54 protein-coding genes and 1 pseudogene (1 of these 55 running past the window's edge) are annotated in these 56120 nt (G+C 72.3%); 31 read left to right on the top strand and 24 right to left on the bottom strand.

The window, feature by feature from the left end:
• Positions 1-105 precede the first annotated feature (105 nt).
• The 4 genes from ABZ937_RS37975 to ABZ937_RS37990 form a co-directional block, all read right to left on the bottom strand.
• The gene (locus ABZ937_RS37975; RefSeq protein ID WP_361699083.1) at positions 106-2052 is read right to left on the bottom strand and encodes a collagenase; all 1947 of its coding nucleotides are present in this window, start codon (positions 2050-2052) and stop codon (positions 106-108) included.
• Between the two features lie 195 nt (positions 2053-2247).
• Positions 2248-3615, bottom strand: a complete 1368-nt coding sequence (locus tag ABZ937_RS37980; protein WP_361699085.1) for an alkaline phosphatase PhoX — start codon at positions 3613-3615, stop codon at positions 2248-2250.
• 125 nt (positions 3616-3740) lie between these two features.
• Entirely contained in the window at positions 3741-4694 is a 954-nt protein-coding gene (locus ABZ937_RS37985) for a LysR family transcriptional regulator (protein WP_361699087.1), read from the bottom strand.
• Between the two features lie 183 nt (positions 4695-4877).
• Positions 4878-6065 (bottom strand): hypothetical protein, encoded by a 1188-nt coding sequence (locus tag ABZ937_RS37990; RefSeq protein WP_361699089.1) that lies wholly within the window; start codon positions 6063-6065, stop codon positions 4878-4880.
• A gap of 142 nt (positions 6066-6207) precedes the next feature.
• On the opposite strand from ABZ937_RS37990, the gene ABZ937_RS37995 reads away from it, so the two are divergent.
• Positions 6208-6456, top strand: a complete 249-nt coding sequence (locus ABZ937_RS37995; RefSeq protein ID WP_361699091.1) for a hypothetical protein — start codon at positions 6208-6210, stop codon at positions 6454-6456.
• A gap of 539 nt (positions 6457-6995) precedes the next feature.
• Here ABZ937_RS37995 and ABZ937_RS38000 read toward each other — a convergent pair.
• From ABZ937_RS38000 to ABZ937_RS38010, 3 genes and pseudogenes are all read right to left on the bottom strand, one after another.
• Positions 6996-7223, bottom strand: a pseudogene (locus tag ABZ937_RS38000) (hypothetical protein); the annotation flags it as partial.
• Between the two features lie 35 nt (positions 7224-7258).
• On the bottom strand, positions 7259-7576 hold the full coding sequence (locus ABZ937_RS38005) for a PadR family transcriptional regulator (RefSeq protein ID WP_361699093.1): 318 nt from the start codon (positions 7574-7576) through the stop codon (positions 7259-7261).
• A gap of 108 nt (positions 7577-7684) precedes the next feature.
• Positions 7685-8572 (bottom strand): NAD(P)-binding domain-containing protein, encoded by an 888-nt coding sequence (locus ABZ937_RS38010; RefSeq protein WP_361699095.1) that lies wholly within the window; start codon positions 8570-8572, stop codon positions 7685-7687.
• Between the two features lie 80 nt (positions 8573-8652).
• Here ABZ937_RS38010 and ABZ937_RS38015 point away from each other — a divergent pair, with 80 nt between their 5' ends.
• From ABZ937_RS38015 to ABZ937_RS38035, 5 genes are all read left to right on the top strand, one after another.
• Complete coding sequence (locus tag ABZ937_RS38015; RefSeq protein ID WP_361699097.1) at positions 8653-9009, top strand: helix-turn-helix domain-containing protein; 357 nt, start codon at positions 8653-8655, stop codon at positions 9007-9009.
• Between the two features lie 249 nt (positions 9010-9258).
• On the top strand, positions 9259-10785 hold the full coding sequence (locus ABZ937_RS38020) for an alpha-L-arabinofuranosidase C-terminal domain-containing protein (RefSeq protein WP_361699099.1): 1527 nt from the start codon (positions 9259-9261) through the stop codon (positions 10783-10785).
• Positions 10786-10797: 12 nt separating this feature from the next.
• Positions 10798-12090, top strand: a complete 1293-nt coding sequence (locus ABZ937_RS38025; RefSeq protein ID WP_361699101.1) for a glycoside hydrolase family 27 protein — start codon at positions 10798-10800, stop codon at positions 12088-12090.
• Positions 12091-12092: 2 nt separating this feature from the next.
• On the top strand, positions 12093-13100 hold the full coding sequence (locus ABZ937_RS38030) for a LacI family DNA-binding transcriptional regulator (protein ID WP_361699103.1): 1008 nt from the start codon (positions 12093-12095) through the stop codon (positions 13098-13100).
• A gap of 80 nt (positions 13101-13180) precedes the next feature.
• Entirely contained in the window at positions 13181-13753 is a 573-nt protein-coding gene (locus ABZ937_RS38035; protein WP_361699105.1) for a WHG domain-containing protein, read from the top strand.
• Between the two features lie 54 nt (positions 13754-13807).
• Here the strand turns inward: ABZ937_RS38035 and ABZ937_RS38040 are convergent, their stop codons facing one another.
• Both ABZ937_RS38040 and ABZ937_RS38045 read right to left on the bottom strand, forming a co-directional pair.
• The gene (locus tag ABZ937_RS38040) at positions 13808-14476 is read right to left on the bottom strand and encodes a class F sortase (protein WP_361699107.1); all 669 of its coding nucleotides are present in this window, start codon (positions 14474-14476) and stop codon (positions 13808-13810) included.
• 163 nt (positions 14477-14639) lie between these two features.
• Entirely contained in the window at positions 14640-15227 is a 588-nt protein-coding gene (locus ABZ937_RS38045) for a hypothetical protein (RefSeq protein WP_361699109.1), read from the bottom strand.
• 303 nt (positions 15228-15530) lie between these two features.
• Between ABZ937_RS38045 and ABZ937_RS38050 the strand changes: the two genes are divergently transcribed.
• The gene (locus tag ABZ937_RS38050; RefSeq protein WP_361699111.1) at positions 15531-16523 is read left to right on the top strand and encodes a hypothetical protein; all 993 of its coding nucleotides are present in this window, start codon (positions 15531-15533) and stop codon (positions 16521-16523) included.
• A 102-nt stretch (positions 16524-16625) separates the two neighbouring features.
• Positions 16626-17504, top strand: coding sequence for a hypothetical protein (locus tag ABZ937_RS38055; RefSeq protein WP_361699113.1), 879 nt, complete (start codon positions 16626-16628; stop codon positions 17502-17504).
• 76 nt (positions 17505-17580) lie between these two features.
• On the opposite strand, the gene ABZ937_RS38060 is transcribed toward ABZ937_RS38055, so the two are convergent.
• Positions 17581-18792: a cytochrome P450 gene (locus ABZ937_RS38060; RefSeq protein ID WP_361699115.1), complete on the bottom strand. Its 1212-nt coding sequence runs from the start codon at positions 18790-18792 to the stop codon at positions 17581-17583.
• On the bottom strand, positions 18789-19499 hold the full coding sequence (locus ABZ937_RS38065) for a tRNA-dependent cyclodipeptide synthase (protein WP_361699117.1): 711 nt from the start codon (positions 19497-19499) through the stop codon (positions 18789-18791). The genes ABZ937_RS38060 and ABZ937_RS38065 overlap by 4 nt, the downstream gene beginning before the upstream one ends.
• Positions 19500-19717: 218 nt before the next feature.
• Here ABZ937_RS38065 and ABZ937_RS38070 point away from each other — a divergent pair, with 218 nt between their 5' ends.
• The 5 genes from ABZ937_RS38070 (at position 19718) to ABZ937_RS38090 (ending at position 24013) form a co-directional block, all read left to right on the top strand.
• A complete protein-coding gene (locus tag ABZ937_RS38070; RefSeq protein WP_361699211.1) occupies positions 19718-20554 on the top strand; it encodes a fructosamine kinase family protein in 837 nt (278 codons plus the stop codon).
• 100 nt (positions 20555-20654) lie between these two features.
• Positions 20655-20846: a putative ATP-grasp-modified RiPP gene (tgmA, locus tag ABZ937_RS38075; RefSeq protein ID WP_020938095.1), complete on the top strand. Its 192-nt coding sequence runs from the start codon at positions 20655-20657 to the stop codon at positions 20844-20846.
• Between the two features lie 17 nt (positions 20847-20863).
• The gene (gene tgmB / locus ABZ937_RS38080) at positions 20864-21847 is read left to right on the top strand and encodes an ATP-grasp ribosomal peptide maturase (RefSeq protein WP_361699119.1); all 984 of its coding nucleotides are present in this window, start codon (positions 20864-20866) and stop codon (positions 21845-21847) included.
• 35 nt (positions 21848-21882) lie between these two features.
• Complete coding sequence (locus ABZ937_RS38085; protein ID WP_361699121.1) at positions 21883-22770, top strand: Gfo/Idh/MocA family oxidoreductase; 888 nt, start codon at positions 21883-21885, stop codon at positions 22768-22770.
• A 130-nt stretch (positions 22771-22900) separates the two neighbouring features.
• Positions 22901-24013 carry a PP2C family protein-serine/threonine phosphatase gene (locus ABZ937_RS38090; RefSeq protein WP_361699123.1) on the top strand — a complete coding sequence of 371 codons (1113 nt, stop codon included), beginning with the start codon at positions 22901-22903 and terminating at the stop codon, positions 24011-24013.
• 56 nt (positions 24014-24069) lie between these two features.
• Here ABZ937_RS38090 and ABZ937_RS38095 read toward each other — a convergent pair whose 3' ends face one another.
• Together ABZ937_RS38095 and ABZ937_RS38100 are read right to left on the bottom strand one after the other, a co-directional pair.
• On the bottom strand, positions 24070-24510 hold the full coding sequence (locus tag ABZ937_RS38095) for an Lrp/AsnC family transcriptional regulator (protein ID WP_361699213.1): 441 nt from the start codon (positions 24508-24510) through the stop codon (positions 24070-24072).
• A gap of 23 nt (positions 24511-24533) precedes the next feature.
• Positions 24534-25883, bottom strand: coding sequence for a transaminase (locus ABZ937_RS38100; protein WP_361699125.1), 1350 nt, complete (start codon positions 25881-25883; stop codon positions 24534-24536).
• Positions 25884-26221: 338 nt separating this feature from the next.
• Here ABZ937_RS38100 and ABZ937_RS38105 point away from each other — a divergent pair, with 338 nt between their 5' ends.
• Positions 26222-26689 (top strand): hypothetical protein, encoded by a 468-nt coding sequence (locus ABZ937_RS38105; protein WP_361699127.1) that lies wholly within the window; start codon positions 26222-26224, stop codon positions 26687-26689.
• 758 nt (positions 26690-27447) lie between these two features.
• Here the strand turns inward: ABZ937_RS38105 and ABZ937_RS38110 are convergent.
• A complete protein-coding gene (locus tag ABZ937_RS38110; RefSeq protein WP_361699129.1) occupies positions 27448-27669 on the bottom strand; it encodes a hypothetical protein in 222 nt (73 codons plus the stop codon).
• 315 nt (positions 27670-27984) lie between these two features.
• Here ABZ937_RS38110 and ABZ937_RS38115 point away from each other — a divergent pair, with 315 nt between their 5' ends.
• The 5 genes from ABZ937_RS38115 to ABZ937_RS38135 all read left to right on the top strand — a co-directional run bounded on the left by ABZ937_RS38115 (position 27985) and on the right by ABZ937_RS38135 (position 33716).
• Positions 27985-29226, top strand: coding sequence for a serine hydrolase domain-containing protein (locus ABZ937_RS38115; protein ID WP_361699131.1), 1242 nt, complete (start codon positions 27985-27987; stop codon positions 29224-29226).
• Positions 29227-29346: 120 nt separating this feature from the next.
• Entirely contained in the window at positions 29347-30576 is a 1230-nt protein-coding gene (locus tag ABZ937_RS38120) for a cytochrome P450 (protein WP_361699133.1), read from the top strand.
• A gap of 298 nt (positions 30577-30874) precedes the next feature.
• On the top strand, positions 30875-31495 hold the full coding sequence (locus ABZ937_RS38125; protein WP_361699135.1) for an L-threonylcarbamoyladenylate synthase: 621 nt from the start codon (positions 30875-30877) through the stop codon (positions 31493-31495).
• Between the two features lie 116 nt (positions 31496-31611).
• Complete coding sequence (locus tag ABZ937_RS38130) at positions 31612-32367, top strand: dienelactone hydrolase family protein (protein WP_361699137.1); 756 nt, start codon at positions 31612-31614, stop codon at positions 32365-32367.
• Positions 32368-32543: 176 nt separating this feature from the next.
• Complete coding sequence (locus ABZ937_RS38135) at positions 32544-33716, top strand: glycoside hydrolase family 64 protein (RefSeq protein ID WP_361699215.1); 1173 nt, start codon at positions 32544-32546, stop codon at positions 33714-33716.
• A 58-nt stretch (positions 33717-33774) separates the two neighbouring features.
• Here ABZ937_RS38135 and ABZ937_RS38140 read toward each other — a convergent pair whose 3' ends face one another.
• Positions 33775-36177, bottom strand: a complete 2403-nt coding sequence (locus ABZ937_RS38140; RefSeq protein WP_361699139.1) for a M4 family metallopeptidase — start codon at positions 36175-36177, stop codon at positions 33775-33777.
• A 289-nt stretch (positions 36178-36466) separates the two neighbouring features.
• Here ABZ937_RS38140 and ABZ937_RS38145 point away from each other — a divergent pair, with 289 nt between their 5' ends.
• Positions 36467-37282 (top strand): SAM-dependent methyltransferase, encoded by an 816-nt coding sequence (locus ABZ937_RS38145; protein ID WP_361699141.1) that lies wholly within the window; start codon positions 36467-36469, stop codon positions 37280-37282.
• A 53-nt stretch (positions 37283-37335) separates the two neighbouring features.
• Here the strand turns inward: ABZ937_RS38145 and ABZ937_RS38150 are convergent, their stop codons facing one another.
• Complete coding sequence (locus ABZ937_RS38150) at positions 37336-37806, bottom strand: MarR family transcriptional regulator (RefSeq protein ID WP_361699143.1); 471 nt, start codon at positions 37804-37806, stop codon at positions 37336-37338.
• Between the two features lie 86 nt (positions 37807-37892).
• Positions 37893-38180 carry a DUF1905 domain-containing protein gene (locus ABZ937_RS38155; RefSeq protein WP_361699145.1) on the bottom strand — a complete coding sequence of 96 codons (288 nt, stop codon included), beginning with the start codon at positions 38178-38180 and terminating at the stop codon, positions 37893-37895.
• A 139-nt stretch (positions 38181-38319) separates the two neighbouring features.
• Here ABZ937_RS38155 and ABZ937_RS38160 point away from each other — a divergent pair, with 139 nt between their 5' ends.
• Positions 38320-39837 (top strand): metallophosphoesterase, encoded by a 1518-nt coding sequence (locus ABZ937_RS38160; protein WP_361699147.1) that lies wholly within the window; start codon positions 38320-38322, stop codon positions 39835-39837.
• A gap of 67 nt (positions 39838-39904) precedes the next feature.
• On the top strand, positions 39905-40942 hold the full coding sequence (locus tag ABZ937_RS38165; protein ID WP_361699149.1) for an LLM class flavin-dependent oxidoreductase: 1038 nt from the start codon (positions 39905-39907) through the stop codon (positions 40940-40942).
• A gap of 1 nt (position 40943) precedes the next feature.
• On the opposite strand, the gene ABZ937_RS38170 is transcribed toward ABZ937_RS38165, so the two are convergent.
• Positions 40944-41939, bottom strand: a complete 996-nt coding sequence (locus ABZ937_RS38170) for a TauD/TfdA family dioxygenase (protein ID WP_361699151.1) — start codon at positions 41937-41939, stop codon at positions 40944-40946.
• A 57-nt stretch (positions 41940-41996) separates the two neighbouring features.
• Positions 41997-43553, bottom strand: coding sequence for a GH32 C-terminal domain-containing protein (locus ABZ937_RS38175; protein ID WP_361699217.1), 1557 nt, complete (start codon positions 43551-43553; stop codon positions 41997-41999).
• A 153-nt stretch (positions 43554-43706) separates the two neighbouring features.
• Between ABZ937_RS38175 and ABZ937_RS38180 the strand changes: the two genes are divergently transcribed.
• From ABZ937_RS38180 to ABZ937_RS38195, 4 genes are read left to right on the top strand one after another with little or no spacing between them, the layout of a single operon-like run.
• Complete coding sequence (locus ABZ937_RS38180) at positions 43707-45116, top strand: extracellular solute-binding protein (RefSeq protein WP_361699153.1); 1410 nt, start codon at positions 43707-43709, stop codon at positions 45114-45116.
• Positions 45113-46069, top strand: coding sequence for a sugar ABC transporter permease (locus ABZ937_RS38185; protein ID WP_361699155.1), 957 nt, complete (start codon positions 45113-45115; stop codon positions 46067-46069). Before ABZ937_RS38180 ends, ABZ937_RS38185 begins: the two co-directional genes overlap by 4 nt.
• 14 nt (positions 46070-46083) lie before the next feature.
• Entirely contained in the window at positions 46084-46938 is an 855-nt protein-coding gene (locus ABZ937_RS38190) for a carbohydrate ABC transporter permease (RefSeq protein WP_361699157.1), read from the top strand.
• Positions 46935-48338 (top strand): glycoside hydrolase family 32 protein, encoded by a 1404-nt coding sequence (locus ABZ937_RS38195; RefSeq protein ID WP_361699159.1) that lies wholly within the window; start codon positions 46935-46937, stop codon positions 48336-48338. The genes ABZ937_RS38190 and ABZ937_RS38195 overlap by 4 nt, the downstream gene beginning before the upstream one ends.
• Here the strand turns inward: ABZ937_RS38195 and ABZ937_RS38200 are convergent.
• On the bottom strand, positions 48301-49365 hold the full coding sequence (locus tag ABZ937_RS38200) for a LacI family DNA-binding transcriptional regulator (RefSeq protein ID WP_361699161.1): 1065 nt from the start codon (positions 49363-49365) through the stop codon (positions 48301-48303). The two genes, ABZ937_RS38195 and ABZ937_RS38200, sit on opposite strands and share 38 nt — an antisense overlap.
• A 176-nt stretch (positions 49366-49541) precedes the next feature.
• Between ABZ937_RS38200 and ABZ937_RS38205 the strand changes: the two genes are divergently transcribed.
• Complete coding sequence (locus ABZ937_RS38205; RefSeq protein WP_361699163.1) at positions 49542-50153, top strand: DNA polymerase ligase N-terminal domain-containing protein; 612 nt, start codon at positions 49542-49544, stop codon at positions 50151-50153.
• Positions 50154-50209: 56 nt separating this feature from the next.
• Here ABZ937_RS38205 and ABZ937_RS38210 read toward each other — a convergent pair whose 3' ends face one another.
• From ABZ937_RS38210 to ABZ937_RS38220, 3 genes are all read right to left on the bottom strand, one after another.
• Positions 50210-50677, bottom strand: a complete 468-nt coding sequence (locus tag ABZ937_RS38210) for a peroxiredoxin (protein WP_361699165.1) — start codon at positions 50675-50677, stop codon at positions 50210-50212.
• Positions 50674-51054, bottom strand: a complete 381-nt coding sequence (locus tag ABZ937_RS38215) for a DoxX family protein (protein WP_361699167.1) — start codon at positions 51052-51054, stop codon at positions 50674-50676. The genes ABZ937_RS38210 and ABZ937_RS38215 overlap by 4 nt, the downstream gene beginning before the upstream one ends.
• A gap of 164 nt (positions 51055-51218) precedes the next feature.
• Positions 51219-52076: a LysR family transcriptional regulator gene (locus ABZ937_RS38220; RefSeq protein WP_361699169.1), complete on the bottom strand. Its 858-nt coding sequence runs from the start codon at positions 52074-52076 to the stop codon at positions 51219-51221.
• Positions 52077-52145: 69 nt separating this feature from the next.
• On the opposite strand from ABZ937_RS38220, the gene ABZ937_RS38225 reads away from it, so the two are divergent.
• The 3 genes from ABZ937_RS38225 to ABZ937_RS38235 all read left to right on the top strand — a co-directional run bounded on the left by ABZ937_RS38225 (position 52146) and on the right by ABZ937_RS38235 (position 55201).
• Positions 52146-53060 (top strand): EamA family transporter, encoded by a 915-nt coding sequence (locus ABZ937_RS38225; protein WP_361699171.1) that lies wholly within the window; start codon positions 52146-52148, stop codon positions 53058-53060.
• 102 nt (positions 53061-53162) lie between these two features.
• The gene (locus tag ABZ937_RS38230) at positions 53163-53921 is read left to right on the top strand and encodes an IclR family transcriptional regulator C-terminal domain-containing protein (RefSeq protein WP_361699173.1); all 759 of its coding nucleotides are present in this window, start codon (positions 53163-53165) and stop codon (positions 53919-53921) included.
• A 98-nt stretch (positions 53922-54019) separates the two neighbouring features.
• Positions 54020-55201: a PP2C family protein-serine/threonine phosphatase gene (locus tag ABZ937_RS38235; RefSeq protein WP_361699175.1), complete on the top strand. Its 1182-nt coding sequence runs from the start codon at positions 54020-54022 to the stop codon at positions 55199-55201.
• On the opposite strand, the gene ABZ937_RS38240 is transcribed toward ABZ937_RS38235, so the two are convergent.
• The gene (locus tag ABZ937_RS38240; protein WP_361699177.1) at positions 55198-55620 is read right to left on the bottom strand and encodes an ATP-binding protein; all 423 of its coding nucleotides are present in this window, start codon (positions 55618-55620) and stop codon (positions 55198-55200) included. The genes ABZ937_RS38235 and ABZ937_RS38240 overlap by 4 nt on opposite strands.
• A gap of 187 nt (positions 55621-55807) precedes the next feature.
• Between ABZ937_RS38240 and ABZ937_RS38245 the strand changes: the two genes are divergently transcribed.
• Positions 55808-56120, top strand: the beginning of a protein-coding gene (locus ABZ937_RS38245; RefSeq protein ID WP_361699179.1) for an IclR family transcriptional regulator. It continues 452 nt past the right edge of the window; 313 of the gene's 765 nt are visible here — the first part of the coding sequence; the start codon lies at positions 55808-55810; its stop codon lies off the right edge, out of view.

Below are 56120 nucleotides of genomic sequence, written 5' to 3' on the forward strand. Positions count from 1 at the left end.
GCGGTGGTGGGTGACGGCTGTGACCTGGTGGTCGACGTGGTCGCCTACGACGCCGGGCACGCACGGCAGTTGACGGGTCTCGCCGCCCTGCTGGGGCGCGTGCGGTCAGGCCTTGGCGGGCCTGGCGCAGGCGCCCGCGGCACACGCGGTGAGCCACTGGTCGAAGTCGGCGTCGTAGCGGGTGCCGATGCCGTCGTGGTAGACGGCGTATCCGCCGGCGTAGTCACCGACGCGGAAGCGGGCGAGCATGCCCTGGACGTCGTCGGGGTGCCGCTCGATCATGTAGCGCGCGGCGAGGTATCCCCACGGGTAGGTGCGGGTCACGTCGCTGTTGTCGTAGGTGTTCTCGAACAGGGTGCTCAGCCGGTACGTGTGCTTGCCGGCCTCCTGGACGGCCTGGTCGTCGGTGAGGCCCCGGTAGCTGTAGGAGACGTACTCGGCGATGCCCTCGATCCACCACACGTCCGGCACGGAGATCTGGTGGGCGAAGTCGCCCCTCATGTCGTCGCGGGCGTCCAGGAAGTGCGTGTACTCGTGGTTGAGGTTCCAGATCCGGGCCGGGAAGCCGTTGTCGTAGTTCTTCTGGTACATGATCGACATCGGCTGGTTGGCCGGGTCCGACGGGTCGCCGCCCAGGGTCATGCCGCCGTTGTCGGTGCTGATGCCGTACATCGCGCCGGCGTACATCTGGTAGTCGGCGCGGCTGGTGAAGACCACGAGCCGGAGGGTCGAGGCGTACTGGCCGGGTATCGGGCCGCCGGCCCGCACGACCGAGCGGAAGTAGGCGTCCTGGCCGAGCACGCTGGTGCAGGCGGCGCCGAGGTCGGCGGCGGACAGGGCCTGGGCGCGGACGGTGACGTTCGCGTCGCAGCGGTGAGTGACGGGCAGGACGGCCCTGTCGAGCTTCTCCGGCAGGTTGCAGACGTCGTAGTACGCGCAGTCGGCGCTGTCGTAGGAGTTGGCCTGGGTGGCCACCGCCACCCACAGCCCGGCCGTCGGGCCCGTGATCCCGGTCCGGTCCAGCAGGTCCTTGGCCAACGGCCGTGCGGTGTCCCGCAGTTCGGGGTGCTCGACGTAACGGGCCACGTTCATCCCGGCGTTGGAGTCCAGGAAGGCCAGGTCGGTGCCGAGCTGGTCGGTGTTGGCCAGCGCGAAGTCGTACAGGGTGTCGATGATGCGCGGGTCGGCCTCGACCGCCCGCACGTACTGCGGGTTCCAGTTGCCGCGCCACAGCGGGGTGTAGACGTCGTTGACGGCCCTGATCATGCTGGCTATGGAGTCGTACGAGCTGTCGTAGTCGTTCAGCAGCCGCCGGTAGACGTACAGGTAGCGGCCCTGCTGGTCGGCGCTGTCGGTGAGGATCACGGTCTCGCCGAGGATGTCGCCGTTGGCCGCCGTGACGTCCCCGGAGTGGGAGCGGGCGAAGAAGGTGTCCAGGCCGCCGGTGACGGCGGTGGTGAGCCGGGAGGTGTACGGGCCCACGTCACCGGGGTGGTTGAACTGGACGTAGTAGCCGGCGCGCAGGAAGAGGACCAGCTGCAGCAGGCTGCCGGAGTTGTCGCCCTGGTACCGTCCCGCGGTGCGCGTGAACGCGTTCGCCACGGTCAGCATCTGGGCCTGGCGGAAGATGTCCCGGGCGTCCGTTCCGGTCACCGAGAAGAGCGTGTTGACGCAGTCCGGGGTCGCGGCCTTGACGTAGGAGACGAGCGCGGTGCCGGTACGGCTGCCGAAGTCGCCCGGGGTGCAGGAGGCCGCCTTCGCCGCGTGCGCGGTCGGCCGGGTGAACGTCGGCTGCAGCGGCGGGAGTTGGGCCGGGTCGAGCCGTTCGGCCTGGGTCGCGGGGCGCTCGGTGGCGGCGGTGGGCGCGGCTGCGGGCGACGGCACGGGGAGGTGCGCGCGGGGTGCGGCGGCCGTGCCGGTGTGCGGCTGGGGTGCGGCCAGGGCCGGGGTGGACAGCAGGCCGGCCAGGGTGACGCAGACGGCGGCGGCGCCGGCGATGCGGCCGATCGTGCCTCTCGGCACGCGTCCGGGCAGCGCGAAGCGATAGCGCATCTGGATTCCTCCACGAAGAAATGCGCCTCTGTGGGGTGTTGAGGCGTGTGAGGCACTGTCTCAGCGCACCACCCGGCGCAACAATGGCGTGTGACATAGCACATGGCACTGGCCGCTCATAACATCGCCGACCCGTCACTCCGCCGTCATGCCGGGGCGCCCACGCGCCCCGGCATGGTCACGGCCGCCCGCCGCCTACCCGCGCCACGGCCCGGTCACCGCGAACGTGGTGCCGGGCGTGTAGCAGTTGACGTACATCGTCTCCCCGTCGGGCGAGAAGGTGACCCCGGCGAACTCTCCCCACTCGGGCTCCGTCTCCGTCCCGATGTTCTGCCGGCCCCGGGCCATCGCGTACACCTCGCCCTGGCGGGTCAGGCCGAAGACGTGCTGCGCACCGTTGCCGTCCTCGCAGACCATCAGGCCGCCGCTGGGCGTGAGGCAGATGTTGTCCGGGGACTCGCCGGGCAGCTGCACGTCGGTGTCCGGGCCGAACACGACGACCAGACTCAGCCGGCGGCGCGCGGGGTCGTAGCGCCAGACCTGGCCGTAGTGGTCGGCCGCGGAACCGTCCGCGCTACGGGCGAAGGACGACACGAAGTACACACAGCCGCCGCCCCAGTAGCAGCCCTCCAGCTTCTGCGCGTGCGTGATGCCCCCGCGCCCGTAGTCCTGGAACCGGGTCGGCGTGGACGCGGCCGACGGATCGGGGACGTCCACCCACTCGATGCCGTCGAAGTGCGCGCCGGGCTGCCGGATCGTCGACAGGTCCGGTACGCCGGGCACCCGCATCGCCTGGAGCCGGCCGCCCGCGCGCAGCGAGCCGACGCCGCCCAGTGGCTTGGCCGGCAGGAAGCGGTAGAAGAGGCCGAACGGCTTCTCGAAGGCGTCCTCCGTCTCGTAGACGACGCCGTCGCGCGGGTCGATCGCGACCGCCTCGTGCTGGAAGCGGCCCATCGCGGTCAGCGGGACCGCGCCGGTGAGGTGCGGTTCGGTGGGGTGGACCTCGAAGACGAAGCCGTGGTCCTTGGTGTAGCCGTTGGTTCCTGCCCGGTCCTCGGTCTCCTCGCAGGTCAGCCAGGTGCCCCAGGGGGTGCGGCCGCCGGCGCAGTTGACGGCCGTGCCGGCGATGGCGACCCGCTCCGAGAGCACGCGTTGACGGCTGTCGAGCGTCAGGGCCGTACAGCCGCCCTTGCCCGCCGGGTCGTAGGTGAGACCGCTGACGGCCGGGACCGGGATCTCGGCGGTGACACGGTTCTCGTGGTTGCGCACGAGGTGCGTCCGGCCCCTTCGGCCGGCGAACGCGGCCATGCCGTCATGGTGGGAGGGCACACGGCCCTCACCCGAACGGAGCTGGTCGCCCTCACGGGAGAGCACGGTGTAGCGGAAACCTTTCGGCAGGTCGAGCAGGCCGTTCGGATCGGGAACGAGCGGACCATGACCGGCGTGGCCGAGGCTCTGGGCGGCGGCGGTGCCCGCGAAGACCTCGGACAGGGCCCCGGTGAAGGCGATGCCCACTCCCAGGGCGCTGGCGCGGGACAGGACCTGACGGCGCGTTGCGGACATACGGCAGCAACCTTCCTGCTGGCGGACAGGAACTGTGACCCCGCCGTGTCTATCACCTGGTGCGGGCCGCGGGAACCACGCGCGGAGCACATGTCACTCCGCCACGGAGTGGTCTCCCGCGTCTCCTAGGCCCCGGCGACGCTCCAGGTGCGCGAGGCCCAGGTGCGCAGGTGCGGGGCCTGGGCGACGAGGTCCCGGTACGCGTCCGTGGCGGACTGGAACACCGTCTCCACGACGTCGTCGGTGACGGTGTCCGGCCGCCAGGCCAGCACGTACCGGCACCACAGCGGGGAACCCACGAGCGGTTTGACGACGACGTGCGGGATCGGCCGCAGCGTCGGCTGCACCAGGGACACCCCGAGACCGTCGGCGATCATGCTCTGCAGCTGGGTCTGGTCGCCGAGCCACTCGTGCACGGTGACCGGTGTGAACCCGGCCGCCGCGCAGGCGTCGTAGAACACCCCCGGCCAGCCGGCGCCGTCGTCCGGGGTCACGAACCACGCGTCCTCGGCGAGGTCGGCGAGCTGCACCTGAGCGCTCTGCCGCAGCCGGTGCCGGGAGGGCAGGGCGACGAACGTGGGCTCGGTGACGATCCCGCGGTGCCGTACGGCGGTCGAGTGCCGCAGTTCCATGCCCGGGTAGTCGGCGGCGATGGCGGCGTCCACCGCGCCGTCCTCCAGCAGCTCCACGATCCGCGAGGACGCGTAGACGCTGGTGACCGAGAGGGTCAGCTCGGGGAGCCGAGCGCGGACGCGGGAGACCGTGCCGGACAGCATGGGTGAGTTGGTCGCGGCCACGCGCAGGGTCCGGCGGGGGCGGTCGGCGGCCGTGCGGTGCCCGATCGCGGCGGCCCGCGCGAGGACATCCCGGGACTGTTCGACGACCTCGGCGCCGTACCGCGTCGGCCGGACCCCGCTCGGCCCGCGTTCGAAGAGCGGCTCGCCCAGGTGGCGTTCGATGCGCCGGAGCTGGGTGCTCACGGCCGGCTGCGAGTAGCCCAGCTGTGCGGCGGCGCGGCCCACACTGCCCGCGTCGGCGATCGCGCACAGCACCCGCAGATGCCGCAGCTCCAACTCCATCGGTTCACTCCCCGTTCCGTCCCACAGCCGGTTCCCGAGCGCACCTCACCCGGGAAACCAGAGCTCACAGCCCCTGCCGGCCGAGGTCGCGGCCGGCGGACCGAAGCGTTCCATGGCGTCCTCCGCGGCACAAGGCGCAGGTCCGCCAGGGTGCCGGAGGGTGCCGGCCGTACGCTGCGGGCCTCAGCCGGTCCCTGCCGAGGCGTGGTGTTCGACGTACGACGTCACGAAGGGGTGATCCTCGTCGACCTCCAGGGAGAGGGCGCGGGTGACGGGCAGTTCCTCGACCTCGCTGACGCGTTCCCACCGGTAGCCGGCCGGAGCGTTGCGTCGTGGCCAGGAACGGGTTCGGGCGGTCGAGCGGGATCCGACAGCGGCGACGAGGTGCCGCATCGCCTCGTTCTTGCCGGGCATGTCGATGAGGCCGGCGAGCCGGACCAGAGCTTCGCGGTCACGGCACGACCATTCCCACGCGTCGTTGAAGCCGCCGTTGTACCGGATGCGGCGGTGCCGCACATAGCCCCAGACGGCGAGGCGCAGCATGGCCGCTTCCACGTCGCGAATCATGCGCTCGCTGGCGAGGGTGATGGCGACACGGGCCATGAGCCGGTTACCGGCCTGCTCCTTGCAGTAGACGTTGCCGTCGCAGGCCATGAGACGGCCCAGGAGGATGGCGAGCTGGTCGTTGGGCAGCGTCCATGCCCAGTCGGGGAACGCCTTCTCGCGGGCGCCCTTCCCCTCGAGGCCCCAGGCGCGCACACGGTCGACCACGGGGTTCCACCGGCCGGAGCCGATCGCGCGCGGCCGGTGCGAGGTGTCCAGGTTCCGCACGACGTAGTGGTACGGGCGGCTGCGCATCACGTACAGGTCGCATCCCAGCCGGTCGACCATGCCGCGGAACTCGTCGAGCGCGGCACCGTCCTGCTGGGTGAAGCTGACCTGGCCGGGCTTGGTCGTACCACCGTCACCGAGCAGGTAACCGAGGAGTGCCACGTCGTCCGGGTCAGCCGGGAGCGCGCCCCGGGCGGTGTGCTGTTCCGGGACCAGCACCAGGTCATCCGGCTGGAGCTTCGCCACCGCGGTCCAGCCGCGGACGCACGGGGTGAGGGTGACGGTGCCCTTGGCCCTGCCACCCTTGATGCTGCTCTCCGCCAGGGCGGACCACAGGGGGTGCTCGGCGGCGCGGATGATCTCGCGTCCGGAGTGCGTCCGGACGCGATAGGCGGCCTCGTGCCGGTTCCAGTCGGCGCGGGCCCGGCGCGGCACCTGCGCGCCGTCCGTCTCGCGCCAGGCGATGACGTCGAACTCGGTACCGACCAGCGCATCGGCGGTGACCATCCGGCCGTCGGCCAGGGGTATGCGTTCCTCCATGAGGACGCATTTTCCTCCACCGAACCCGAACCCGAACCCCATGTCGTGCCCGGTCGCTTCACTCGGCGTGCGCCCTGCGGATCCCCGGTCGACGATGTGCCAGAAGGGCCGCACCCGGCGGCTCGCCGCTCAAGGAGGCCCTGTGCGCATCCGCATCGCTGTCGCCACCCTCATGCTCGCCGCGGCCGCCGTCGCCGGCACCGCCACTACCGCCACCGCACAGGACGAAGACGAACCCAACGCCGCCGACGAGTCCGGCCTGACCAGCTTCGGTAACGAATCGGACCTGCTCTCGAACGTCAACGTGTGCCAGCTTGAAACGTACGCCGTCGCCGTCCCCGTCATTTCCACGGACGAGAGCGAAGGCTCGTGCCTGGCGTCTGCGGACTGACAGGCGAGTGCCGCGGCCCGGTGTGACGTCGTCGCGGGTCGTCAGCGCTCTCCGGAGTCGCCGTGCCGCGCGGCGAGTTCGATGCCGCGGACCCTGCGGAGCCAGCCGGCGAGCAGCCGGAGTGCGACTCCGCACCCGGCGCACCAGCCCCAGCCCTCGGTGACCAGGGCGTGGAAGCCGTCCTGGTACTGGATGTACACGACCTGCGCACCCACGCCCAGCGCGATGCACCCGTGCGTGCGCGACTCGTCCGCCAGCAGCCAGTCCACCGGCATCCACACAGGAGTTGCGAGATCACTCAGCCGCATGCGGAGCGCGGCCCGGAGGAAGCCGAGGGCGTAGCTCATCCTGCGGGACGCGGAGAGGACGACGCCGTGGTCGGGGTCGCCCGCGAGGACGGCGGTCCACTCCTCCCGGAGGTGTGCCCTGCGGCTTCCGGCGATGAAGGAGGCGAAGTCGAGCGTCCGCAGCGCGGCCCTGCCCCGCGGCTGAGCGGTTCCCGCGGCGCCGACGGACTCGCCCTCGGCCGACTGCGGGCGACTATTGCGCAGGGCGACGAACACCAGCCCTGCCATGCCTACCAGGATTGAGACCGCCGTCGCCGCGCCGAACAGCCAGCCCGCGGTGAGCAGCGTCCGCGCGAAGCCGGGCTCGGGATCAAGCATCTTCAGTCCGTAGCCGACGAGCAGGAAGATCGCCGCCGCCGTGCCGAAGAGCACCGGCGCCAGTACCGCGACCACGGCCATCACCCCGGAGCCGGCGGGCTCGGGGCCAGAGATCTCGGAGCGCTCCTCCTCCGTGCTCACGCCATGCCCCCGTCGATCGCCGTGCGCCGCCCGAAGAACCGGGGCTTGCGCTCGCGGGCCCGGTGGGCCGCCTGCTCGCCGACAGCGGTGAGTTCGTAGTAGTACCGCTTCGGCCGCCCCGGGTGCTCGCCCGTCTCCTCGTACCGGGTGACCCACCCGGCGGCGACCAGGCGCTCCAGGATCGGGTACACCGTCCCGGAGCCGAGGCCGGTCTCCTCGCAGATCTTCAGTCCCCACGCGGGATCGTCGGCGGTGGACGACAACAGCACTCCGATGACCCCAAGTGTGGGCGTGGTCAGCCGAATTGACGTCATGTCACCAGTGAAGCACCGCGCCGACCGTATGTCGAGAACGACAATCCCCGGACACCGGCCGGCCGCGCGCTCGGGCGGCCGGCCGGCGACGGCGTGCCGAGCCGGGACTCAGTGGCGGCCCAGCACCTCCGCCACCCGGATGAACCCGTCCGTGCCGTGGCCGAGGCCGATGACGCGGCGGGCCTGCCCCTCCACGGACCGCATCACGCCCGCGTCGATGCCGTGGGACTCGGAGACGGCGACGACATGGGCCATGGTGGAGACGGCCGAGGTGATGGGGTTGATCTCGCCGGAGTAGGTGCCGCTGTCCGCGTCCTCGGCGAACGTCTCGAACAGCGGCGGCAGGATCGCACCGATGCCCTGGGCGAACGGGGCCAGTTCCCGGGCGGTGACGCCCTCCGCCCGGGCGATCGCCACGGCGTGCGCGTAACCGGCCATCGCGGTCCAGAAGATGTCGAGGAGCGCGATGTCGAAGGCGGCGGCGCGTCCGATCTCCTCGCCCAGGTGGGTGTGCGTCCCGCCGAGCACGTCCAGCGCCGTCCGGTGCCTGTCGTAGAGGTCGCGGGGACCGCTGTGCAGGAAGACGGCCTCCGGGGTGCCGATGCTGGGGGCGGGGGTCATGATCGCGCCGTCCAGGTAGTCGATGCCCTGGGCCGCCGCCCACTGAGCGGTGTCCCGGGCGCGGTCCGGGGTGTCGGCGGTCAGGTTCACGACGGTACGGCCCTTCAGCGCGCGGGCGACCTCGTCACGGCGCAGGATCGCGTCGGCGGCGTCGTAGTTCACCACGCAGACGACGATCAGCTCCCCCGCCGCCACGGCCTCTTCGGCCGACGCGGCACCGGCCGCGCCCTGCTCGGTCAGCTCGCCGTCCTTCCCCGGCGTGCGGTTCCAGACCGTGGTCCGAAGGCCGGCCTTGAGGAACGCGCCCGCCAGCGACCGGCCCATGGGGCCGAGGCCGAGCACGGTGACGGCAGGAAGATTCAGAGCTGTGGACATGTTGCAACTCCCGTATGTGGTGACCGTAAGTGATGAGGAAGAGCGGCCGAAGCGGCCGTGAGGAACCGAAGAGGACGACGATGACGCGCAGCCGTGCTCAGGACCCGAACGTCTGCGGAGTGACCGCCGCGATCGCAGTGATCGACGGCAAGTGGAAGACGTCGCTGCTGTGGCTGCTGGAGTCCGGCCCGCACCGGCCCGGCGAACTGCGCCGCCTACTGCCCGGGTTGAGCGAGAAGGTGCTGACCCAGGCGCTGCGCGAGATGGCGGAGGACGGGCTCGTGCACCGGGAGGTGCACGACGTGCTGCCGCCGAAGACCGTGTACTCGCTGACCGCGTTCGGCCGTGACCTGGCCGAGGCACTGGACCCCCTGGCCGAGTGGGGCCACCGCCGGCTGGGCCGGCTCCGCGAGCGCGCACACGGAGCGGCGTCCTGAGGCGGTGCGGCTGTCACCTCCTTCTCTGCTCTCCGGCAGCCCCTGACCTCGGGAAACAGCCTCTCCCGGGCTGGCGGGGGCTGCCAAGTACCCACAAAAAAGTGGGTGGTCCGGCGCCTGCGGACCCAGAGTCGGCACGGGTGCGGAGCCCCTGCGGCCGGGCCCTGCCCCCTTGACGCCCCGGCCCCCCGGTGCGAGCTTGTGTCGGCGGGTTTTATCGATACAAGGGATCTCGGACGGGAGGACCCCGTGCCCGTCGCGACCGCGATCGTCAACCTCGACATCGAGGGCCCGAGGATCAGCCGCCATCTGTACGGGCACTTCGCCGAGCATCTCGGGCGGTGTGTCTACGGCGGGTTCTGGGTCGGCGAGGACTCCCCGATCCCGAACGAGGGCGGCATCCGGCTGGACGTCGTCGCGGCCCTGCGCGCCCTGGACATCCCCAATCTCCGCTGGCCGGGCGGCTGTTTCGCCGACGAGTACCACTGGCGGGACGGCATAGGACCGCGCGAGCAGCGGCCCCGGACGGTCAACACCCACTGGGGGAACGTCGAGGAGAACAACCACTTCGGCACCCACGAGTTCATGGCCCTGTGCGAACTGCTCGGCGCCGAGCCGTACATCAGCGGCAACGTCGGCAGCGGCACGGTCCGGGAGATGAGCGAGTGGGTGGAGTACCTCACCCGGGACGGCGACAGCCCCATGGTGCGGCTGCGCCGGGCCAACGGCCGCGAGGAGCCGTGGCGGGTGCGGTTCTGGGGCCTCGGCAACGAGACCTGGGGCTGCGGAGGCAACATGCGTGCCGAGTACTTCGCCGATCTGGCCCGCCAGTACGGCACGTACTGCCGCGACCACGGTGACAACAAGCTGTACCGGATCGCCTCGGGCGCCTCCGACGACGACTACGCGTGGACCGAGACGCTGATGCGGCAGATCAACTGCTTCGGCTGCGAGGCCACCCCGCGCACCTACTACCAGGCGCTCTCGGTGCACTACTACACGCTGGCCGGCCCCTGGGAGGCGAAGGGCAGCGCCACCGTCTTCGACACCGACGACCACTACCGCACGATGCTCTCCGCACGGCGCGTGGACCGCGTCCTGACCGGTCACTCCACCGTCATGGACTGCTACGACCCCGGGCGCACCGTGGGTCTCGTGCTGGACGAGTGGGGCACCTGGTGGGACGTCGAGCCGGGCACGAACCCCGGTTTCCTGTTCCAGCAGAACACGCTGCGCGACGCGCTCGTGGCGAGCGTCCACCTCGACGTCTTCCACCGGCACGCGGCACGCCTGGTCATGGCGAACATCGCGCAGACCGTCAACGTCCTGCAGGCGATGGTCCTCACGGACGGGGACGCGCTGGTGCTCACGCCGACGTACCACGTCTTCGAGATGAACAAGGGCCACCAGGACGCCGCCTCACTGCCCGTGCACCTGCGCGCGGAGCGGGCGCGGCGCCAGGTCGGGGACGCGGTGCTGGACACGCTGTCCGTGTCCGCGAGCGTCAAGGACGGCAGGCTGCTCGTCTCGCTCAGCAATCTGGACGCGGAGGAACCGGCCGAGGTGAGCCTGGACCTGCGCGGCGGCCGGATCGGCGAACCTCTCGCCCGCGTCCTCACCGCCGACCGGCTCCAGGCGCACAACACCCCCCAGGCGCCCACGGCCGTGGCACCGCGCCCGTTCGACGGCGTGACCGTGACCGGCGCGGGGCTGGCGCTCGCCCTCCCGCCGCACTCCTTCGTCACCGTCCAGGCCCCCATGTCCCTGCCGGACTGAGAGGACACGACCGTGAACCGACCCCTCCCCGACCGCCGGCTGCGTCCACCGATGGGCTGGAACAGCTGGGACTGCTACGGCACGACCGTCACCGAGCAGGAGGTGCTCGCCAACGCCGAGTTCATGCGGGACCACCTGCTCGCGCACGGCTGGGACACCGTGGTGGTGGACATCCAGTGGTACGAGCCGACGGCCCGCGCCCACGGGTACAACGCGGACGCCCCGCTGGTCCTGGACGCGTACGGCCGTCAGCTCCCGGCACCGAACCGGTTCCCCTCCGCCGCCGGCGGGGCGGGTTTCGCACCGCTCGCCGCGCGCGTCCACGCTCTCGGGCTGCGGTTCGGCCTGCACATCATGCGGGGTGTCCCGCGCCGGGCCGTCGCCGCCCGACTGCCCGTAGCCGGAACGGAGTTCACCGCCGACGAGATCGCCGACACGGGCTCCGTCTGCCCCTGGAACCCCGACAACTACGGCCTGGACCACGACCATCCGGGCGCCCAGGCCTACTACGACTCCCAGGTCGCCCAGTTCGCCGCGTGGGGCGTGGACTTCGTGAAGGCCGACGACATGCTGGTCCCGTACCACGAGCGGGAGATCGCGGCCTACGCGCGGGCCGTCGAGCGCAGCGGCCGGCCGATCGAGCTGAGCCTGTCCCCCGGCACCGACGTCTCCCTGGCCCGTCTGGACCATCTGCGCGAACACGCCACCATGTGGCGTGTCTGCGACGATCTGTGGGACCGGTGGGAGGACGTCGAGGCGCAGTTCGCCCGGATGGCCCGGTGGGCGCCCTGGCAGGGCGCGGGCGGCTGGGCGGACGCCGACATGCTGCCGCTCGGCCGCATCGGCATCCGCGCCGAACGCGGCGACGACCGGCTGTGCTCCCTCACCCGGCCCGAGCAGACCAGCCTGCTCACCCTGTGGCTGATCTCCCGGTCACCGCTGATGATGGGCGGCGACCTGCCCACCAGCCCGCCCGAGACCCTCGAACTCCTGACCAACGACGAGGCGCTCGCCGTACTGTGGCACAGCACCGGCAACCGCGAGGTGCTCCGCGAGGACGGTCTCGTCCTGTGGACCGCCCGCGACACCGACGGCCGTACCCGGTACGCCGCCGTGTTCTCCCTCGCCGGCGAGCCGCGCCGGTACGAGGTGCCGCTCGGCTCGATCGGCGCCCGCCCCGCCGACCGGATCCGCGAGCTGTGGACCCACGCCGACACCCCGCACGACGGCAGGCACCTCACCGTCCGCCTGCCCGCCCACGGCGCCGCCCTCTATCGTCTGGCCGAGGACAGCGGGCGGGACTGAGCGTGGCGACGATCCAGGACGTGGCGAAGGCGGCCGGCGTGTCGGCGATGACGGTCTCCAACGTCATCAACGACCGCCCCCATGTGCGCCCCGCCACCCGCGCCCGCGTCCTGGAGGCGATGGCCCGGCTCGACTACCGGGTCAACGTGGCGGCCCGCAACCTCCGCAAGGGCCGCACGGGAACCATCGGCCTCGCGGTCCCGGAGGTGAACCGCCCGTACTACGGCCGGCTGGCCGCCGCCCTCATCACGGCGGCCGGCAGGCACGGCCTCCGGGTGAGCATCGAGCAGACCGGCGCCCGCCGGGAGGACGAGCTGGCGGCGCTGTCCCAGTCCCGCAACCGGCTCTACGACGGGCTGATCCTCAGCGCCGTCGGCATGGGCCGGGCCGATGTCGAGGCGATCGAGGTGGACCACCCGGTGGTGATCCTCGGCGAGCGGATCTTCGGCGGCCCGGTGGACCATGTCGCGATGCCCAATGTGGCGGCGTCCGCCGCCGCGACCCGGCATCTGATCGAGCGGGGCTGCCGGCGCGTGGCCCTGGTCTGCGGCGAACTGCGCGACGAGGCCGATGTGTCGAGCCTCAGGCACGCCGGCTACCGGCAGGCGCTGGCCGCGGCCGGCCTGCCCGCGGACCCCGCGCTGGTGCAGAGCCTTCCGGCACTCACCATGGAAGCGGCGGCCCGGCGGGCCCGGGCGATGGTGGCGGACGGCCCGGCCTTCGACGGCGTGTTCTGTGTGACGGACACCGTGGCGATGGGCGTGCTGCGCGGCCTCGCGGACGCGGGAGTGCGGGTGCCGGAGCAAGTCAGGGTGATCGGGTTCGACAACGTCGACGAGAGCGCGTTTCTCGTCCCCTCGCTGTCCACGGTGGATCCGGACCACGACCTCATGGCCGAGCGGGCCGTGGCTCTGCTGGTCGCCCGGATGGGCCGGGAGGGGCCCCCGGCGGTCCAGGAGGAGTTCGTCGGCCCGTTCTCCCTGGTGATCCGCGAGTCCACGGGCGGCTGAGCCGACCTGCGCAGTGATCCCGTTTTGCCTACACCTTTTAGGGAGTTCCATAATCGCTTCGGACAGACGGGAGAAGAGCCATGGCGCGTGCGGGTCTGACCGCCGAACGACTGGTCCGTGCCGGTGCGGAGCTGGCCGACGAGGTCGGCTTCGACCAGGTGACGGCGTCCGCGCTGGCCCGGCGCTTCGACGTCAAGGTCGCGAGCCTGTACTCGCACCTGAAGAACTCCCAGGACCTGAAGACGCGGATCGCGCTGCTCGCCCTGGAGGAGCTGGCCGACCGCGCCGCCGAAGCACTGGCCGGCCGGTCCGGCAAGGACGCCCTCGGCGCCTTCGCGAACGTCTACCGGGACTACGCCCGCACCCACCCCGGCCGCTACACGGCGGCCCGGTACCCGCTGGACTCCGCGACTGCGGCCGGCAGCGCGGGCGTCAGGATCGCCCAGCTGACCCGGGCGATCCTGCGCGGCTACGACCTGACCGAGCCGGACCAGACCCACGCGGTCCGCCTGCTGGGCAGCGTCTTCCACGGCTACGTCAGCCTGGAGGCGACCGGCGGCTTCAGCCACAGCGCGCCCGACTCGCAGGAATCCTGGACCCGCATCCTGGACGCCCTCGACTCCCTGCTGCGCAACTGGCCGGCCCGCGCCTGAGACGCGCCGGGCTCGCAGCACGCGGAGCCGCCGCGCATCGCCCGACCGGGCGGCTCACTCCAGGTGGGCGAAGACGACCAGGTTGTCGGTGTAGTCCCGGACCTCGTGGTCGTAGTCCCCGGCGCAGGTGATGAGCCGGACCTCGGGGCGCGCGGCGTCCGCGTACACGCGCTCGCTGGGGAAGTCGTCCTTGGCGAAGGTCTCGGTGTCGTCCACGACGAAGTCCGCCGTGCGCCCGTCGGACCGCTCCACGGAGAACCGGTCGCCGGGCGCCAGCTCGTCGAGATCGGCGAAGACGGCCGCGGAGGTCACCGTGTCGACGTGCCCCGCGATGATCGCGGTGCCCTGCTCGCCGGGCGAGACCCCCGCGGCGTACCAGCCGACGAGATTGGTGTCGGCGGCGGGCGGGGGCTGCAGCTGGCCCGAGGCGCCGATGGCCAGGGTGGTGAAGGGGGCGTCCACGGAGATCTTCGGGATGCGCAGGCGGGTCGGTGTGGAGCGGGGCAGTGCCTCGCCCGGCTGCCGCGGGCCGGTCGGCGAAGCCGCGCCGACGCCCGATGCCTGGTGCGCCTCCGGCTTGTCGTCCGCGCCGTGATGGCCGCCGAACATGCCGACGGCGAGGAACACGGCCGCCACACCCCACAGCGTCAGCCGCCCGCCGCGGCCGGAGGGCTGCTCGTCCGGTGCCGGTGCTGAGGGGGTCGAGGAGGGATCTGCTGCCATCGGACACCACCTCACTCGGGCACGGCAGCACGGGGATCAGGGCAGGGGTGGGACGGCGCCGGAACCGGCGTCCGGGCGGGGTGCGGGGGCGCGGGCCGCCGACACGGCCGGCGTATCGGCGGCGTCCGCAGTCCCTGGACACGGCGGCCCGTCAGGTTGCCGGCTACGCGGTCTTCTTGCGGCGCAGCGCGTACGCGCCGGTGGCGGCTACGCCGAGCACGGCGAGGCCGCCCGCGGTGACACCGGGCGTGGCGAGCGCGCCGCCGCCGGTGTGCATGCCGCCGCGCGGCTTGCCGTGCTCGTCGTCGTCACCCCAGTCGCCCTTGCCACCTTTGCCTCCTTTGTCTCCCTTGTCTCCCTTCTCTTCCTTGCCGCCACCGTCGTCGTCACTGTCCTTGTCCCGGTAGCTCTCGGGGTCGAACCGGCTGTCGCCGCCGGAACCCCAGTCGTCGCTGCGCACCGCGGCGAGCGCTCCGCCACCCGTGTGCATTCCGCCGCGCGGTCCGTCGTGTTCCCCTCCGTCGTCCCGCTTGCTGCCGTAGTCATTGTCCTGCTCCCTGTCGGAGCCCTTGTCACGGTCACTGTCTGAGCCCTTGTCACGGTCGGAGTCGCTGTCCTGCTCCCTGCTGTACGAGGAGTCGTCACGGCCGCCGTCGTGCTCGGCCGGTACGGCGGACGCGGCGCCGGGCGTGGCGAAGGCGAGGGCGGCCGTGGCTGCCGCCGTCGCCAGGAGCGTGCGGGCAGAGCGCATAGTGATGTCCTTCCGCCGTGACCGGGCAGCGGATACCTCATCAGCTGGATGGACCCGGTCCCGACATGAACCACCGTCAGTGAGGCCCCTGGCTCCCACCATCCGGGCCGCCCAGCCGGGTCAACACGCCACCCGTCTGCCCCAGCGCGCCTCCTCCGCGTCCCCTCGTCCGGGCCAGTCGCCGAGGCGGTCGTACGCCTGCACGAGTGATCGACTCGTACGCCGGCGGGGGCGCGGCCGGCGGCCGTCCGATGTCCAGCACGCGGTCCGGCGGTGTGGCCGTACCGGGAAGGAGGCGCTCCCATGCCCGTGAACACCCTCTTCGGTCCGGGGGTCCGTCGGCCGGCCGCCGCGTGGGCCGGTGCCCTGGTCGCCGTCGCCGCCGTCACCGTCCCGGCCCGTGCCGGGGCGGAGACGGTGGCGGAGTATCCGGTCACCACGACGGCCGGCGCCGCTCCCGCCGGCATCACCGGCGGCCCGGACGGCGCCCTGTGGTTCGCGGAGCACGGCGCGGGACGGATCGGGCGGATGGCGGCGGACGGGACGGTCACCGACTTCCCGACCTCCGGCCCGGACACCGGTCCGACCGAGATCGCGCAGGGGCCGGACCGGGCCCTGTGGTTCACCGAGGCCGCCGCGGGCCGGATCGGCCGTGTCACCACCTCCGGCCGGCTCACCGAGTTCCGGCTGCCGAGGGCCGACAGCGGCCCGGCCGGGATCGCGCTCGGACCGGACCGGGCCCTGTGGTTCACCGAGGCGACCGGGAACCGGATCGGCCGCATCACGACCGCGGGCCGGATCACCGAGTATCCGGTGCCCACCCCGGACGCCTCTCCCCACTCCATCGCGGCGGGCCGGGACGGCGCCCTGTGGTTCACGGAGCTGAGCGGCGGCAAGGTCGGGCGGATCACCGTCTCCGGGCGGATCACCGAGTTCCCGCTGCCCGGCGGGGCCGGCTTCCCGGGCGGCATCGTCGCCGGGCCGGGCGGCATGTGGCTCACCGCGTCCGGCGTGCGGGCGGCCGTCCGGATCGACTACGAGGGGCGCGTCACCCGGTTCCCGCTCCCGGGGCCGGACACCCTGCCGGGCGGCATCACCCGCGGGCCCGACGGTCACATCTGGTACGCCGACCAGTCCGGCCGCATCGGCCGGATCACCGCGACCGGCAGGATCAAGACGTTCCCGGTACCGGACGGCGCCGACAAGGTGCCCCTGCGCCTGACGGCCGGGCCGGGGCGGGCCGTGTGGTTCACGGAACTGCTGGGCAACGCCCTCGGCCGTGTCCGCGTCGGGTGACGCCGGGCACACCTGTCCCGGCCACGGCCGTCTTGTTGTGACGGCTGTCAGGAAGCAGGCTGGTGCCGACAGCACGGCAGGCCGACGCGGTGGGAGGAAGCAGTGGCGGACGGAATGGCCCGGGTCCTGTGGGAGCGGTACGAGCCGGTGCACGATCTCGTGTACTTCGCGCCGGAGGCACCGCGGGCGGCGGAGGGGCTCGGGCTGCGCGGGTACTGGATGGGCTACTTCGCACTGCGCGCCGCCCCGCTCGGCGCCGCGACTCCGTCCGTGGTGACGAGCTGTTTCTACGTCTTCCACCCCGCGCGGGTGGCCCGGGCGCTGCCGGACGCGTGGACGTTCGCCGCTCCCGCGGACGTGCTCGCGGCCCGCCAGGAGGCGATGGACGCCGCGATGACGCGCCTGTTCGGCGCGGACACCGTCGGCTCCGCCGGGTTCACGGAGGCGGCGGACCTCGCCTGGGAGGCCGCGGCGAGCGCGGACACCGCGGGCAGGGTGCTGGCCGCCGCCAATCAGGCGCTGCCGCGCCCGGACCGGCCCACCGCCCGGCTGTGGCAGGCTCTGACGACCCTGCGCGAGCACCGGGGCGACTCCCATGTGGCGGTGCTGGTCAGCCTGGGGCTCGGACCGGTCGAGGCCATGGTGCTCAAGGCGGCCGCCGGCGAGTCCGACGGGACCATGCTGCGCGAGGGCCGGAAGTGGACGGAGGCGGACTGGGCGGCTGCCGAGGCACGGCTGCGCGCGGACGGCCTCCTTGCGGCGGACGGCGCACTCACACCGGCGGGCGCGGCCGTGCGCGCGGAGGCCGAGGCGCTCACCGACGCGGCGGCCGAAGGGCCGTGGTCCGTGCTGGGCGCCGAGCGGAGCGGACGCCTGGCCGCGCTGCTGGAGCCGCTGGCCCGCGCCGTCGAGGAGGCGGGCCTGCTGCCGCCCGGCAATCCGGTGGGGCTGACCCGGAGGTCGTCACCGGTCGGCGGCTGAGGGCGCTGCGGTCGCCGGCGCCCCCGCCCGGGGTGCCGGGCCGGGGGCGCCCCGTGCGGGCGACGGGTCCTGCGGGTTACCAGGTCACCGGCAGCCGTTCGGGGATCCGCTTCATGAACCCGGTGCGCCATACCAGTTGGCCCGGCGGGACGGCGAGCGTGAGGTCCGGCAGCCGGTCGAGCAGGACCTCCAGGGCGATGCGGGCGTGTGTGCGGCCGAGCGCGGTCGCGGGGCAGTAGTGGGCGCCGCCGCCGAAGGAGAGGTGGTCGGCGGTGTTGTCGCGGTGGACGTCGAAGCGGTGCGGGTCGGGGAACTTCTCCGGGTCGAGGTTGGCGCCCTCCACCAGGACGAGGACGAGTTCGCCGGCGCGTATGTCGACATCGCCGAGCCGGACGTCCTCGAGGGCGAGGCGGGGCAGGGCGTCGCCGATGGAGAGGTTCACCCGGAGCAGTTCCTCCACACCGGGGCCGATGAGATCGGGGCGGTCCCGCAGCAGGTCGCGGGCGATGGGGTGGGTGAGCAGGTAGACCAGGGCCATGGTGAGGAAGCCCGAGGTGGAGATGACGCCGGCGCCGAACAGGGTGACGCCGACGGTGGCCAGCATCTCGTCGCTGAGGTGCGCGTAGTCGGGGTCGTCGCGCAGGGCGGCGAGTTCGGCCATCAGGCCGCCTGTCGCCGGGTCGTCGAGCAGGGTCGTCATCCGGGCGATGTCCCGGTCCCAGTTGAGCCGGGCGCCGGTGACGGGGCACGGGGAGTTCATGAAGGCGATGTCCAGGCTGCGCAGGAAGGCCGGGGCCTCGGCCTGCCCGATGCCGAGGATGCGGCAGTGCATCCCGGCCGAGTACGGCTCGCAGAACGCCCCGCGCAGGTCGGCCGTCGGCCCGTCGGCGACGATCGCGTCCACCAGACGGTGGGCCTCCTCGCGCATCCACTCCATCAGGCCCGGCGCCTTGGGGTTGAGCGCCTTCATCACCGCGCGGCGCAGCCCCGCCCCGGTGATGTTGCCCATGTTGTTGACGACCTCGGGCGGGATCGTGAGCGCGTACTGCCGGGGCACTCCGGGCGCGGAGGTGTCCTTGAGGGAGAACCGGTCGTCCTTGAGCACCTGGGCGCACAGGTCGTACGACGACACCAGCCAGGCCTCGTCGCCGGCGATGGTCCGCACGCGGCGCACGGGGGTGGCGGCGCGCAGTTCCCCGACCTCGGCGGGCACCCGGGTGCCGTCCCAGGAGAACGGGAAGCCGGGCAAAGGGGGGTGGTCGGTGCGGGTGTCCGGGGCGGTGGTCATGTCGGGGCTCCTTCGAGGGCGGCGGGGGTGACGATGGCGTGGCCCTGGTTGCGGGAGGCGCGCAGGCCGGCGCCTCGGGAGTACAGCAGCTCGGCCATCGGCAGGAGCTGGTGGTAGCAGTTGAGCGAGGAGGGCACCTTGAGGATGGCGGGGGTGTCCAGGAACAGCGGGGCCTCGGCGCACACGTACTCCAGGCACACGGCGCGCTGCCGTTCGGTCGGATCCTCGCCACGCGCGGTGAGGAATCGATTCACCAGGTCTTCACAGACGGTCCGGAAGGCACCGTCGGAGACCAGCCGCGCCTTGAGGTGCCGGTGGATCTCCTGGTAGGCGGGGTTGGTGCGGAATTCCGACATCGGATGCCAGTCCAGCCGGGTGCCGTCCGGATCGGCCGCCGACACCGCGTCACGGACCTTGGCGCGCACGCCGCGCAGGTTCTTCACGGCCTTGCGGCGGGCCTCGTCCGGTGGATAGCCGGAGGCCTCGTACATCTCGGCGACGTACAGGTCGGTGTAGACGAAGTCGACCCGGTCGAAGTGGTCCAGCCCCCAGCGGGCGAGATCGTGCAGGCGCCGGGCGGAGAAGTAGCTGTTGCCCGGGGACACACCGATCACGGCGTGCGCGCCCTCACCGAGGATGACCTCGCAGTGGGAGGTGTACGGCTGGACTTCGAAGACGTCGGCCATCAGCACGGATGCTGTGGTCAAAGGGGGAAATCCTCCGCCGCGCGCTAGTCCCTGTGGGCCCTGTGCCCCCGGTGTGGCGACGCGGCGGCATCACGCTAGCCGTACGGAATCACCACGGGTAGTAACTGCCTGGGTTTGGCTGAAATCAGTCGTATCAACGGTTGAAGTGCTCAGGACAGGGCCACAGTTGCGGGCCGTACCCTGGGCCCGTGGTCAACCGAGACGAGGATCCAGGACAGGTGGCGGCCCGGCTCACCGGGCGCCCGGTCACCGGGGCCCGGCCGTCGTCGGGCTCGCCCGCCGAAGTGCTGCTGGACGGCGGGACACCGGTGATGGTCAAGCGCGGCGACGGTCCGCGGGCGGTACGCGCCGAGGTGGCGGGGCTGCGCTGGCTGGGCGCCGTCGGCGCGGTCCGGGTGCCGGCGGTGCTCGGGCACGACGAGCACTGGATGGTGACCGAGCGGGTGCCGACCGGGTCCCCCGACCCGGAAGCGGCGCTGCTTTTCGGCCATTCCCTGGCCGCGCTGCACGCGGCCGGCGCACCGCATTTCGGGGCGCCGCCGCCCGACGGGCCCGAGGACGCCTACATCGGCCGCGCGCCGATGCGCAACGCGCCGGGCGCCGACTGGCCCCGCTGGTACGCCGAGCACCGCGTGCTGCCGTATGTGCGCGGCGCGGTCGACAGCGGCACCCTGCGTCCGGGCGAGGCGGCCGTGTTCGAGCGGGTCTGCGCCCGACTGCCGGAGCTGGCGGGCCCGGCCGAGCCGCCGGCCCGGCTGCACGGCGACCTGTGGAACGGAAATGTGCTGTGGGGCGCCGACGGCGAGGTCCGGCTCATCGACCCGGCCGCGCACGGCGGACACCGGGAGACCGACCTGGCGATGCTCCAGCTGTTCGGCTGCCCTCACCTGGACCGGGTGCTCGCCGGCTACCGGGAGGCGGCGCCCCTGGCCGACGGCTGGCGGGACCGGGTCGGGCTGCACCAGCTGTTCCCGCTTCTGGTGCACGCGGTGCTGTTCGGGCGCGGATACGCCGAACAGGCGCTGGCGGCGGCGCGTTCCACGCTGGCGGAGTGATATCCACAACACCGCCTCCGAGCTGCGATTACGCAGCGTAAGGAAACCAATCACCCGTTCGATTCGTATAAGGACGTGAAAGCCGAATCAGGGAGAGACCATGCAACCGTTCACGCTCAACTACGCGCGCCCCGCAGTGCAGTTGGACGTCACCACTCCGTACGCGTACGACTCCGGACTGCAGTTGAACGTCCTCCCGGACGGGCGGATCGCCGCCACCGACCACGCGACGCTGAGAGCACTGGGGACAACGACCTCGACCGCCGGTTCCAAGACGCACTTCGACGACTGAACCGCGGGTTTCGAACAATGACCGTGCTCATCCTGACCAGTGAAGAAGACGTGACGGCGGACATGGTGGTCCTCCGGCTGGGCGAGGCCGGCGTGCCCGTCGTCCGGCTCGACCCCGCCGATCTCACGAACGGGGTGGCGCTGTCGGGCGAGTACGTGCAGGGCGCCGGCCGGGGACATCTGTCCGTCGGCGGGCGCCTGGTGAGCATGAACGGCCTGCGCTCCATCTGGGTGCGCAGACCGGGAGACCCGGCCGCCCGCGCCGCCCAGCCGTCCGCCTGGCTGACGGAGGAGTCGTCGCAGGCGCTGTACGGCATGCTGCGCTGCAGCGACGCCCGCTGGATGAACCATCCGGACGCCGCCCGCCGCGCCCGCCACAAACCCTGGCAGCTGCATCTGGCCCAGCGCAGCGGACTCGCGGTGCCGGCCACCCTCATCACGACGTTCCCGCAGGCGGCGCGGGAGTTCGCGGAACGCTTCCCGGACCTGGTGGTCAAGCCCGTCTCCGGCGCGCACCCGCAGGAGCCGCCCCGCGCGGTGCCGACCAGCCGGGTGGCTCCGGACACCGACTTCACCGCGGTGGCCTTCGGCCCGACCCTGCTGCAACGGCGGGTCCCCAAGCGGGCCGACATCCGGCTCACCGCCGTCGGCGGCACACTGCTGGCCGCCCGCAAGCCCGCCGACCCCGACGCCCACCCGGACGACGTGGACGTCCGCTTCGCCCCGTCGATCTCTCCCTGGCTGCCGGCGGACGTGCCGCCACGCGTCGCCGAGGGCGTGCTGCGCTACCTGGCGGGCGCGGAACTGGCGTACGGCGCCTTCGACTTCGCGGAGGACGCCGACGGGATCTGGTGGTTCCTGGAGTGCAACCAGTCCGGCCAGTTCGGGTTCATCGAGATGGACACCGGCCAGCCGATCGCCGCCACCATCGCCAAGTGGCTCGCGGGGCAAGGGGATTCGGGCCGCCGGTGTGCGGAGGGCGACCGGAGCGCAGCCTCTTGAGGGTGCGGGGAACGGCTCGGAGAAGGGAACGCGACATGCGCATCGGACTGCTGGGGACGGGCCCCTGGGCGCGGGCGGCGTACGCTCCCGCCCTCGCCGGGCACACCGGCCTGGAGTTCGCCGGGGTGTGGGGGCGCCGGCCGGAGGCGGCCACGGAGCTGGCGGAGCGGTACGGCGTCACCGCGTACGCCGACGTGGACGCGCTGCTGGCCGACGTGGACGCGGTGGCGGTGGCCCTGCCGCCGTCCGTGCAGGCCGAGCTGGCGGTGCGGGCGGCCCGGGCGGGCCGCCATCTGCTGCTGGACAAGCCGCTGGCGGTGTCGGTCGCCGAGGGGCGGGCCGTCGCGGAGGCGGTGGAGCGGGCCGGGGTGGCGTCCGTGGTGTTCTTCACCGCGCGCTTCCAGAAGGAGCCGGAGGCCTGGATCGAGGAGCAGGCCGGCGTGACGGGCTGGTTCACGGCGCGGGCGCAGTGGCTGGGCGCGGTGTTCACGAGCGACAGCCCGTTCGCCGCCTCGCCGTGGCGGCGGGAGAAGGGCGCGCTGTGGGACGTCGGCCCGCACGCCCTGTCGGTCCTGCTGCCGGTCCTCGGCGACGTACGGCAGGTCGTGGCGGCGGCGCACGGTCCGGCGGACACCGTCCATCTGGTGCTCGACCACGCCACCGGCGCGTCCAGCACGCTCACGCTGAGCCTGACGGCCCCGCCGGCGGCGGCCGGGGCCGATGTGGAACTCCGCGGCGAGGCGGGCGTGACGGTCCTGCCGGGCAGTTCCGAAGGAGCGGTCCCGGCACTCTCCCGGGCCGCCGACGCGCTGGTGCGGTCCGCCCGCACGGGCCGCCCGCACGCCTGCGACGCCGCGTTCGGCCTTCGGGTCACCGAGATCCTGGCGACGGCGGAGGCGCGGCTGGCGAACAGCATGGACTAGCCGGCCGTGGCCCGGCGCCCGCCTCCTGATGCCGTCGGCGATGTCGCACCCGGGTCGGGCATGGCATGGAAAGGGTGAGCACTGCTCTCGCCACGGGCGCGGTGCGCCCGTGGCGGCGTAGCTTGAGGGTGTGCGATCGGTGCGCGGCTCGTCGCGCGGGGACCGGGAGGATCGCGGCTGGCTGCGGGGCGCGCCGCCGCCGTGGTGGGTACGGGTGCTGCCCGTGCTGCTCCTCGTGGCCGTCGGCTCGGCCACGATGGCCACGCCCCATGCGCGCGATCTGGGTTTCCTGCTGGGCGCCATCCCACCGCTGGCGGTCCTGTCGTACGGCCCGCTGATGACCGGGCTCCTCGGCGTGGGCGTGATCGTGGTGCTGAACGTGCCGGCCACGCATCTGAACAGCCCCGGCAACACCGATCTGCTCACCATCGTGTTCGTGGCTGCGCTGAGCGTGTTCGTGTCCTATGTGCGCAGTCACCGGGACGCCCAGCTGAACACGGAGCGGGCGATCGGCGAGGCGGTGCAGCGGGCCGTGCTTCCGCCGCTGCCGGACCGGGTCCGGCGGGTCCGCTGCGCGACCTTCTACCGGGCCGCGCAGGACGGGACCCTGGTGGGCGGGGACTTCTTCGACGTGCGGGCCGGGCCGTACGGCGTGCGCGCGGTCATGGGTGATGTGCAGGGGCACGGACTGTCGGCGGTCGCCACGGTCGTTTCGCTCCTGGGGGCGTTCCGGGAGGCCGCCCTGGACCAGCCGGACCTGGAGTCGGTGGCGGCCCGGCTGGACCGCCGGCTGGCGGTGGACTCGGCGGACGTACGGCACGCCGAGCTGTTCGCGACGGCCCTGCTGCTGGAGTTCGCTGCCGGCACGGCCGCGGTGCGGGTGGTGGCCTGTGGTCATCCGCCGCCGGTCCTGCTGTGCGAAGGAGAGGCCCGGGAGGTCAACGTCGCGCCCGGTCCGCCGCTGGGCATCGGGCTCGTCGGCACCGAACCGCCGAAGGAGATCACCGTGGTGCTCGGTCCCGGCGACCGGCTGTTCCTGGCCTCCGACGGCGTGTGGGAGGCACGGGACGCCGCCGACGCCTTCTATCCGCTGCCGGAGCGGCTGGCCGCCCTGACCGGCACCCCGTCCGCCGAGCTGCCCGCCGCGGTGTGGGCGGATCTGGTCCGACGGCACTACGAGGTCCGCGACGACGTCACCATGCTGGTCCTGGCGCCGGAGCCGCAGGAGCCGCCGGACGGCTGAGCGGCCCTGTCCAGCCGCGCTCCGGGCGCCGGGCGTCGCTGTCCTGCCCGTTCCGGTCAGCCCACGTCCCACAGGAAGCGGTGGGTGTGGATGCCGAAGTACGGGAAGGAGCGGATCTCGCGGACGCCCTCGATGGGGCGCACCACGTCGTTGACGAAGTCGAGCAGCGCCTTCGGGCCGGGGGCGACGACCTCGGCGAACAGGTCGAAGCCGCCCGAGGTGAGCACCGAGTAGACGACCTCGGGGCGCTCGGCGAGGCTGTCGGCGACGGTCCGCGGGTCGCCGTCCACGCCGATGCCGAGCAGGGCCATGGCCTGTCCGCCCATGGCCATCGGGTCGGTGACGCCCACCACCTGGACGACCTTGGAGTCCAGCAGGCGTTGCAGGCGCTGCCGGGCCGCCGAGGCGGACAGGCCGACCCTGGGTCCGAGGTCGGCGTAGGCGATACGGCCGTCGGTCTGCAGTGCGCGCAGGATGGCCCGGTCGATGTCGTCCATGTCCTTCACGTGCCCCCGCCCCCTCAGCCTGCCAGTTCGGCGAGCGCGGCGGCGAAGACCTCGGTGTGGGTGTCGACGTCCGGCTCGGTGGTGTCCGGGCACATCAGCGCCATGTTGTGGAACGGGGTCAGGAGGATGCCGCGGTTGGCGAGGTAGAGGTGCAGGAAGTCCTCCAGCTCCGGGTCGGAGGCCGCCGCGGACTCGGTGCCGGTGCGCGGGGCCGGGGAGGCGAAGCGGTACTCGGTGCGGGCGCCGAGCCGGCTCACCGACCATGGCAGCCGGTGTGCCTCGACACCGGCCCGGACGCCCGCCTCGAAGCGCTCGGCGAGCTTGCCCATCCGGGCGAACGCCTCGTCCGTCAGCACGTGTTCGAGGGTGGCCCGGGTGGCCGCGACCGACAGCGCGTTGCCGGCGAGGGTGCCGCCGACGCCGCCCATGTCGACGAGGTCCAGGTCGGTACGGGCCAGCAGCCGCTCGGCGAGTTCGGCGGAGAGCCCGTAGGCACCGGCCGGGATGCCGCCGCCGATGGCCTTGCCGATGGTGAGCAGGTCGGGTGCCAGGTCCCAGGCCGCCGTGCAGCCGCCGGGTCCGGCGGAGAAGGTGTGGGTCTCGTCGTTGATCAGCAGTGTGCCGTACCGCCGGGTCAGTTCGCGGACGCCGGCGAGGTAGCCGGGTTCGGGCAGCACGATGCCGATGTTGGTGAGGGCGGGCTCCATGAGGACGGCGGCGACATCGCCGTGGGCCAGTTCGCGCTCCAGCCCGGCGAGGTCGTTGAACTCGGCGACCCTGCTGGTCAGCGTCACGTCGCAGGGCGCGCCGACGTTGCCGGGGCGGGCGGTGCCGGTGCCGTCCGGGGTGGTGACGATCAGCGACTCGTCCACGCTGCCGTGGTAGCAGTAGCTGTTGACCAGGATCTTCGGCCGGCCGGTGACGGCCCGGGCGAGCCGGATCGCCCAGCGGTTGGCGTCGGTCGCGGTGAGCGAGAAGCTCCAGCGGGCCAGGCCGAACCGCCGGGTCAGCTCGGCGCCGACCCACTCGGCGTCCTCGGTGGGCAGCATGGCGGTGGCCCCGCCCAGTTCGGCGTACCTCCGCTGTACGGCCTCGGTGACGGGCGCGGGCGAGTGGCCGGCCATCGCGCCGGTGTCGCCGAGACAGAAGTCGACGTACTCGTGCCCGTCGACATCGGTGACCCGGGCGCCCCGGGCCCCGGACAGGTACCGCGGAAAGGCACCGGAGGTCTTGTTCATCCAGGTCATCGGCACCCTCCCGAAGAGGTGGTCGGCGCGCGCGTAGGCCGCCCGGGAGCGCGGGTTCCGCCGTTCGGCCTCGGCACGCTCGCGGGCCAGGAGGGCGTGCAGACGCGTGCGGTCCATGGAACACCTCGGTGGAGTCGACGACGGAATGCCATGAGACTACGACCGAAAATCTCATCCTTTCAACGCCCCACACTCGATTCGATCGTCGCGACACCGGAATCAAGCGAGCCATCATGGAAGATCCACGGACGGGTGACGCACGCCGTTTCCCCAACTGACGAACCGACACGCGGAGTTCGAACGTCCCGCCTCAAACGCCAGGCCGCGCCACCCCTTCCGCCAGGTAGAAATATCTACAACCATGCATATGCCGGGTTGGGGTGCGGACGCACGAAGCGCCCGGTCGCAGCCGTTCCCTGCACCCAGGCAGGCGAACGAGGACACCGGAGCAGTGCATGACGAACATGATGTGGATGCGGGGCGTGGAATGGCTGGCCGCGGCGTCGGCCGACCCGCGCGCCTGCAAAAGGGAGTGGGACCACGGCGAGGGCATCGCACTGCTGGAGGCCGGCCGGTTCTGGGACCTGCTGAGCGTCCCCGACCGGCTCGGAATGCTCACGCTGGACCTGCTGTGGCGGCCGGGGCTTCCGGTGCCGGGGCCGACGCTGGTGGACACGGCGGCGGGACGGGTCGGCTTCTTCCTGCCGCCGGACCCGTCCGGGGGCTGGGTGGGCGCCGGTCTGCGGTACGCGACCAAGGGGTCCTGGGTCGCCGTACCGCCACCGTACCGGCCGGCCCGCTCCCTGGAGTGGCTCGTCCCACCCGACGGCACGTGCACGCTCCACGCCCCCGGCACCCTGGAGGAGGCACTGCGCCAGGCCAACGGAACGCTGGCGGTACTGGCGCCGACGTGCGGGCAGTAGCACTGAAGGCTCGCGGGGGCGGAACGGAGACGCTCGGGCCACCGGGCCGGAGAGGCTCGGGGGCACGGATGGGAGAGGCTCGGGGCACGGCCTGAAGGCCCGGGGGGCGGAACGGAGGCACGCGAGACGCGAACCGGACACGTTCGGGGCTCGGACCGGAGGCGCGCGGGGCGCCGGTCGGAGACGCTCGGGCGCGGAGCGCAGACGCACGGGGTGCGGACCATAGGCGCGCGAGACGCGGCGCGGAGCCGGGCGAGACGCGGAGCGGAGGCGTGAGGGGCGCGGACCGGAGACGCACGGGGGCGGTGCGAAGACGCACGGAGCGCCCACCGGAGACGCTCGGGCGCCAACCGGAGGCGCACGAGACGCAGGCCGAAGACGCACGCGGGACGGACCCGACCCGCGCGAGGCACCCATCAGAGCCACTCGGACGCGGACCGAAGACGCTAGGGCACGGACCGAAGGCGCGCGGGCTCGGACCAGTGACGCACGGAGCGCCCACCAGAAACGCTCGGGACGCGAACCAGAGACGCTCGGGCGCCAACCGGAGGCGCACGAGACGCAGACCGAAGACGCACGCGGGACGGACCCGACGCGCGCGGGGCACCCATCAGAGACACTCGGACGCGGAGCGAAAACGCTCGGGGCACGGACCGGAGGGACGCGGCCCCAAGACTCCCCCACGCTCGGACCGGAGGCGCGCGGGGCGCCGGTCCTGGACGCTCGGTGTCGACCAGAGGTGGGCGCACCTGAGCCGGTCAGAAGCGCTCGGGATCGGGTCGTGCGCGTCGGCCCAGACCGGAAAGGGCGGTCCTCGGGGCGTCGGGCTCGGCCGGAACCGTCCGCCCCTGTGCCTGCCACTCCGCGACCAGCAGGGCGTAGATCGGTTCCCGGGCACGGTCCACCACCCGGTACAGCCGCCGCATCCGGCGCATCCGGTCCAGGCGCTCCATCCGGTCCATCCAGTCCAAGCGGTTCATGCCGGGGCAACGCCTGGGGCCCGCCGCCGGTACGCCCCGCGTCGGCCACTCACCGGGTCGGGTGAGCACATCGCCCGAACGAGGCCTTCCGCCCGTCGGACAAACATCCTGCCGCCCCGGGCACCGGCTGCCCGTCAGGCATCCGCATCCGGTCCGCCCGCACACCCGTCGGGCCGGCCTCCCACACGGCGCCCGCCCACACGCCCCACACGCCTCCACCCCGCGCGCCGCGGCACCGGCGCTCCTATGCTGGGAAGGTCCGGGCTCCGGCGTCCGCCCTCACGCGGTCGTCTCTCGTGTGCTTGGAGTCAGCCCATGCCGCCTACGTCCGTACGCCTGCGCCGGGGGGCCATGGTCGTCGTACTGACGGGGACGCTGCTCGCGCCGCTCACGGCGGGCGCGGCGCCGGCCGCCGTACCGCTCGCGTTCGCCGCCGACACGCCCGGCCCGTCGGCCTCGGGACCGGACGTCCGCACCCCCTCCCCCGACGTGACGCGCCAACTCGACGCGGCCGTGCGGCGGGTGATGCGCGAGGCGAACGTGCCGGGCGTGAGCGTCGGCATCTGGACGCCGGGACAGCAGAGCTATGTCCGCTCGTTCGGGGTCGCCGACAAGGCGAGCGGCCGGAAGATGGCGTCGGACCTGTACATGCGGATCGGCAGCGAGACGAAGACGTTCACCGTGACCGCGCTGCTGCAACTGGTGGACCAGGGAAAGGTCAGGCTGGACGACACGATCGGCAGGTACGTCGACGGCGTACCGAACGGCGACAGGATCACGCTGCGTCAGCTGGCCGGCATGCGCAGCGGGCTGTTCAACTACTCCGAGGACGACGGCTTCTTCAAGGCGCTCACGGCCGATCCCCAGCGCCCCTTCACCCCGCAGCAGTTGCTCGACTACGCCTTCAGGCACCCGGTGCTGTTCCCGCCCGGCGAGAAGTTCTCCTACTGCAACACCAACCTGATCCTGCTCGGCCTGGTCGTGCAGAAGGAGAGCGGTCAGCAGCTCGGGGACTACATCAGGGAGCACATCCTCGACCCCGCCAGCATGCATCACACGGTGTTCCCGGAGGGCGCCGGGTTCCCCACCCCGCACGCGCAGGGCTACACCGACCAGACGGCGAACGGCAAGGTCGCCGAGACTGCCGGCTGGAACCCGTCCTGGGGCTGGGCGGCCGGAGCGATGATCTCCACACTGGACGACCTGCACATCTGGGGGCCCACGGTCGCGACCGGTGAACTGCCCGACGGCAAGCGGCTGATCAGCCCCGCCCTGCAGAAGCAGCGCCTGACCACCCCGGCGACACCGATCCCGGGCACCGGATACGGGCTGGGCATTTTCGACGTGCACGGGTGGATCGGCCACAACGGCTCCCTGCCCGGCTACGAGTCCCTCACCATCTATCTCCCCGAGACGCGGACGACCGTCGTGGTGCTGCTCAACACCGACATCAACTACGGCGAGGACGAGCCCAGCACGGTGTTCGGCGAGGCCATCACGAAGATCATCTCCCCGCGGCACGTGTTCGACCTGCCCGCCGCACCGACGGCCAGGTAGGGGGTCAATTCAGCCAGTTTCAGGGCCATTCGGACCCGCGCCGGTGTGCACACGGCCGGTGACGCGGTGTACTGGGGGCTGGTACCGCCTCAGGAAAGGCCGACCAGTCTGGAGACAGTCGTGACCGTCACCGACCGTATCCCCCTCGATCCCTTCGGCTCCGACATCGTGGCGGAGAGCGCCCGGCTGCGCGCCCTCGGCCCCGTCGTACCCGTCGAGCTGCCCGGCTCCATCCCCGCCTGGGCACCCACCGGCTACGACGCCCTCAAGGACCTGATCCTCGATCCCCGCGTCAGCAAGGACGCGCGCCGGCACTGGCGGCTGTGGCCGGAGCTGGCCACGCACCCGTCCTGGGGCTGGATGGCGAACTGGGTGGGCGTGGTCAACATGCTCTCCACCTACGGCGCCGACCACACCCGGCTGCGCAGGCTGGTGGCGCCGAGCTTCACCCACCGGCGGACGGAGGCGATGCGGCCCAGGGTGGCCTCCCTGACGGCCGAGCTGCTGGACGCACTGGAGGCCGAGGGGGCCGAGGGCCGTACGGTCGACCTGCGGACCGGGCTCGCGCATCCGCTGCCGATGCGGATGATCTGCGAACTCCTGGGCGTCCCCGAGGAGTTGTGGCCCGACGCCGCGCGGCTCATCACCGACTTCATGGACACCTCCGACCAGAGCCCCGAGTTCGCGGCGTCGGTGCACGAGCGGGTCGGCTCGGTGCTGGGCGCGCTGATCGAGTACCGGCGCGGCCGTCCGGGCGACGACATCACCACGGAGCTGATCCGGGTCCACGACGGCGGCGACCGACTGTCGGACGAGGAGTTGCTGCACACGCTGCTGCTGGTCGTCGGTGCCGGGTTCGAGACCACCGTCAATCTGATCGGCAACGCCGTGGTCGCGCTGCTGACGGACCCGGCGCAGCTGACGGCGGTGCGCGCGGGAGAGGTCGCGTGGGGCGCGGTGGTCGACGAGACGCTGCGGGTGCATCCGTCCATCGCCGCGCTGCCGCTGCGGTTCGCGGTGGAGGAGCTGACGGTCGGGGGTGTGACGATACCGGCCGGGGACGCGATCATCACGACGTACGCCGCCGCGGGCTTGGACCCGGCGCACTACGGTCCGGACGCGGCCGTGTTCGACGCGGCGCGGGCGGCCGAGGACCACCTGGCGTTCGGCGTCGGCGTGCACCGCTGCGTCGGAGCGCCGCTGGCCCGGCTGGAGGCGCTGACCGCGCTCCCCGCGCTGTTCTCCCGCTTCCCCGCGATGCGGCTGACCGTGCCGGCCGACGAGCTGCGCCACCTGCCGTCGTTCATCGCCCACGGCTGGCAGGAGATCCCGGTCCGGCTGGGGACCTGAGCTGCCGGACAAGGCTCCGCCGACGGCCTGGGGGGAGAGGCCGCCGGCGGAGACGCCGCGTCCGGGGCGGGGGGACGGTCCCGGACGGCTCAGAAGTCCGATGCCCTGAATCCCGGCGAGTACTCAGGCGAATTCCGGACGATCAGAGCGGATACCCGGGGCACGCCCGTGCCGGTCGGCTCCGTCCGCAGGGTGGTGCCGACGCCGGGGAGCGCCGGATCCGGACCCGCCGCACAGGTGTCGCGCCGCCCGACCCCGCCTGCGCGCCCCGCGTCCGGGGACGGCATAAGCTCGGCAGATGGCGAAGTACTTCGACGTGCACCCCGACAACCCGCAGCCGCGCAGCATCGGCCAGATCGCCGACGCGGTCCGCTCGGGGGCGCTCATCGCATACCCGACCGACTCCTGTTACGCGCTGGGCTGCCGGCTGGGCAGCCGGGACGGCATCGACCGGATCCGTGCCATCCGCCGGCTGGACGACCGGCACCACTTCACCCTGATGTGCCGCGACTTCGCGCAGCTCGGCCAGTTCGTACGGGTGGACAACGACGTATTCCGGGCCGTGAAGGCGTCGACGCCCGGCAGCTACACCTTCATCCTGCCCGCCACCCGCGAGGTGCCGCGCATGCTGCAGCACCCGAAGAAGAAGACCGTGGGCGTGCGCATCCCCGACCACGTGGTCACCCAGGCGCTGCTGGCGGAGCTGGGCGAGCCGCTGCTGTCCAGCACGCTGCTGCTGCCGGACGAGGAGGAGCCGCTGACCCAGGGCTGGGAGATCAAGGACCGGCTCGACCACTCGGTGGACGCCGTGGTCGACTCGGGCGAGTGCGGCACCGAGCCGACGACGGTGGTCGACTTCTCCGGCGGCGAGGCGGAGATCGTCCGGAGGGGCGCCGGGGACACCAGTCGCTTCGAGTGATCACACGGACCACCGGGCGCGAGGGCGCGCACGGCGCATGACAGCATGGCCGTAGCCGCGGCGCCGGGCGGGCATCCGCCGCCCGCCGCCCATCGCCGAGGGAGGGCCTTCTCGCCATGTCCGATGTCCGGGCGACCACCGTCGACATCCCCACCGAGGACGGCGTCGCCGACGCCTACCTCGTCCATCCGGCCGACGGGCAGCCCCGCCCGGCTGTGCTCCTCTACCAGGACGCCTACGGCCTGCGCCCGCAGCTGCGCTCGATGGCCGACCGGCTCGCCGGGGCCGGCTACACCGTGCTGGTGCCGAACGTGTTCTACCGTCTCGGCCGGACGCCGGTCGTGGACCTGCCCGAGTTCATCGACCCGGCCGCCGACCCGACCATCTGGGAGCGGCTCGGCCCGATGCTGGCCGCGCTGACCCCGGACCTGGTCAAGCGGGACGCGGGCGCCTATCTGCGGTGGCTGGCCGACAGCCCGCTGGCGACCGACGGCCCGGTCGCGCTGACCGGCTACTGCATGGGCGCCCGGCTCGCGCTGTGGACCGCGGGCGCCCACCCGGACCGGGTCGCCGCGGCGGCCGGCTTCCACGGCGGAAGCCTCGCCACCGACAACCCCGGCAGTCCGCACCTGGAGGCTCCGCACATCACCGCGGAGCTGTACTTCGGGCACGCCGACGAGGACCCGTCGCTGCCCCCGGAGCAGATGGCGCGCTTCGAGGAGGCCCTGACCGCCGCCGGGGTGCGGCACACCTGCGAGGTCTACGCCGGCGCCCCCCACGGCTACACCCAGGCGGACACCTCCGCCTACGACCGCGACGCCGACGAGCGGCACTGGCAGGCCCTGCTCGGCCTGCTCAAGCGCACCTTCTGACGCAGGTCCCGGCGCCCGCCCTGCGGTGGACGCCGGGACCGATCCCGTCCATGTCATTGACATGCACCCGTCCGAGCACGAATCTGAGAGCGCTCTCAGACAGGTACGGACCAAGTCCGTACGACCCCGACCCCACACGGAGGTGGAGAGTGCCTCACAGGCCCACGCGCCGCGCGCTGCCCCTGGCGACCGCGGCGGCCCTGCTCGGCGGGCTGCTCGCGCTCGGTGCACCGGAAAGCGCCGGTGCCGCCGTGCCGGACACCATCCCACTGAAGATCACCAACAACTCGGGCCGGTCCGAACCGGTCTATCTCTACGACCTCGGCACCCAGCTGTCCTCGGGACGGCAGGGCTGGGCCGACGCGAACGGCACGTTCCACGCCTGGCCGGCGGGCGGGAATCCGCCGACTCCCGCGCCGGACGCGGCGATACCGGGCCCCGCCGCCGGACAGTCCAAGACCATCCGCATCCCGAAGTTCTCCGGCCGGATCTACTTCTCGTACGGCCAGAAGCTCGACTTCCGGCTGACCACCGGCGGGCTGGTGCAGCCGGCCGTGCAGAACCCCTCCGACCCCAACCGGAACATCCTCTTCAACTGGTCGGAGTACACGCTCAACGACTCCGGGCTGTGGCTCAACAGCACCCAGGTGGACATGTTCTCGGCGCCGTACGCGGTCGGGGTGCAGCGGTCCGACGGCAGCGTGAGCAACACCGGGCACCTGAAGTCCGGCGGCTGGAACGGGTTCTTCAGCGCGCTGCGCGCACAGCCGGGCGGCTGGGCCGGCCTGGTCCAGACCCGGTCCGACGGCACCGTGCTGCGCGCACTGTCCCCGCTGTACGGCGTGGAGACCGGGGCCCTGCCGGGGAACGCGATGGACGACTACGTCAACCGGGTCTGGCAGAAGTACACGACGGCGACGCTGACCGTCACACCGTTCGCCGACCAGCCGAACACCAAGTACTACGGCCGTGTCTCCGGGAACGTCATGAACTTCACCAACTCCTCCGGGGCGGTCGTCACCAGCTTCCAGAAGCCGGACGCGGCCAGCATCTTCGGCTGCCACAAACTGCTGGACGCGCCCAACGACCAGGTGCGCGGCCCCATCTCGCGTACGCTGTGCGCCGGTTTCAACCGGTCGACGCTGCTGGTCAACCCCAACCAGCCGGACACCACGACGGCGAACTTCTACCGGGACGCGGTGACCAACCACTACGCGCGCGCCGTCCACGCGCAGATGGCCGACGGCAAGGCGTACGCCTTCGCCTTCGACGACGTCGGCAACCAGGAGTCGCTGGTGCACGACGGCGGCCCGCAGCAGGCGTATCTGACGCTGGATCCGCTGAGCTGACACGGCACGGTCCCGCACCCGGACACCCGGGTGCGGGACCGCTGTGGTCAGTGCCGGATCAGCCGGTCGTCAGGGCGGTGTCGTCCACGACGAAGCTGGTCTGCAGCGAGGAGTCCTCCACGCCGTTGAACTTCAGCGTGACCGTCGAGCCCGCCAGCGAGGACAGGTCGAAGGACTTCTGGCTGTAGCCGGAGGCCGCGTTGAGGTTCGAGTAGGTCGCGAGGGTCTTCGAACCGGCGGTCACCGTCAGCTTGTCGTACTGAGTGCTGGTGGTGGTCTCGGCGGTGTCGATGTGCAGGTAGAAGGTCAGGGTCGCCTTGCAGCCCGCGGGGATCGTCACCGACTGGGACAGCGTGTCGGTGTGCGAGGAGCCGTACCCGTCCAGCCAGGCCTTGTAGGAGCCGCCGTGGGACGCCTCACCGCTGTCGGTGGTGATGACGCCGCTGGTGGCGGTCCAGCCGGTGCTGCCGGACTCGAAGCCGGGGTTGCTCAGCAGCTGGGTGGAGCTGCAGCCGCCGCCGGTCGTGCTCACCGTCCAGCTGAACGTGGCCGTGCCGGTCGCGCCGGTGGAGTCGGTCACCGTGACGGTGGTGTTGGACGTGCCCGCCGTGGTGGGCGTACCCGAGATCAGACCGGTCGAGCTGTTGATCGACAGGCCGGCGGGCAGACCGGAGGCGCTGTACGAGAGCGCGCCGCTGTTGGTGCTGCTGGCCTGGATCTGCAGGCTCACGGCGGTGCCGACGGTGGCGGACTGGCTGCCCGGGTTGGTGACCGTCACCCCGCTGCTCGGCGGGTTGATGTGGCTGCCCACGTTGATGCCGGCGAAGGCGTTGCCGACTCCCGCGTACTGCGCGGAGTTGGTGCCGTACAGCGCGGCGGCGGCGTTGAGGGCGGCGGTGCGGGCACCGGCGTAGTTGGTGCTGGACGTCATGTACGTCGTCAGCGCCTTGTACCAGATCTTCAGGGCGGCGTCGCGGCCGATGCCGGTGACGGCGACGCCGTCGGAGGTCGGGCTGTTGTAGGTCACCCCGTTGATGACCTTGGTGCCGCTGCCCTCGGACAGCAGGTAGAACATGTGGTTCGCGGGGCCCGAGGAGTAGTGGACGTCCAGGTTGCCGACGCCCGAGTACCAGCTGTCGGCGGAGCCGCCGTCCTTGCTCGGCTTGTCCATGTACCGCAGCGGCGAGCCGTCGCCGTTGATGTCGATCTTCTCGCCGATGAGGTAGTCACCGACGTCGTTGGAGTTGTTCGCGTAGAACTCCACGCCGGTGCCGAAGATGTCGGAGGTGGCCTCGTTCAGGCCGCCCGACTCGCCGCTGTACTCCAGGCCCGCGGTGTTGGAGGTGACGCCGTGGCTCATCTCGTGGCCGGCCACGTCGAGCGAGGTCAGGGCGTGGGTGTTGCCCGAGCCGTCGCCGTAGGTCATGCAGAAGCAGCTGTCGTCCCAGAACGCGTTGACGTAGCCGCTGCTGTAGTGGACGCGGCTGTAGGCGGCGACGCCGTCGTTCTTGATGCCACTGCGGCCGAACGTGTTCTTGTAGAAGTCCCAGGTCTCCTGGGCGCCGTAGGCGGCGTCGGCGCCTGCGGTCTGGGTGTTGGAGCCGGTCCCGTCGCCCCAGACGTCGTCGGAGTCGGTGAACAGGGTGCCGGTGCCGGAGGTGCCCCGGTTGAGGTTGTAGGTCTTGTGACCGCCGCGCGTGGTGTCGTACAGCTGGTACGTCGAGCCCGACAGCGTGGTGTTCAGGGTGACGCTGCCGCTGTACTGGGTGTTGCCGGTGCCGGTCCTGACGGCCTGGTACCGGTACAGCTCCTTGCCCGTGGTGGCGTCGGTGATGACGTGGAGCTGGCTGGGGGTGCCGTCGTCCTGGAAGCCGCCGATCACCGTCTCCCAGGCCAGCTTCGGGGTGCCGTTGCCGGCCCAGATCACCTTGCGGGCGCTGTCGGCGGTGGGCTTCTCGGCGTCCAAGGCCTTCGCGGCCTTCAGGGCCTTGGCCTGGGCGGCGGCCTTGGTGAAGGTCGCGGTGGTGGAACGCACCTTGATGGTGCGCTTGTTGTTGAAGGTGGTGCTCACGGTCCCCTTGGCCAGCGAAGCGGGCGGGGTGTGCACGACGAGGTCGCCGCCGAGGACGGGCAGGCCTGCGTACGTGCGCTCGTACCGCGTGTGGAGCGTGCCGTCGTTGTCCTTGACGACGTCCCGGACGACCAGCTTCTCCCGCGCGCCGAGGCCGAGACCACGGGCCGTCGTGGCGGTCTTCTGCTGGGCGCTCTTGATCAGCGCCTGGTGCTGGGCCGGGCTGAGCTTCGCCGCCAGGCCGCCGGCGCGCAGCGGGCCGGGGTGGGGAGCGGCCGGGGTGGCGGTCGCCGGAACCGCCTGGAGGCCGACGGCGAGGAAGGCCGCGGTGGAGACCAGCGCGGCTCCGATCGTGGCTCGCTTGTGGGGAAGGGGTCTGTGGGGTCTCACTCGTACTCCTCCTGCTGCGACCGCCGGTCGGCGGCCGGTGACAGACGGGCAGACGGGTCTGTCGCCCGGGTGAGCTGAGCTGTGCGGGGACCGTGATCCGTGCATCGGTGGGGCGGATCAGCGTGCTGAGGGAGGATGACAGGATTGACCGAGTCATGTCACCTCACAGCGGGTCAATCGAGGGTTTTCCCTATCGTCGGAAACGCGAACCGGGAGGTGGGGGCCGGGTGTTCGGACGTAGGTTGTGCCTTGGCTGATCCATGCCTTGGCTGAAAGAAGGACACGACTCATGACCGATCCGGCGACGACGCCCGAGCCGGCGACGCAGCAGAAGATCGACTCGTCGGTGCCGCACTCGGCGCGCATCTGGAACTACTGGCTCGGTGGCAAGGACAACTACCCGGTCGACGAGGCGGCCGGCGACGCGTACACCGCCGTCTTCCCCGGCATCGTCACCATCGCCCGCAGCAGCCGTGCCTTCCTGCGCCGCAACATCGCGTATCTCGTGTCCGAGGCGGGCATCCGGCAGTTCCTGGACATCGGCACCGGCCTGCCGACCGCCGAGAACACCCACGAGGTGGCCCAGCGGCTCGCCCCCGACGCACGGATCGTCTACGTCGACAACGACCCGATGGTCCTGGCCCACGCGCGGGCGCTGCTCTACTCCTCCCCCGAGGGCGCGACGGCCTACATCGACGCCGATGTGACGGACCCGGACCGCATCCTCGCGATCGCCGCGAAGACGCTGGACCTCACCCGGCCCGTCGGCCTCATCCTCAGCAACATCCTGGGCCACGTCCCGGACTACGACCAGGCCCGCTCCCTCGTGGACCGGCTGATGGGCGCCCTGCCGTCGGGCAGCCACCTGTCCATCAACGACGGCTCGTACGGCATCGATCCGGTCTTCGAGGCGGCGCAGGAGGCCTACAACAACAGCGGCGCCGTCCCGTACAACCTGCGTACCGTCGACGCGATCACCGCGTTCTTCGACGGCTTGGAGCTGATCGAGCCCGGCGTCGTCTCGGTCACCCAGTGGCGCCCGGAGCCCGGTTCGCCCACCCCGGAGGTCATCGCCGAGCACGGGGGCCTCGCCCGGAAGCCGTGACCGTCCGCTCCGGAGACCAGGACGGCCGGGGCACGCTCGGCATCGTCGAGCAGCTAGCGTACGGTCCCGCCGGTGTTCCGGATCATCTGCTGGAGCACCTTCACGGTCGTGATGTAGTCGGCGTCGTCGATGCCCTGGTGGATGCGGTCGCGGATGGCGGGCGCGTGCCTCTTGAGGCCGGCTCTGGCCTCGTCCCCGGCCGGGGTGATCCACAGCCGCCCGTCGCCGTCACGGGTGAGCCAGCCGCGCCGCAGCAGGTCCTCCGCCTCGGCCGCCAGGTCGTCCTCCGGCCTGAGGTAACTGCTCATGGCCTGCTGGAGTTCGGCGACCGTCATGCCCCGGCCGTCGGCCGAGAGGTCGTTCTTCGACAGGTTGCGCAGCAGCCAGTACCCGGGCTGGGTGAAGCCCAGTTCGGCCTGCCGGGCCCGGGTGAAGGCGATGACGGCTTCGTAGGCCAGGCCGGTCCAGTACGCGGCGGGCTGGGCGGCGAGTTCGGTGTCGGAGAGGGGCTGCTGCGTGGTCATGACGGTGCCTCCTGCGGAAGATCGCTGACACAGGCACCGTAGAACCTCGACCCAGGTTGAGATCAAGGCCGGCCCGGCGGCACCGGTCACAGGCGCACGGTCAGTTCCACGGCCACCTCGTCGCCCACGGCGAGCCCCTGCGGCCCGCGCACGGCGGTCTTCAGGGGCAACAGGTACGTGCCGTCCTTCGGGAACAGCGACGTGGTGAAGTCGGTCCCGCCGATCCTGGCCGCGACGGGGATCGCGCCCCAGCCGTAGGTCGCCAGGGCGGCCACCTCGCGGATGTCCGCCGACTCCTGGTCCGGCACGGCGACGAAGTAGTACGGCGACGGCCCCCGCCACTCGACGACCCGGCCGGCGAAGGAGAGTTCCACGGGCTGCGCTCCGTCGGGGGAGGAGGGTTGGAAGGGTCGCGGTCAGCTCAGCGGGCCGGAACGCACCGATCGGTCGGGGAAGTTGGGCCGGGACCCCCGGCGTCCCGGCCCTGACCGGCGCGTTGTTACCGTTCACCGCGTGTCTGACTCCTCACGCGATACCGCACAGGGCGCCGGCTGGGGCGCGGCCGAACCCGGCAGCTACAAGCGGCTGATGCCGGACCACGTCGAGAAGCTGTCGTGGCTGAACCCCCGGACCCTGTGGGCCGCCCGCAACGGCGTGCTGGCGTCCTGGTTCGGCGATCCGACCGGCCGTACCCGCAGCCGCTGGGTGGCCCGGAGGGCGGCGGCGGGAGCGCCCGCCGACAAGGTGATCCGGCGGGACGTACCGGAACGGTTCTCCTTCATGGTCATCGGGGACACCGGGGAGGGGGACGACTCCCAGTACGCCGTCGTGCCGGGCTTCCTGAAGGCGGGTCAGGGCTCGGACTTCGCGGTGCTCGCCAGCGATGTCATCTACCCCGTGGGCAGCGCCGACGACTACGGCAGCAAGTTCTTCCGGCCGTACCAGGACTATCCCGCGCCGATCTACGCGATACCGGGCAACCACGACTGGTACGAGGACCTCGGCGCCTTCATGCGCGTCTTCTGCGCCGACACCCCGCAGCTCGACCCGGAACCCCGGCCCCGCCCGCTCACCCGCGCCTGGTGCCGCTCCCTGCTGTGGCACCGGCCACGCCCGGCCGACGAGCAACGGCTCGCCGAGGCACGGGCGTTGCGGTCGGCACCGGCGCAGCAGGCCGTACAGCCGGGCCCGTACTGGGCGATCGACGCGGGGCCGGTGCGGATCATCGGCATCGACACCGGGCTGCTGGGCACGATCGACGCCGAACAGGGCGCCTGGCTGCGGGAGGTGTCCCAGGGGCCGCAGCCGAAGATCCTCGTCACCGGGTCGCCGCTGTACGTCGACGGCGAGCACCACCCGTGCCCCATCGAGGGCGGCGGCACCGTGGACGACATCGTCCGGGCCCCGGAGCACCACTACGTGGCCGCGATCGGCGGCGACATCCACAACTACCAGCGGTATCCGGTGACCGTCGACGGCCGGACGATCCAGTACGTCGTCGCGGGCGGCGGCGGGGCCTTCATGCACGCCACGCACACCATCCCGCGGGTGTCGGTCGGCGGGGTCACCGAGCGCGAGTTCCGCTGCTATCCGCTGCGCGGCGACTCGCTCGCCTTCTACAGCCGCCTGTACGGCCGCCGGCTCCGGCTGCGCCGCTTCTTCCGCCTGACCGAGGCGGAGGCGACGGCCGTGATCGCCGAACGGCTCGGCATCGAGCCGGGCCGCGCCCCGGGCGCAGACGCCCGGGTCACCCGCCGTACCCGCCTGGTCGCGGGCCTCCTCGGGACCGGCCGCCGCCCCGACCGGCCCGCCCGGTTCCGGCTGCCCGTGCGGAAGCTCTACACCCAGCTTTTCTCGCCGTCCTCCACCACCTACAGCCCGCCGTTCTTCAAGTGCTTCCTGCGGCTGGACGTCGGTCCGGACGCGGTCCGGCTGCGCTGTTTCGCCGCGACCGGCAACCGCGCGCAGGAACTCGATCCGCCGGTCGAGGACGAGGTCGTCATCCCGCTGCCCGGCGCCGGCGCGAACTGATCACACGGTTGTCACACTCGCCTGCCAGAATCGGGGCGGAGCAGACGTACGACCGCTGGAGGAGCCCGTGCCGTCCACCCCTCGCCCCCTGCGGAAGCTGGGTTTCCTCACCATCGGCCTGTTCGACGCGGCGGACCCGGGCCGGGGCCACGAGTCGACGCTGGAGATCATCGAGCTGGGCGAGCGGCTCGGCTTCGACAGCGCCTGGGTCCGCCACCGTCATCTGCAGTACGGCATCTCGTCCCCGGTCGCCGTCCTGGCCGCCGCCTCGCAGCGGACCCGCCGGATCGCGCTGGGCACCGCGGTGACACCCCTCGGCTGGGAGAACCCGCTGCGGCTCGCCGAGGACCTGGCGACTCTCGACGTGCTGTCCGGCGGCCGGCTGAACCCTGGCGTCAGCGCGGGCCCGCCGATGCACTACGAGCAGGTCAAGGACGCCCTCTATCCGGACACCGCCGACACGGAGGACTTCGGCTACGAGCGCGTACGACGGCTGCTGGACCTGGTGCGCGGCAAGCCCGCCACCGACTTCAGCGGGGTGGAGGGGATCGAGGTCTTCTCCAGCGTGGTCCAGCCTCACTCCCCCGGGCTCGGGCGGCGGCTGTGGTACGGCGGCGGCAGCCTCGGCTCCGCCCGCTGGGCCGGGGAGCACGGCATGAACTTCCTGACCAGCAGCGTCGTCAAGGCGGAGGCCGCCGAGGGGACGGGCGGCCCGCTGGACTTCGCCGAGATCCAGCTGTCCCACATCCGGGAGTTCCGGGCGCACCACCCCGACGGCGACGCGGCCCGCGTCTCCCAGGGCCTGGTGGTGATCCCCACCGACTCCGCGAGCCCCGAGCAGCGCGCCCGGTACGCGCGGTACGCGGCCGATCGGCTGCCCCGGACCGCCTCCCCGCAGGGTCCGGCGCGGCTGCTGTTCGCGCCGGACCTGGTCGGCACCTCGGCGGAGCTGGCCGAACGGCTGCACGCGCACGCCGCGTTCCGCGAGGTCGACGAGGTGGCGTTCGCGCTGCCGTTCACCTTCGAGCACGAGGACTATGTGCAGATCCTGACGGACATGGCGGAGAAGCTGGGACCGGCACTGGGATGGCGGCCCGGCGGCTGAGTCACCACCGGCCCGCCTCCGTGCCGATGATGGGTTCGGACGGCCGCCCGTCCACCCCGACCGGCACATCGCCCTGCAGCATCACCCGGTGCATGATCCGGGGAGCGCCCACGTGTGTGTGGTCGCTGGGGGCGAGGTGGATGGTGGACCGGTTGTCCCAGAAGGCGACGCTGCCGGGTTCCCAGCGGAAGCGGACCGTGTACTCCTGGCGCACCGCCTGCTCCACCAGCATCTCCAGCAGTGCCGCGCTCTCCGGCCGGGAGAGGTCCACGATCTGCTCCACGTAGTAGCCGTTGACGAACAGCACCCGCTCCCCGGTCTCCGGGTGCACCCGGACGAGCGGGTGCACCGAGGCGACCTGTTCGTCCAGCAGGCGGCGGGCGTACGGGTCGCCGCCGGGCCGGGGCTGGTAGCCGACGCCGAGCCGGTGCTCGGCGCGCAGCCCGTCCACGAAGGCGCGGACCGGCGCGGACAGTCCGGCGTAGGCGGCGGCCAGGTTGGCCCAGGTGGTGTCGCCGCCGTAGGGCGGAACGGTGTCGGCGCGCAGGACGGTCGCGGCGGGCGGGTCGATCCGGGTGCCGTAGTCGCAGTGCCAGCCGCGCAGCAGGGTGTGCCGGCGCCGGTGCAGCCACTCGTCGCGCTCCATGCCGTACCGTCCGGCCAGTTCCAGCCGGTCGGCGGTGGTCTCGATCTCAGGGAAGTCGGGCGGTGAGTGCGGTCCGCGGCGCGGGAGGAGGACCGGCTCGCCGAAGCGGCGCGCGAAAGCGATATGACCGGCGTGGTCCAGCCGCTGTCCGCGGAAGAACACCACCTTCCAGCGCAGGACCGCGTCCCTGATGAGTGCGATCACCTTGTCGTCCAGCGGCCCGGCGAGGTCGACGCCGGTGATCTCGGCGCCGATGTGCCCGGCGACCGGCTTCACCTCCACGCCGGACACGTTCTCCGCCGCGCCCGCGGGGTGCTCCGATCCGTCCACGGTCGCCCTGTCCGTCGTCATGCGCCCTCCGGTGCTCGTCCGTATCGGTTGCCGGACAGATCGTGACACTCCGGGGCCTCAGACGGCGAACTCCCGGATCACCGTGTTCCGGAACACCGCCGTGCCGCCGATGGTGAAGAGGGCCAGCCGGTTGTCGACCAGATAGGGGAACACCTCGGCGGAGTGCACGTACCGGCCGTCGTCCACGAACATCTCGACGGACGTACGGTCCACCAGGATGCGCAGCCGCACCCGGCCCGCCGACGCGTCGAACGGAGTGTGGCTCTCCTGCCGGGTGCCGCCGGCGTCGGGCTGGACGGTGCCACGCCGGTTCAGGAAGGCGTAGTCGCCGTACACTCCGGCGTCGATGTGGCGCACGCCGTCGGGCGAGCGGCGCAACTGGACGCCCGCACCCAGGAGTTGGGACCAGGTGATCTCCGTCGTCAGCTCGTAGGAGACGCCGGTGTGGTCGAGCGGGCGGGTGCCGTCGACGGTCAGGTCGCCCAGGTTCACCGTACGGGTGACGTAGGCGTCCAGCGCGGCGACCGGGCGGGAGGCGAGGTAGTAGCCGCCGGAGGCGGCCTTCTTCAGGGTGACTTCGCGGACGATCGAGTCGGTTCCGTTGAAGCCGTCGCAGTCGATGGTGGGGGTGGTGTGCGCGTAGGCCCAGTTGTTCAGCCAGCCGAGGGCGTAGCGCGCGGCGGGGTCGAGGGTGCCGGCCGGGTCCCGCTTCTCGAAGGTGACCGCCGCGTACCAGTCCCAGCCGTGGTCGAGCCACTGCGGTTCGGCGGAGTCGGCGGTGAACCCGCCGCCGTCGAACGAACCCGTCCAGTACGCGTACGTGTTGGGCTGCCCCGACCGGGTGCCGTCCGCACTCACGCCCAGCACCCACTTCGCGCTGCCGTCGTCGGCGGTGATGCGGAACAGGTCGGGGCATTCGAGCACACCGATGCCGTCCTTGACGAAACCACCCGTGTACGTCCAGGACTTGAGATCGGCCGAGTGGTAGAAGCCGACCTTGGTGCGTTCCGCGAGGGCCATCACCCAGCGGTCGTGGTCGTCGTCGCGGATCACCTTGGGGTCGCGGAAGTCGATGACGCCCGGGTTGGCGAGGACCGGATCGGTGCCGTGGTTCCTGAACGAACGACCGCCATCGGTCGAGTAGTACAGAAACTGCTCCTGATGATCGGTACCGCCACCGGGTGACATGGTGACGAGGGCGACGACCGCGCCCGCGCCGAAGCCGGCCGTGTTGCCCGTGTCGACCACCGCCGAACCCGACCACACGTCTCCGTTGACGGTCGTGTCTTTGGGTACGGCGATTCCGCGGTCGGTGAAGGAGACGAGGTCGGTGCTGGTGGCCAGCCGCCAGGCGGTGCCCTCCGCACCGTCCAGGTAGCCGGCGTTGTAGAGGTAGTAGCAGTGGTACTCGCCGTCGATCCAGACCGGGCGCTGTGGGTCGTTCTTCCACTGGTCGGGCACGGTGAAGTGGTAGTCGGCGCGGTAACTCGCGCAGCCGGCCGTCGGCTTGGGCTTGGGCTTCGGCTTGGCCCGGGCGGTCGCCGTGGGCAGCAGTGCCGTGCCGGCTCCGGCGGCGGTGGAGGCGAACAGGGCTCTTCGGCTCAGGCCACGCATCACGTACCGGCCCCCTTCGTGACGGGTCATGGCTCCAGGACTCTAGACCTAACTCGTTAAAGGTCAAGTGTTTCCACGCCTTGACACGGGTGTGACCCGCTTCTCATCATCTGGGGCATCACACCTTGACTAACACGAGTTAGGCACATCTGGATGACCGACTCGCTCCTCTCCCGCCGCGCCCTGTTGCGCTACGGCGCCTACGGCGCGGGGGCCGCCGCGCTCGCCGGTACCGCCGCGAGCTGGGACCGGCTCACCGGGGCCGACATTCCCGGCCGCGACGACGGCTCGCTCGTCGTCGCCACCCTGGGTTCCGCGTTCGCTCCGGCCGGGGTCCGCGCCCTGGTCGACGGCTTCCGGGCGCTGCACCCCGACATCAAGGTCCGGATCAACGCGGTGCAGGCCGTGGACTGGTCGGACTTCTTCGCGAAGATCCTCACGCAGATCGCGGCGGGCACCGCACCCGACCTGGTCTATGTGGCCACCGAGGGCGTGCAGTTGTTCGCCCGGCACCTGGGCGTGCCGCTGGACCGCTGGGTGAAGCGGGACGCGGCCGAGCTGACGGAGTACTTCGCCGACGTCCATCCCTCGCTGGTGGAGTCGATGATGTACGAGGGCAGCCTGTACCAGCTGCCGATCGAGTTCAACGCCGCCGACATGTACCTCAACACCCAGGTGCTGCGGCGCGCCGGCGCGGACTTCCCGGCCGCCGACTGGACCCGGGACGACTTCACCGCGCTGCTGCGCCGGATGAAGAAGGCGAGCGACTCCCGCTTCACGCCGTACTTCTGGACCAACCGGCTGTGGGGCGGGGTGGTGCCCTGGCTGTTCGCGAACGGCACCAACCTGCTGGCCGAGTCCAAGGCGCCGGGCGGCTCCTGGCTGTGGGACACCTTCTATCCGGCGGTACGGCGCGAGGGCCGCGGCGGTGGTTTCCGCTGGACGACCCCGCAGGCCACGGACGACCGGGTCGTGGAGGCGTACGACTATCTCGCCGCCCTGGTCCAGGAGGGGCTGTGCACCCGGCCCGAGGGCGGCAACGGCCAGAATCTGATCGGGGTGTTCTCCACCGGCCGGGTCGGGGTGACACCGGCCGGCGGCTTCTGGGCGGGCGGTCTGCATCTCGCCGGGATGCGCGCCGACGGCTTCGACGTGCAGTACTTCCCGCGCCGGCACACCCAGCGGCACCAGTTCGGCGCGGCCGGTTACGCGCTGCTGCGCACCTCGAAGCAGCAGGACGCGGCCTGGGAGTTCATCAAGTACTCGGCCCGGCTGGACACCCTGGGCACGCTGTTCACCACCAACCAGACGACCCCGGCCCGCCGTTCGATGCTGACCGCGGACCGCTACCGGGAGACCGGCCCGGCCCACTGGCGGGTCTTCTACGACACCCTCGACAAGTTCCCCGACACCGGGCCCATTCCGGCTCCGCCGCAGGTCGCCGAGGTGACCCAGGTGCTGCTCAAGCACACCGGGACGGCGCTGGCGAGCCCGCGCTCGGTCGGGCCCGCGCTGCGGCGGATGCAGGGAGATCTGGAGAAGGCCATGGAGCGTGACGTATGACGGAGACGGACACCCGGATTCCCGCCGTCCGGCGGCGGGCCGCGACGCCGGCCGTGGCGGCCGGGCGGCCTTCGGCGCGCGAGCGGGGGACGCGGCTGCTGGCGGCGGTGTTCCTGGCGCCTACCGTGGTCGGGATCGTGATCTTCACGGTCGTACCGATCGTCGGTTCGGTCGTACTGAGCCTCTTCCACTGGAACGTGATCGATTCGCCTGATTTCTCCGGTGCGGCCAACTACCGGGAGGTGTTCAGCGATTCGACTGTTCTGGTGTCCTTCCGCAACACGCTCGTCTTCATGGTCTTTGCGGTCGCCGCGCAGCTCCTGATCGCCCTGGCGCTCGCGCTGACGCTGAACGGCCGGATGCCGGGGTGGCTGCGATCGGTCTTCCGCTCGGCGTTCTTCTTCCCGCTCGTGCTCTCCGCGGCGTCCATCTCGGTCGTGATGAAGTACCTGTTCAACCAGGACTTCGGAGTGGTCAACTGGCTGATCGGGCTGATCGGGATCGCTCCGGTGCCCTGGCTGACCTCCGAGCACGGCGCGATGGCCACGGTGATCGTCGTGTACGTGTGGCAGCAGTTCGGGTTCTCGTTCCTGCTGTTCGTGGGCGGACTGAACAACATCCCCAAGGAGGTGCACGAGGCCGCGGCGCTCGACGGCGCGACCGGCCTGCGCAAGCACCTCGCCATCACGCTGCCCCTGCTCTCCCCCACCCTGCTGGTGGCCTCGGTGGTCGGCATCATCAACGCGCTGCAGGTCTTCGAGCAGCCGTACGTCCTCACCGACGGCGGGCCCGGCGACTCCACCCGCACGGTCGTGATGGTCATCTACGAGAGGGCGTTCGAGCAGCTGCGGTTCGGTGAGGCGTCCGCGGTGGGCGTGCTGCTGTTCGTGCTGATCATGGCGGTCACCGCCGTCCAGTTCCGGCTCAGCCGGCGTTTCGTCCACTACCAGTGAGCCGGGTGAGTCCCATGAGCCAAGCAACCCTGACCTTCAGCCGTGCCCGGTACGCGCTCGGGCCCTGGGCGCGGATCGCCGGGCTGACCGCGTGTGCGCTGCTGACCCTCGGCCCGGTCGTGTGGACCGTGTCCACCTCGCTGCGCACTCCGGCGGACTCGTTCGATCTGCCGCCGCAGATCGTTCCGGCGCACCCCAGTACCGCCGCCTATCACGGCGTGTTCGAGCAGATCGATGTGTGGCTGCTCGCGCTCAACTCGACTCTCGTGACCGCTCTGATCGCGATCGGCCAGATGATCACCGCGGGGCTCGCCGGTTACGCGTTCGCCCGGCTCGACTTCCGTTTCAAGAAGCCGCTGTTCGGTCTGGTGCTGGCGACCATGATGGTCCCCTTGCAGGTCACGATCGTCCCGGTGTTCCTGGTGCTCAAGTCGATGGGCCTGACCGACACGCTGCTCGGTCTGATCGTTCCGGCGTTTCCGACCGCGTTCGGAACCTTCCTGATGCGCCAGTACTTCCTCGGCATGCCGAAGGACCTGGGCGAGGCGGCGATGCTGGACGGCGCCGGGCCCTGGCGGATCTTCCGGTCCGTGTACGCCCCGCTGGCCCGGCCGGGTCTGGCGATCGTCGGCGTGCTGGCCTTCAACTATCACTGGAACGAGTTCTTCCGCCCGTTGATCCTGGAGACCTCCGGCCAGAACTACACCCTGCCGCTGGGGCTGGTCTCCCTGCAGGGCAACCTCGGCACCGGTTCCATCTCGGTGGTCCTCGCCGGTGTCGTCCTCTCCATGCTCCCTGCCGTCGCCGTGTTCGTCGTCGGCCAGCGCCCTCTCCGCGAGGGCATCACCTCCGCAGGAGTCAACCGTTGAGCCCCGCCGCTCCCACCCCGGACCCGGCCGCCCCCCGCTTCCGGGTCCGCCCGCCCGCCAACTGGGTCAACGACCCGAACGGGCCCTTCCGCTGGCGGGGCCGCCATCACCTCTTCTACCAGCACAACCCGGCCGCGCCGGTGCACGCCGACATCCACTGGGGCCACGCCTCCAGTCCCGACCTCGTCCACTGGGAGCACCACCCGATCGCCCTCACCCCGACGCCCGGTGGCCCCGACGAGGCGGGCTGCTGGTCGGGGTGCGTGGTGGACGACGGTGGCGTGCCCACGGCGGTGTACACCGGCGTCGACCGTTCCCACACCGGGCTCGGCACCGTCTGCCTGGCCCGCGCGGCCGACCCGGCCGACGAGCGGCTCCTCTCCTGGCGGCCCCTGCCCACCCCGGTGGTCGCGGCACCGCCGCCCGGACTCGACGTGGTGATGTTCCGTGACCCCTTCGTCTTCCGGTACGGCGGCCGGCGCTGGGCCCTCGTCGGCGCCGGCCATGCCGACGGCACCCCGTCGGTGCTGCTCTACGACTGCGACGAGCTGACCGACTGGCGGTTCGCGGGCGTGCTGCTGGACGGCCATGACCCGGCCGCCGCCGGCGCGTTCGGCGACAAGGCGGTCGGCTGGGAGTGCCCGCAGCTGTTCGAGACGTCCGGCGGCGCGCACGTGCTCGTGGTGTCCCTGTGGGACGGCCGTCCCTGCTCGACCGGCTACCTGACCGGCCGCCTGAGAGCTGCCGGGGACGGTGAGTTGGTCTTCTCTCCCCGCACCGGTGGCCGGCTCGACCACGGCCGGGACTTCTACGCCCCCGCCGTCCTCCAGGAGTCCGGCCGTGCCCTGATGTGGGGCTGGTCGTGGGAGGCGCGGGACGCGGCGTCGGTGCTGGCGGCGGGTTGGGCGGGCACCCTCACCGCACCCCGGGTCGTCGACGTCCACCCCGACGGCGCCCTCCGGGTCGTACCGGCCCCGGAGCTGGACCTCCTGCGCGCGGCCGAGCCGTTCGCGACCGTCCCGGGCCGGGCGGTACCGCTCCCGCTGTCGTACGACCTGACCGTGACGGCGCGCGGTGCCACCACGGTCACGCTGCTGCGGGCGGCGGACGGCGCGTTGACCGTCCGGCTGGACCCGGACACGGGCACCGCCGTCCTGGACCACGGTGGCCGGCCCCGCTCGGGCGGCGAGGGATCCGCGCCGGTCACGGTACGGGTGCCGCCGGGGCCGCGGCTCAGCGTCCGGGTCCTCGGGGACGGCTCGCTGCTCGAACTGTTCGTGGCGGACCGGGCGACGGTGACGGAGCGGGTGTACCGCCGGCCGGACGATGTCGCCGAGCTGCTGGTGGACGGGGACGCCGAGGTCAGCGCGTGGGAGCAGGTCCCACCGAGGCGCGGCTGACGACGGGGCAGGCCAGCCGCCGTACGGTGGCGGGCGGGGTGCGGCCGGTGTCGATGGCGTCGAGCAGCAGCCGGGCCGCGGCCTCGCCCATCGCCCGGTGCGGCAGCGCGACGGTGGTGAGGGCCGGGGTGAGGTAGGCGGCCATGTGTTCCTGGTCGTCGTAGCCGACCACCGACAGCTCGCCGGGTACGGCGATCCCGAGCCGGGTCGCGGCATGCAGCACGCCTGCCGCGACCCGGTCGTTGTAGCAGAAGATCCCGGTGGGCCGGCGGTCCGGGGCGGTGCCGTCGAGCAGCCGGACGGCTCCCTCGTGGCCGCTGGTGATCTCGCCGCCGGTGCGGACGACCCACTCCCGGGGCACGGTGATGCCCTCGGCGCGCAGGGCGTCCCGGTAGCCGCGCAGCCGCTCCACCGAGGCGATGTCGTCCTGCCCGCCGACCAGGGCCACCCTGTGGTGCCCGGCCTCCAGCAGCAGGCGTGCGGCCGTACGGCCGCCGGCCCGCTCGGCGGGGATGACGGCGGGCAGGGAGTCGTCGTCGGGCAGGCAGTTGGCGAGCACGGAGTGGGTGCGGTGCAGGCCCTCGGGGACCCGGACCCGGCGCAGGGACATCGCGGCGTAGATGATGCCGTCGACGCGCCGGTCGAGGAGTTCGGCGACGGCCGCGTCCTCCTTGGCGGGGTCGCCGCCGGAGTCCACGGTGAGGACGAGGTGGTCGCTGTCCCAGGCGGTCTCCATGGCCCCGCGCAGCAGTCGCCCGGCGAACGGGGACGCGGCGATCTCGTCGGTGACCAGGCCGATCACGGCCGTACGGCGGCGGCGCAGGCCGCGGGCGACGGGGTCGGGCCGGTAGCCGAGCTGGGCGGCGGCCTGCCGGATGCGTTCCTGGGTGGCGGGTGAGAGGTTGCCCTCGGCGCGGCCGTTGAAGACGAAGGAGACGGCGGTGTGCGAGACGCCGGCGAGCCGGGCGACGTCCCGCGAGGTGGGCCGCCCGCCGCCCGTGCCGTTCCTGTCCGCGCCGCCGCCCATGCCGTCCGCTGCCCTCTCCCACCCGCCCGGTTGATCACCGCTCAGCCTATCCGCGTGGCTGGAGGGACGACACAGTCGAGGGACGGTCCCGTCGTCGGCCGGGCTGTCGCGGGCTGAAGGGCCGGGTCCGGGGTACTCGGGGGCGCGGTGAGGCGGTCGTACGGAAGGAGCCGCACGTGGCTGCTGAGGACCGGCTGCGGACGTACCGCGGCAAGCGCGACTTCGAGCGGACCCGCGAGCCGTCGGGCGAGACGGCCCCCGGCGGGGGCGACGAGCCTCGTTTCGTGGTCCAGATCCACGATGCGCGCCGTATGCATTTCGACTTCCGGCTCCAGGTCGAGGACGTGCTGAAGTCCTGGTCGATCCCCAAGGGCCCGTCCAGCGATCCCGCGGACAAGCGGCTGGCGGTGCCGACCGAGGACCATCCGCTGGAGTACGAGGACTTCGAGGGCGTGATCCCGAAGGGCGAGTACGGTGGCGGCACCGTGATCGTGTGGGACCGCGGGACGTACGAGCCGCTCAGCCATGACCGCAGGGGGCGCCCGGTGGACTTCGGGGAGTCGCTGGAGCGCGGGCACGCCACCTTCCGGCTGCACGGCACCAAGCTGCACGGCGAGTACGCCCTCACCCGCTTCCGCAGCGGTGAGGACGAGGAGGAGGCCTGGCTGCTGGTGCGCAAGGGGCCGGCGCGGTCGGCCGGGCACGGCACGCCCGACCCTCGCCGGGCCCGCTCGGTGCGCACCGGACGCACCCTGGCCCAGGTCGCGGCGGCCGACGACGCGGAGTGAGGTGCCGGCTGTTCCCCGGGGCAGCCCGTGCGCATCGAGCGGCCGGTCGGCGCCGTTCAGCCCCGGTGGGCGCGCAGGGCGGCGAGGGCCCGGTCGGCGTGGCTGTTCATGCGCAGTTCGCTGCGGACGATCTCCAGGACGGTGCGGTCCTGGGCGATCACGAACGTGACGCGTTTGGTCGGGACGAGGGAGAAGCCGCGTCTGACACCGAACTGTTCGCGGACCGTGCCGTCGGGGTCGGACAGCAGCGGGATGCCGAGGCGGTGGCGGCCGGCGAACTCCTGCTGCTTGTCGACGTCGTCGCCGCTGATGCCGACGGGCCGGGCGCCGACGGCGGCGAACTCGGCGGCGAGGTCGCGGAAGTGGCAGGCCTCGGAGGTGCAGCCGGGGCTGAGGGCGGCGGGGTAGAAGAAGAGGACGACCGGGCCCTCGGTCAGCAGCTCGGTGAGCCGGCGGGTGGTACCGGTCTCGTCGGGCAGGGCGAAGTCCTCGGCCTTGTCCCCGACGGCGATGCGTTCGGTCACGACCGTCCCTCCCCGTTCCGGGCGACTCCGCGCGCCCACAGCACCAGGGGCAGCTGGAGGGGCAGCCGGGCCAGGGCAGCCGCCTTCAGCGGCGCCGGCCGGTCGCGCCAGTCGACGGCCATCTGGACGTTCGCCGGGAACACGCCGACGAAGAAGGCGGCTGCCGCCTTCGCGGCGAGCGGGCGCGTCCGGGGTGCCGCGATCCCGGCCGCCAGGGCCAGCTCGACGGCCCCGCTGCCGTACGTCCAGGCCCTGGGCGAGCCCGGCAGCCGGCGGGGGATGGTCGCGTCGAACTGGCGTGGCGAGGCGAAGTGGGCGACCCCGGCGGCGGCCAGCAGGCCGGCCAGCAGCAGGGGTGAGCGTTCGGACCGGGGCACGGTTCCTCCTCTGGTGTCCTGCCGCCGGATATTACTGGACGGTAGACACCCTGGGGGCCGTTCGCGCGTTCCGGTCCCCCCTTCTCCATCGCCGCGCCGAGGTCCGCCGGTTCGGCCGGCTGCTCGCCACCGGCGGTGAGCGCGGCCTTGGCACGCGTGCGGAGTCACCCGGTGCGATACAGCTCCGTGAGCAGTTCGAGCACCGCCTGGAGCGCCGGATGCGGGTCGTCGCGCCACCAGGCGAGCCGTACGGCGACGGGTTCGGCGTCGCGCACCGGCCGGTAGACGATGCCGGGCCTGCGGTACTGGTGCGCGGTGGACTCGGCGGTCACCCCGATGCCTCGCCCGGCGGCGATGACGGTCAGCCAGTCGTCGACGTCGTGCGTCTCCTCGGTGGCCGGCCGGACCTCCGGCGGCCAGAGGTCGGGGGTGGCCGTGCCGGTACGGCGGTCCACGAGCAGGACCCGGTCGGCGAGGTCGGCGAGCCGCACGGAGCGGCGCCGGGCGAACGGGTCGTCGGCGGCGAGCGCGCACAGCCGCCGTTCCAGCCCGACGATGGCGGTGTCGAAGCGCCGGTCGTCCGGCGGTCTGCGGACGACGGCGAGGTCGCAGGCGCCCTCGGCGAGCCCGGCGGAGGGCGAGTTGACGCGGACCAGATGCAGGTCGGTGTCGCCGTGGGCCGCGCTCCAGCGGCGCTGGAAGGCGACCGTGTGCCGGCCCAGCGCCGACCAGGCATAGCCGATACGCAGCCGGGTGTGCCCCGAGGTGGCCTCCCGGACCAGGTCGGACACGTCCGCGAGCACCCGCCGGGCCTGCGCCACCACGCGCATGCCGGTCGCGGTGGGGGTCACCTCGCGGGAGGTGCGCCTCAGGAGCCGTACGCCCAGGGCGCGTTCGAGGGAGGCGACGGCGCGCGACACGGCGGCCTGGGAGACGCCCAGGGCGATCGCCGCGTCCGTGAACGTGCCCTCGTCGACGATGGCAACGAGACAGCGCAACTGGCGCAGATCGATATCCTGCATACGCTCAGCGTATAGATCGAAACGCGGATGCATTTTGCGCAAGTAGCGGGGCGGCGCACGATCCCGATCATGCGATCAGCTCTCCAACACCCGGGAGCCGCCGGGTCCGTGACCGCGAGCGTGCCCGCGCACCAGTCGCCGTCCCCGCCCCGGCCCCGGCGGTCGGCCGGACTGGCCGTCCTGGCCGGCAGCGGGCTCTCCAACCAGACCGGCGCGGCCGTCGGCGCGCTGGCCTTCCCCGTCCTCGGTCCGCTCGGTGTGGTGGCGGTACGGCAGTACGTCGCCGCGCTCGTCCTGTGCGCCGTCGCCCGCCCCCGGCTGCGCCGCTTCACCTGGCGGCAGTGGTGGCCGGTGCTGCTGCTCGGCGGGGTGTTCGGCACGATGAACCTCAGCCTGTACAGCGCCGTGGACCGGATCGGCCTGGGCCTCGCCGTGACCCTGGAGTTCCTCGGGCCGCTCACCATCGCGCTCGCCGCGTCCCGGCGCCGGCTGGACGCGGGGTGCGCGGTGCTGGCCGGTGCCGGGGTCGTCGTCCTGATGCGGCCGAGCCCTTCCGCCGACTACACGGGGATGGCCCTGGGCCTGGCCGCCGCGTGCTGCTGGGCGTCGTACATCCTGCTCAACCGGGTCGTCGGGCGGCGCGTCCCCGGGGCACAGGGCGCGGCGGCGGCCTCGGCCGTGTCCGCCCTGGCCTTCCTGCCCGTCGGTGTCGCCGTCGCGCTCTCCCACCCGCCGACCGCCGGGGCCGTACTGTGCGCCGTGGCCGCCGGGGTCCTCTCCTCGGCCGTGCCGTACGTGGCCGACCTGCTGACCCTGCGCCATGTGCCGGCGCAGACGTTCGGCCTGTTCATGAGCGTCAACCCGGTCCTGGCGGCCGTGGTCGGCTGGGTGATCCTCGGCCAGGGGCTCGGCGCGGCGGAGTGGACGGGGATCGGCGCGGTGGTGGTGGCGAACACGCTGAGCCTCACTGCGGCACGGCATTGAGCGGCGCGTCGACCGGCCGGGCACCCCCCTCACGGCGGCCGGTACGGCGTTCCCTTCCCGGCCTGCCTTGCTCGTGCCAGGTGCCCGCGGCAACCTGGTCGTATGGGTGCTCAGGACGGCCCCACACTCATCAGCTCCGTGCAGCGGGCCTTCCGGTTGCTGGAGGCGGTGAGTGCGCACGAGAACGGCGCGCCGGCGAAACAGCTGGCGCGCGAGACGGGGCTGCCCCTGGCCACCGCCTACCACCTGCTGCGCACCCTGGTGCACGACGGATACGTGCGGAAGCTGGCCGACGGCGGCTTCGTCCTCGGCGACAAACTGAACACCCTGCAGGCGACGAGCCGCGCGCAGGCGCTGCTCAGCCGGGTGCGGCCGGCCCTGGCGGCGCTGCGGGACGACCTGTCCAGCGCCGCGTACCTCACGTTCTACGAGGACGGCGAGATCAGGGTGGCCGAGATCGTCGACAGCCCGCGTACGCCGCGAGTGGATCTCTGGGTCGGGTTCGAGGACGCCGGGCACGCCACCGCACTCGGCAAGTCCGTGCTGCGTGAGCTGGACGAGGAGGCCCGCCGGGACTATCTGTCCAGGCACCACCTCGCCGACCTCACGCCACGGACGATCACCAGCCTCCCGGAGCTGCTCCGCAGGCTCGACACGCCCCCCTTGGCGCCCGCCGTCACGGACCTGGAGGAGTACGCGCTCGGCACGGTGTGTGTCGCCGTGCCCGTGTACCGCGGGGACACGCCCGGCTCGCTCGGAGTCTCCCTGCCGGTGGACCGACGGGCCCAGCTCCAGGACATCCGGGCACGACTGCTCCCGATCGCGAGTCGTGTGACCAGGAGCCTCTCGCTCACTATCTGAAAATCCGCTCCTTGTGGCACCCCGTGCCCGACCCGTTTCCTTGACGAAACGGACATTCCGGGTGCGCAACCCCTACAGGTGAGGACTGCGGACGAAACATGAGCCAGGCCCGACACCATCGAGGCGACCACGCGCCGATGCGGCTGCCCAGGAACCGTGTGGCCGACGGCTGGGCATCGCTGCGCCGGCATGCCACCGGGCAGCTGACCTCGGGCACGCGCGTGCTGCCGGTGCTGGTCGTCGCCGTCGTCGTGCTCGTCGGCCTGGCCGGAGGGGCGGGGACGGTCTGGCTGCCGCTGCTGGCGGCGGCTCCCGCGCTGGCGGCCACCACCAACGCGCCGCGCGGTGTGCTCTGGGCCGGTCTGCTCGCCATGGCGACGGGCACGTTCCTGGGCCTCGGACACGGTGTGTCGGCCCGAGAGCTGGCGGCCGTCCTGTGCGCCCTGCTGGCCGTCACCGCGGCGAGCGGCCTGGCCGGCGCGTTGCGGGTCCGCCGGGAACGGGTCCTCGCGGCCGTCCGCTCCGTCGCCGAGGCCGCCCAGCACGCCCTGCTCCACCCCGTCCCGGAGACCGTCGGCCCGTTCCAGGTGGCCGTCCGCTACAGCGCCGCCGCGGCGGAGGCCCGGATCGGCGGGGACCTGTACGCCCTGGTGCCCACCCCGCACGGAGTCCGGCTGATCGTCGGCGACGTGCGCGGCAAGGGGCTGCCCGCGGTGGGGACCACCGCGCTCGTGCTCGGGGTGTTCCGCGAGGCCGCGTACGACGAGCCCGACCTGCTCGCGGTCGTCAGCAGGATCGAGCGGAGCCTGGCGCGCAATCTGGGCCCCGACGACTTCGTCACCGCCGTGGTCGTCGGACTGCCCCGGTCCGGGGAGCTGGAGGTCGTCAACTGCGGGCACGCGCCGCCGCTGGTGATCTCCGCGTCCGGGGACGTCGCCGCGGTGGAACCCGCCTATCCCACGCCGCCCCTCGGGCTGCGCTCCCTGCTGGACACCTCCCCCCGCCTCCAGCGCCTGCACTTCGGGGTGGGGGACCAGCTGCTGCTGTACACCGACGGGGTCACCGAGGCCCGCGATCAGTCGCGCGCGTTCTATCCGCTGGTCGACGGGCTGGCCCGGTGTGTCTCCGACGAGCCGGCGCGCACGCTCACCGCGCTCCACGACGAGCTGCTGGCGCACGTGGGCGGGCGGCTGCACGACGACGCGGCCCTGCTTCTGCTGCGGAAGCAGGGCGCGGACGAGCCGGTGCGGGTGCTGCCCCGGTCGGAGGCGGCGCTCTAGACCGCGACCAGTTCGGCCCACCGGGTCACGCCGTCGGCGTGCAGGCGTATGCCGTGTCGGGTCGCCAGGGCGTGGACGATCGTCTCGCCGCGGCCGTGCTCGTCCGGGTCGATCCCGGCGAGGGACTGTCCCGGAATCGCGGGTCCCTGGTCGGTGACCTCGACGCGCAGGGTGCGGTCGCCGTCGCCGCGCACCCAGGAGAGCCGCAGCTCGGCCGGGGGCCGGGCGTGAATGACGGCGTTGGTGGCCAGCTCCGACACCACGAGCAGCGCGTCGTCGACGATCTCCGGACACACGCTCCAGTCGGCGAGGACCGCGGCGACCCGCCGGCGTACGGCCGAGACGGCGCCGGGGACGGGCGGCACCGAACACATGTGTTCGCATGCCGCCCGAAGCAGCGTGTTGAGCTGTGCCGCCATGTTCTCTCCTGATGGTGTGTCCAGCCGGTCCGGCGCCGTATCCCGGCGCTCTTCCCGGGCTCCCATGCACCGTATGGACACAAATCGGGTGGGTCAATGAATGGCGGTCGGCATTACCGAACGCCGCGGTTCCCGTGCGTCCTCCGTCCGCGGGGCGAAGCGTCCGCGGCGGTAATAGGCTCGCTTCATGACCGGCCCGGTCCAGTCGATCGAAAGGGCGGCGGCGATTCTGCGTCTGCTCGCCGGTGGGCCTCGCCGACTCGGGCTCGGCGAGGTGGCGGCTTCGCTGGGGCTGGCGAAGGGTACCGCCCACGGCATTCTGCGCACGCTCCAGCACGTGGACTTCGTGGAGCAGGACGCGGCGACCGGGAAGTACCAGCTCGGAGCCGCGCTGCTGCATCTCGGCACCAGCTACCTGGACGTCAACGAGCTGCGCTCGCGCTCCCTGAACTGGGCCGACGCCCTGGCCGCCCGCAGCGGGGAGGCGGTACGCCTGGGGA

It is taken from the genome of Streptomyces sp. NPDC046727, from assembly GCF_040645635.1.
GTDB lineage: Bacteria > Actinomycetota > Actinomycetes > Streptomycetales > Streptomycetaceae > Streptomyces.

Excerpts from the sequence above, each read along its gene's own strand:
- ABZ937_RS37975 (WP_361699083.1), bottom strand. The coding sequence starts at position 2,052 with ATGCGCTATCGCTTCGCGCTGCCCGGACGCGTGCCGAGAGGCACGATC.
- ABZ937_RS37980 (WP_361699085.1), bottom strand. The coding sequence starts at position 3,615 with ATGTCCGCAACGCGCCGTCAGGTCCTGTCCCGCGCCAGCGCCCTGGGA.
- ABZ937_RS37985 (WP_361699087.1), bottom strand. The coding sequence starts at position 4,694 with ATGGAGTTGGAGCTGCGGCATCTGCGGGTGCTGTGCGCGATCGCCGAC.
- ABZ937_RS37990 (WP_361699089.1), bottom strand. The coding sequence starts at position 6,065 with ATGGAGGAACGCATACCCCTGGCCGACGGCCGGATGGTCACCGCCGAT.
- ABZ937_RS38005 (WP_361699093.1), bottom strand. The coding sequence starts at position 7,576 with ATGACGTCAATTCGGCTGACCACGCCCACACTTGGGGTCATCGGAGTG.
- ABZ937_RS38010 (WP_361699095.1), bottom strand. The coding sequence starts at position 8,572 with ATGTCCACAGCTCTGAATCTTCCTGCCGTCACCGTGCTCGGCCTCGGC.
- ABZ937_RS38015 (WP_361699097.1), top strand. The coding sequence starts at position 8,653 with ATGACGCGCAGCCGTGCTCAGGACCCGAACGTCTGCGGAGTGACCGCC.
- ABZ937_RS38035 (WP_361699105.1), top strand. The coding sequence starts at position 13,181 with ATGGCGCGTGCGGGTCTGACCGCCGAACGACTGGTCCGTGCCGGTGCG.
- ABZ937_RS38040 (WP_361699107.1), bottom strand. The coding sequence starts at position 14,476 with ATGGCAGCAGATCCCTCCTCGACCCCCTCAGCACCGGCACCGGACGAG.
- ABZ937_RS38045 (WP_361699109.1), bottom strand. The coding sequence starts at position 15,227 with ATGCGCTCTGCCCGCACGCTCCTGGCGACGGCGGCAGCCACGGCCGCC.
- ABZ937_RS38050 (WP_361699111.1), top strand. The coding sequence starts at position 15,531 with ATGCCCGTGAACACCCTCTTCGGTCCGGGGGTCCGTCGGCCGGCCGCC.
- ABZ937_RS38060 (WP_361699115.1), bottom strand. The coding sequence starts at position 18,792 with ATGACCACCGCCCCGGACACCCGCACCGACCACCCCCCTTTGCCCGGC.
- tgmA (WP_020938095.1), top strand. The coding sequence starts at position 20,655 with ATGCAACCGTTCACGCTCAACTACGCGCGCCCCGCAGTGCAGTTGGAC.
- tgmB (WP_361699119.1), top strand. The coding sequence starts at position 20,864 with ATGACCGTGCTCATCCTGACCAGTGAAGAAGACGTGACGGCGGACATG.
- ABZ937_RS38085 (WP_361699121.1), top strand. The coding sequence starts at position 21,883 with ATGCGCATCGGACTGCTGGGGACGGGCCCCTGGGCGCGGGCGGCGTAC.
- ABZ937_RS38095 (WP_361699213.1), bottom strand. The coding sequence starts at position 24,510 with ATGGACGACATCGACCGGGCCATCCTGCGCGCACTGCAGACCGACGGC.
- ABZ937_RS38100 (WP_361699125.1), bottom strand. The coding sequence starts at position 25,883 with ATGGACCGCACGCGTCTGCACGCCCTCCTGGCCCGCGAGCGTGCCGAG.
- ABZ937_RS38105 (WP_361699127.1), top strand. The coding sequence starts at position 26,222 with ATGACGAACATGATGTGGATGCGGGGCGTGGAATGGCTGGCCGCGGCG.
- ABZ937_RS38110 (WP_361699129.1), bottom strand. The coding sequence starts at position 27,669 with ATGAACCGCTTGGACTGGATGGACCGGATGGAGCGCCTGGACCGGATG.
- ABZ937_RS38115 (WP_361699131.1), top strand. The coding sequence starts at position 27,985 with ATGCCGCCTACGTCCGTACGCCTGCGCCGGGGGGCCATGGTCGTCGTA.
- ABZ937_RS38125 (WP_361699135.1), top strand. The coding sequence starts at position 30,875 with ATGGCGAAGTACTTCGACGTGCACCCCGACAACCCGCAGCCGCGCAGC.
- ABZ937_RS38130 (WP_361699137.1), top strand. The coding sequence starts at position 31,612 with ATGTCCGATGTCCGGGCGACCACCGTCGACATCCCCACCGAGGACGGC.
- ABZ937_RS38145 (WP_361699141.1), top strand. The coding sequence starts at position 36,467 with ATGACCGATCCGGCGACGACGCCCGAGCCGGCGACGCAGCAGAAGATC.
- ABZ937_RS38150 (WP_361699143.1), bottom strand. The coding sequence starts at position 37,806 with ATGACCACGCAGCAGCCCCTCTCCGACACCGAACTCGCCGCCCAGCCC.
- ABZ937_RS38170 (WP_361699151.1), bottom strand. The coding sequence starts at position 41,939 with ATGACGACGGACAGGGCGACCGTGGACGGATCGGAGCACCCCGCGGGC.
- ABZ937_RS38175 (WP_361699217.1), bottom strand. The coding sequence starts at position 43,553 with ATGCGTGGCCTGAGCCGAAGAGCCCTGTTCGCCTCCACCGCCGCCGGA.
- ABZ937_RS38180 (WP_361699153.1), top strand. The coding sequence starts at position 43,707 with ATGACCGACTCGCTCCTCTCCCGCCGCGCCCTGTTGCGCTACGGCGCC.
- ABZ937_RS38185 (WP_361699155.1), top strand. The coding sequence starts at position 45,113 with ATGACGGAGACGGACACCCGGATTCCCGCCGTCCGGCGGCGGGCCGCG.
- ABZ937_RS38190 (WP_361699157.1), top strand. The coding sequence starts at position 46,084 with ATGAGCCAAGCAACCCTGACCTTCAGCCGTGCCCGGTACGCGCTCGGG.
- ABZ937_RS38200 (WP_361699161.1), bottom strand. The coding sequence starts at position 49,365 with ATGGGCGGCGGCGCGGACAGGAACGGCACGGGCGGCGGGCGGCCCACC.
- ABZ937_RS38220 (WP_361699169.1), bottom strand. The coding sequence starts at position 52,076 with ATGCAGGATATCGATCTGCGCCAGTTGCGCTGTCTCGTTGCCATCGTC.
- ABZ937_RS38225 (WP_361699171.1), top strand. The coding sequence starts at position 52,146 with ATGCGATCAGCTCTCCAACACCCGGGAGCCGCCGGGTCCGTGACCGCG.
- ABZ937_RS38230 (WP_361699173.1), top strand. The coding sequence starts at position 53,163 with ATGGGTGCTCAGGACGGCCCCACACTCATCAGCTCCGTGCAGCGGGCC.
- ABZ937_RS38235 (WP_361699175.1), top strand. The coding sequence starts at position 54,020 with ATGAGCCAGGCCCGACACCATCGAGGCGACCACGCGCCGATGCGGCTG.
- ABZ937_RS38240 (WP_361699177.1), bottom strand. The coding sequence starts at position 55,620 with ATGGCGGCACAGCTCAACACGCTGCTTCGGGCGGCATGCGAACACATG.